This window comes from Polaromonas sp. C04 (assembly GCF_002002705.1).
GTDB lineage: Bacteria > Pseudomonadota > Gammaproteobacteria > Burkholderiales > Burkholderiaceae_C > Rhodoferax_A.
This window is the reverse complement of sequence record NZ_MUNS01000025.1, coordinates 166,078-219,971: the sequence shown is the minus strand read 5'-3', so window position 1 is coordinate 219,971 and position 53,894 is coordinate 166,078. Positions and strand designations below refer to the sequence as shown.

At 65.4% G+C, this 53,894-nt stretch carries 48 protein-coding genes, 1 pseudogene and 1 riboswitch; of the genes and pseudogenes, 25 read left to right on the top strand and 24 right to left on the bottom strand.

Translation table 11 applies throughout. The features are described 5' to 3' along the window. Positions 1–190: pseudogene (locus B0E49_RS07365) on the bottom strand (electron transfer flavoprotein subunit beta/FixA family protein); the annotation flags it as partial. A gap of 301 nt (positions 191–491) precedes the next feature. On the opposite strand from B0E49_RS07365, the gene B0E49_RS07360 reads away from it, so the two are divergent. The 4 genes from B0E49_RS07360 (at position 492) to B0E49_RS07345 (ending at position 5,353) form a co-directional block, all read left to right on the top strand. Further along, a complete protein-coding gene (locus B0E49_RS07360; protein WP_077561529.1) occupies positions 492–1,640 on the top strand; it encodes an ABC transporter substrate-binding protein in 1,149 nt (382 codons plus the stop codon). Positions 1,641–1,710: 70 nt separating this feature from the next. Then, positions 1,711–2,766 (top strand): branched-chain amino acid ABC transporter permease, encoded by a 1,056-nt coding sequence (locus B0E49_RS07355; protein WP_077561528.1) that lies wholly within the window; start codon positions 1,711–1,713, stop codon positions 2,764–2,766. Next, positions 2,766–4,607 (top strand): branched-chain amino acid ABC transporter ATP-binding protein/permease, encoded by a 1,842-nt coding sequence (locus B0E49_RS07350; RefSeq protein WP_077561527.1) that lies wholly within the window; start codon positions 2,766–2,768, stop codon positions 4,605–4,607. Before B0E49_RS07355 ends, B0E49_RS07350 begins: the two co-directional genes overlap by 1 nt. Further along, positions 4,604–5,353, top strand: a complete 750-nt coding sequence (locus B0E49_RS07345) for an ABC transporter ATP-binding protein (protein WP_077561526.1) — start codon at positions 4,604–4,606, stop codon at positions 5,351–5,353. The genes B0E49_RS07350 and B0E49_RS07345 overlap by 4 nt, the downstream gene beginning before the upstream one ends. A gap of 18 nt (positions 5,354–5,371) precedes the next feature. On the opposite strand, the gene B0E49_RS07340 is transcribed toward B0E49_RS07345, so the two are convergent. Together B0E49_RS07340 and B0E49_RS07335 are read right to left on the bottom strand one after the other, a co-directional pair. Next, entirely contained in the window at positions 5,372–6,652 is a 1,281-nt protein-coding gene (locus tag B0E49_RS07340; RefSeq protein ID WP_077561525.1) for a mechanosensitive ion channel family protein, read from the bottom strand. Positions 6,653–6,667: 15 nt separating this feature from the next. Further along, positions 6,668–7,621, bottom strand: coding sequence for a histone deacetylase family protein (locus B0E49_RS07335; RefSeq protein ID WP_077561524.1), 954 nt, complete (start codon positions 7,619–7,621; stop codon positions 6,668–6,670). A gap of 53 nt (positions 7,622–7,674) precedes the next feature. Between B0E49_RS07335 and B0E49_RS07330 the strand changes: the two genes are divergently transcribed. The 7 genes from B0E49_RS07330 to B0E49_RS20085 all read left to right on the top strand — a co-directional run bounded on the left by B0E49_RS07330 (position 7,675) and on the right by B0E49_RS20085 (position 14,624). Continuing rightward, the gene (locus B0E49_RS07330) at positions 7,675–8,595 is read left to right on the top strand and encodes an AAA family ATPase (RefSeq protein ID WP_077561523.1); all 921 of its coding nucleotides are present in this window, start codon (positions 7,675–7,677) and stop codon (positions 8,593–8,595) included. Between the two features lie 95 nt (positions 8,596–8,690). Further along, positions 8,691–9,632 (top strand): DUF58 domain-containing protein, encoded by a 942-nt coding sequence (locus B0E49_RS07325; protein WP_286137865.1) that lies wholly within the window; start codon positions 8,691–8,693, stop codon positions 9,630–9,632. A 682-nt stretch (positions 9,633–10,314) separates the two neighbouring features. Further along, positions 10,315–12,321, top strand: coding sequence for a transglutaminase TgpA family protein (locus B0E49_RS07320; protein WP_077561522.1), 2,007 nt, complete (start codon positions 10,315–10,317; stop codon positions 12,319–12,321). After that, positions 12,321–13,409, top strand: coding sequence for a lytic murein transglycosylase B (gene mltB, locus B0E49_RS07315; RefSeq protein ID WP_077561521.1), 1,089 nt, complete (start codon positions 12,321–12,323; stop codon positions 13,407–13,409). The genes B0E49_RS07320 and mltB overlap by 1 nt, the downstream gene beginning before the upstream one ends. Positions 13,410–13,541: 132 nt before the next feature. Continuing rightward, positions 13,542–14,024: a hypothetical protein gene (locus B0E49_RS07310; protein ID WP_077561520.1), complete on the top strand. Its 483-nt coding sequence runs from the start codon at positions 13,542–13,544 to the stop codon at positions 14,022–14,024. An 85-nt stretch (positions 14,025–14,109) separates the two neighbouring features. Continuing rightward, entirely contained in the window at positions 14,110–14,334 is a 225-nt protein-coding gene (locus tag B0E49_RS07305) for an addiction module protein (protein WP_077561519.1), read from the top strand. Continuing rightward, positions 14,331–14,624 carry a type II toxin-antitoxin system RelE/ParE family toxin gene (locus B0E49_RS20085; protein ID WP_144264476.1) on the top strand — a complete coding sequence of 98 codons (294 nt, stop codon included), beginning with the start codon at positions 14,331–14,333 and terminating at the stop codon, positions 14,622–14,624. The genes B0E49_RS07305 and B0E49_RS20085 overlap by 4 nt, the downstream gene beginning before the upstream one ends. A gap of 4 nt (positions 14,625–14,628) precedes the next feature. Here B0E49_RS20085 and B0E49_RS07300 read toward each other — a convergent pair whose 3' ends face one another. From B0E49_RS07300 to B0E49_RS07290, 3 genes are all read right to left on the bottom strand, one after another. Continuing rightward, entirely contained in the window at positions 14,629–15,588 is a 960-nt protein-coding gene (locus B0E49_RS07300; RefSeq protein WP_077561518.1) for an alpha-E domain-containing protein, read from the bottom strand. A 2-nt stretch (positions 15,589–15,590) separates the two neighbouring features. Then, entirely contained in the window at positions 15,591–17,111 is a 1,521-nt protein-coding gene (locus B0E49_RS07295; protein WP_077561548.1) for a circularly permuted type 2 ATP-grasp protein, read from the bottom strand. Between the two features lie 80 nt (positions 17,112–17,191). After that, a complete protein-coding gene (locus B0E49_RS07290; protein ID WP_077561517.1) occupies positions 17,192–19,660 on the bottom strand; it encodes a DNA internalization-related competence protein ComEC/Rec2 in 2,469 nt (822 codons plus the stop codon). A 139-nt stretch (positions 19,661–19,799) separates the two neighbouring features. Between B0E49_RS07290 and B0E49_RS07285 the strand changes: the two genes are divergently transcribed. Further along, entirely contained in the window at positions 19,800–23,297 is a 3,498-nt protein-coding gene (locus B0E49_RS07285) for a transglutaminase family protein (RefSeq protein ID WP_077561516.1), read from the top strand. A gap of 1 nt (position 23,298) precedes the next feature. Here the strand turns inward: B0E49_RS07285 and B0E49_RS07280 are convergent, their stop codons facing one another. After that, a complete protein-coding gene (locus B0E49_RS07280; RefSeq protein ID WP_077561515.1) occupies positions 23,299–24,279 on the bottom strand; it encodes a potassium channel beta subunit family protein in 981 nt (326 codons plus the stop codon). Between the two features lie 163 nt (positions 24,280–24,442). On the opposite strand from B0E49_RS07280, the gene B0E49_RS07275 reads away from it, so the two are divergent. Both B0E49_RS07275 and mnmC2 read left to right on the top strand, forming a co-directional pair. Further along, positions 24,443–24,598 (top strand): DUF3096 domain-containing protein, encoded by a 156-nt coding sequence (locus tag B0E49_RS07275; protein ID WP_077561514.1) that lies wholly within the window; start codon positions 24,443–24,445, stop codon positions 24,596–24,598. A gap of 31 nt (positions 24,599–24,629) precedes the next feature. Continuing rightward, positions 24,630–25,361 (top strand): tRNA (5-methylaminomethyl-2-thiouridine)(34)-methyltransferase MnmC2, encoded by a 732-nt coding sequence (mnmC2, locus tag B0E49_RS07270; protein ID WP_077561513.1) that lies wholly within the window; start codon positions 24,630–24,632, stop codon positions 25,359–25,361. A 230-nt stretch (positions 25,362–25,591) separates the two neighbouring features. Here mnmC2 and B0E49_RS07265 read toward each other — a convergent pair whose 3' ends face one another. From B0E49_RS07265 to B0E49_RS07230, 8 genes are all read right to left on the bottom strand, one after another. Beyond that, complete coding sequence (locus tag B0E49_RS07265) at positions 25,592–27,013, bottom strand: DHA2 family efflux MFS transporter permease subunit (protein WP_077561512.1); 1,422 nt, start codon at positions 27,011–27,013, stop codon at positions 25,592–25,594. A gap of 34 nt (positions 27,014–27,047) precedes the next feature. Then, positions 27,048–27,752, bottom strand: a complete 705-nt coding sequence (locus B0E49_RS07260) for an SDR family oxidoreductase (protein WP_077561511.1) — start codon at positions 27,750–27,752, stop codon at positions 27,048–27,050. A 98-nt stretch (positions 27,753–27,850) separates the two neighbouring features. Continuing rightward, positions 27,851–28,462, bottom strand: a complete 612-nt coding sequence (locus B0E49_RS07255) for a TetR/AcrR family transcriptional regulator (RefSeq protein WP_353647346.1) — start codon at positions 28,460–28,462, stop codon at positions 27,851–27,853. Between the two features lie 515 nt (positions 28,463–28,977). Beyond that, positions 28,978–29,571: a PEP/pyruvate-binding domain-containing protein gene (locus tag B0E49_RS07250; RefSeq protein ID WP_217349222.1), complete on the bottom strand. Its 594-nt coding sequence runs from the start codon at positions 29,569–29,571 to the stop codon at positions 28,978–28,980. Between the two features lie 132 nt (positions 29,572–29,703). Further along, on the bottom strand, positions 29,704–30,645 hold the full coding sequence (locus B0E49_RS07245) for a 3-hydroxyacyl-CoA dehydrogenase NAD-binding domain-containing protein (protein ID WP_077561508.1): 942 nt from the start codon (positions 30,643–30,645) through the stop codon (positions 29,704–29,706). A gap of 13 nt (positions 30,646–30,658) precedes the next feature. Next, the gene (locus B0E49_RS07240) at positions 30,659–31,549 is read right to left on the bottom strand and encodes a beta-keto acid cleavage family enzyme (RefSeq protein ID WP_077561507.1); all 891 of its coding nucleotides are present in this window, start codon (positions 31,547–31,549) and stop codon (positions 30,659–30,661) included. A 75-nt stretch (positions 31,550–31,624) separates the two neighbouring features. Further along, entirely contained in the window at positions 31,625–32,992 is a 1,368-nt protein-coding gene (locus tag B0E49_RS07235; protein WP_077561506.1) for an MFS transporter, read from the bottom strand. A gap of 129 nt (positions 32,993–33,121) precedes the next feature. Further along, entirely contained in the window at positions 33,122–33,826 is a 705-nt protein-coding gene (locus B0E49_RS07230) for a Crp/Fnr family transcriptional regulator (RefSeq protein WP_077561505.1), read from the bottom strand. A 147-nt stretch (positions 33,827–33,973) separates the two neighbouring features. Between B0E49_RS07230 and B0E49_RS07225 the strand changes: the two genes are divergently transcribed. The 3 genes from B0E49_RS07225 to B0E49_RS07215 all read left to right on the top strand — a co-directional run bounded on the left by B0E49_RS07225 (position 33,974) and on the right by B0E49_RS07215 (position 37,157). Next, positions 33,974–34,387: an acyl-CoA thioesterase gene (locus B0E49_RS07225; RefSeq protein WP_077561504.1), complete on the top strand. Its 414-nt coding sequence runs from the start codon at positions 33,974–33,976 to the stop codon at positions 34,385–34,387. Between the two features lie 38 nt (positions 34,388–34,425). Continuing rightward, entirely contained in the window at positions 34,426–35,199 is a 774-nt protein-coding gene (locus tag B0E49_RS07220) for an SDR family oxidoreductase (RefSeq protein ID WP_077561503.1), read from the top strand. Positions 35,200–35,279: 80 nt separating this feature from the next. Then, complete coding sequence (locus B0E49_RS07215) at positions 35,280–37,157, top strand: FAD-binding monooxygenase (protein ID WP_077561502.1); 1,878 nt, start codon at positions 35,280–35,282, stop codon at positions 37,155–37,157. Positions 37,158–37,248: 91 nt separating this feature from the next. Here the strand turns inward: B0E49_RS07215 and B0E49_RS20870 are convergent, their stop codons facing one another. Then, positions 37,249–37,632 carry a S1C family serine protease gene (locus B0E49_RS20870; RefSeq protein ID WP_077561501.1) on the bottom strand — a complete coding sequence of 128 codons (384 nt, stop codon included), beginning with the start codon at positions 37,630–37,632 and terminating at the stop codon, positions 37,249–37,251. A gap of 19 nt (positions 37,633–37,651) precedes the next feature. On the opposite strand from B0E49_RS20870, the gene B0E49_RS07205 reads away from it, so the two are divergent. From B0E49_RS07205 to B0E49_RS07170, 8 genes are all read left to right on the top strand, one after another. Then, positions 37,652–40,288 carry a circularly permuted type 2 ATP-grasp protein gene (locus B0E49_RS07205; protein WP_077561500.1) on the top strand — a complete coding sequence of 879 codons (2,637 nt, stop codon included), beginning with the start codon at positions 37,652–37,654 and terminating at the stop codon, positions 40,286–40,288. Continuing rightward, entirely contained in the window at positions 40,288–41,226 is a 939-nt protein-coding gene (locus B0E49_RS07200) for a transglutaminase family protein (RefSeq protein ID WP_077561499.1), read from the top strand. The genes B0E49_RS07205 and B0E49_RS07200 overlap by 1 nt, the downstream gene beginning before the upstream one ends. Next, entirely contained in the window at positions 41,223–41,687 is a 465-nt protein-coding gene (locus tag B0E49_RS07195) for a RidA family protein (protein ID WP_077561498.1), read from the top strand. Before B0E49_RS07200 ends, B0E49_RS07195 begins: the two co-directional genes overlap by 4 nt. A 39-nt stretch (positions 41,688–41,726) precedes the next feature. Continuing rightward, positions 41,727–41,884: riboswitch (FMN riboswitch) on the top strand. Positions 41,885–41,974: 90 nt separating this feature from the next. Further along, positions 41,975–42,463, top strand: coding sequence for a 6,7-dimethyl-8-ribityllumazine synthase (locus tag B0E49_RS07190; protein ID WP_077561497.1), 489 nt, complete (start codon positions 41,975–41,977; stop codon positions 42,461–42,463). A gap of 217 nt (positions 42,464–42,680) precedes the next feature. Continuing rightward, positions 42,681–44,240 (top strand): FAD-dependent oxidoreductase, encoded by a 1,560-nt coding sequence (locus B0E49_RS07185; protein ID WP_077561496.1) that lies wholly within the window; start codon positions 42,681–42,683, stop codon positions 44,238–44,240. Beyond that, positions 44,237–44,608, top strand: a complete 372-nt coding sequence (locus B0E49_RS07180; RefSeq protein ID WP_077561495.1) for a DUF488 domain-containing protein — start codon at positions 44,237–44,239, stop codon at positions 44,606–44,608. Before B0E49_RS07185 ends, B0E49_RS07180 begins: the two co-directional genes overlap by 4 nt. Positions 44,609–44,620: 12 nt before the next feature. Further along, entirely contained in the window at positions 44,621–45,085 is a 465-nt protein-coding gene (locus B0E49_RS07175; protein ID WP_077561494.1) for a carboxymuconolactone decarboxylase family protein, read from the top strand. Between the two features lie 43 nt (positions 45,086–45,128). Further along, entirely contained in the window at positions 45,129–45,470 is a 342-nt protein-coding gene (locus B0E49_RS07170; protein WP_077561493.1) for a carboxymuconolactone decarboxylase family protein, read from the top strand. Between the two features lie 75 nt (positions 45,471–45,545). Here B0E49_RS07170 and B0E49_RS07165 read toward each other — a convergent pair whose 3' ends face one another. The 8 genes from B0E49_RS07165 to mhpA are packed head-to-tail and all read right to left on the bottom strand — an operon-like array spanning position 45,546 to position 53,781. After that, on the bottom strand, positions 45,546–46,400 hold the full coding sequence (locus B0E49_RS07165; protein WP_077561492.1) for an intradiol ring-cleavage dioxygenase: 855 nt from the start codon (positions 46,398–46,400) through the stop codon (positions 45,546–45,548). Continuing rightward, positions 46,397–47,455 carry a branched-chain amino acid ABC transporter permease gene (locus tag B0E49_RS07160; RefSeq protein WP_077561491.1) on the bottom strand — a complete coding sequence of 353 codons (1,059 nt, stop codon included), beginning with the start codon at positions 47,453–47,455 and terminating at the stop codon, positions 46,397–46,399. The genes B0E49_RS07165 and B0E49_RS07160 overlap by 4 nt, the downstream gene beginning before the upstream one ends. 7 nt (positions 47,456–47,462) lie before the next feature. Beyond that, positions 47,463–48,326: a branched-chain amino acid ABC transporter permease gene (locus tag B0E49_RS07155; protein ID WP_077561490.1), complete on the bottom strand. Its 864-nt coding sequence runs from the start codon at positions 48,324–48,326 to the stop codon at positions 47,463–47,465. Next, positions 48,323–49,042, bottom strand: coding sequence for an ABC transporter ATP-binding protein (locus B0E49_RS07150; RefSeq protein WP_077561489.1), 720 nt, complete (start codon positions 49,040–49,042; stop codon positions 48,323–48,325). Before B0E49_RS07150 ends, B0E49_RS07155 begins: the two co-directional genes overlap by 4 nt. Next, entirely contained in the window at positions 49,039–49,779 is a 741-nt protein-coding gene (locus B0E49_RS07145; protein WP_174571077.1) for an ABC transporter ATP-binding protein, read from the bottom strand. The genes B0E49_RS07150 and B0E49_RS07145 overlap by 4 nt, the downstream gene beginning before the upstream one ends. 9 nt (positions 49,780–49,788) lie before the next feature. Then, entirely contained in the window at positions 49,789–51,054 is a 1,266-nt protein-coding gene (locus B0E49_RS07140) for an ABC transporter substrate-binding protein (RefSeq protein ID WP_077561488.1), read from the bottom strand. A 33-nt stretch (positions 51,055–51,087) separates the two neighbouring features. Further along, the gene (locus B0E49_RS07135; protein WP_077561487.1) at positions 51,088–52,146 is read right to left on the bottom strand and encodes a maleylacetate reductase; all 1,059 of its coding nucleotides are present in this window, start codon (positions 52,144–52,146) and stop codon (positions 51,088–51,090) included. A gap of 15 nt (positions 52,147–52,161) precedes the next feature. Next, complete coding sequence (mhpA, locus tag B0E49_RS07130) at positions 52,162–53,781, bottom strand: bifunctional 3-(3-hydroxy-phenyl)propionate/3-hydroxycinnamic acid hydroxylase MhpA (RefSeq protein ID WP_077561486.1); 1,620 nt, start codon at positions 53,779–53,781, stop codon at positions 52,162–52,164. Positions 53,782–53,894 lie beyond the last annotated feature (113 nt).

The window sequence follows — 53,894 nt, the reverse complement described above, 5'->3', positions numbered from 1 at the left end:
CGCACGAGACGGCGATGACTTCCGTGGCAATGCCTTTTTCTTTCAAGCGCACGGCCTCTTCGACGGCGATCTCGTCAAAGGGGTTCATGCTCATCTTCACGTTGGCGATGTCCACGCCAGTGCCGTCCGACTTGACGCGCACCTTGACGTTGTAATCGACCACGCGCTTGACTGCTACCAGGACCTTCATGATTGCGGCTCCATTGAGTTATTGAATAGACGTTGGTGTAACCCTGTCGATTCTATGCGGCGAAGCATCAACGCCACGCGACGACGCGAGGCCTGTGCTCGGGGCTACAAACAAAACCGAACGACCGTGCTTTTATTATAAATACTCCACGCCCCTGGATTCGAGCCCGACCCCGAGCCGTGCGCCCGCCTGCCGACAATTGCCCGACCAGTCGGTTGGCTAATTCGGGTAAGTCATGACGTGTGCAAGCCTGCAACGCTCTTATAGTTGGGACCAGCAAATTCAGAGATTGGAAAAACCCATGTTCAAGAAGCTCCTGCTGGCATCTGCCTTCGGCCTGTCGATCCTGCCTCTCGCGGCAAACGCCCAGATCAAGGTCGGCGTCACCATCTCCACCACCGGGCCGGCGGCCTCGCTGGGGATCCCCGAAAAGATGGCTTTTGCCATCATGCCAAAGGAAATCGCCGGCAAAAAGATCGAATACATCGTGCTCGATGACGCCTCCGATCCGGTGGCGGCCGTCAAGAACAGCCGCAAGTTCGTCTCCGAAGACAAGGTCGACATCATCATGGGCTCGTCCACGACGCCCGCCAGCCTGGCAATGATCGACGTGGCTGCCGATTCGCAGACGCCCATGATTTCCATCGCGTCGTCGATCAGCATCGTCGACCCGGTGGATGCCAAGCGCTTCTGGGTGTTCAAGACGCCGCAGACCGACGCCATCATGATGACGGCCATGACCGCCCACATGGCCGACCATGGCATCAAGACGGTGGGGCTCATCGGCTTCAACGATGCCTACGGCGAAGGCGTGATGAGCGTGTTCAACACGCTGGCGGGCCCGCGAAAACTCAACGTGGTGGCGCAGGAGCGCTATTCGCGCACCGACACCAGCGTGATCGGCCAGGTCCTCAAGCTCATGGCGGCCAACCCCGACGCGATCATGATCGCCGCCTCCGGCACGCCCGCCGCATTGCCCGCCAGGACCCTCAAGGAGCGCGGCTACAAGGGCAAGATCTACTTCACGGACGGCGTCATCAATGAAGACTTCCTGCGCGTCGGTGGCAAGGACGTCGAAGGCGCGTACCTGCCGGCGGGCCCGTTTGTGGTGGCCACGCAATTGCCCGACAGCAACCCGATCAAGAAAGTCTCACTCGAGTTCATGAAGCTGTACGACGCCGCCTATCCGCGCGACCCGGCCAACTCGTTCTCGGCCCACGCCTGGAACACTTACCTGATCCTCAAAAACGCCGTCCCCATCGCCCTCAAGACGGCACAGCCGGGCACCAAGGAGTTCCGCCGCGCACTGCGCGATGCGATCGAGAACACCACGAATCTGGTCACGACGCACGGCATCATGAACATGAGCAAGACGGACCACATGGGGTTCGACCAGCGCTCGCGCGTGATGGTACAGATCCAGAACGGAAAGTGGAAACTCGTCAACTAAAGTCCCCTCCCGCCTTGTTCTGTCAGGCGTTGCCCGTAAGCGCAACGCCTTTTTTCTTGTGTAAATCCCGATGGACGCTTCAATTGCCCTGATTCTGGCGCAGGATGGCATCACGACCGGTGCCGTCTATGCGCTGCTGGCCGTGGGCCTGGTGCTGGTATTTGCCGTGACCCGGGTGATCTTCATCCCGCAGGGCGAGATGGTGACCTACGGCGCGCTCACCATGGCCACGCTGCAGGCCGGCAACTTTCCAGCCGTCGTCTGGTTGTTGCTGGTCATGGGCTTGGCCGTATTCATCAAGGACGTGTGGAGCCGGCTGCGCCCCGGCGCACTGCCCGATACCGGCCACATGCTGAGAAACTCCATCCTCATCAACCTGGTGTGGCCAGCCGGCGTCTACCTGCTGACAAAATTCATCACGCCGCAAACGCTGTCGTTGCCCGCACAGGTGGCGCTCACGCTGGCGATCGTCGCACCGCTGGCACCGATGTGGTACCGGCTCGCGTTCGAGCCTCTGGCCCATGCCAGTGTGCTGGTGCTGCTGATCGTCGCGGTGGCGGTGCACTTCGTGATGCTCGGGCTCGGGCTGGTGATGTTCGGCGCCGAAGGCGCGCGCTCCATGTCGTTCTCGGATTTGCGCTTTGACCTGGGCCCACTGAGCCTGACCGGACAAGGACTTTCGGTGATCGTCGCCTCGGTGCTAATCATGGCGGCGCTGTCGCTGTTTTTCAGCGCGACAGTCGCCGGCAAGGCCTTACGCGCCACGGCCGTGAATCGCCTTGGCGCGCGCCTGGTCGGCATCGAAGTGGCGCACTCGGGCCAGTTGGCCTTTCTGCTGGCGGGCTTGATCGGTGCGTTCTCCGGCGTCCTGATCGGCCCGGTCACCACGCTGTATTACGACTCCGGCTTCGTGATCGGCCTGAAGGGCTTTGTCGGCGCCATCATCGGCGGCATGGTCAGTTACCCGATCGCCGCAGGCGGCGCGTTGCTGGTGGGCCTGCTCGAGGCTTACGCCTCATTCTGGGCCAGCGCCTACAAGGAGGTGCTGGTGTTCGCCCTCATCGTGCCGGTGCTGGCCTGGCGCTCCTTCAGCAGCCACACGCTGCTCGACGAGGAGGAAGAATAATGGCCGGGCCGACGCCGTCCCGCCAGCGCCTGGGCCAGGCCGGCATCGTGCTGTGGCTGGCGGTCATGGTCGCGATGGCGATCCTGCCGGTGCCCGAGTACTGGATCACGCTGGCCAACTACATCGGCATGTACAGCTTGGTGGCGCTGGGGCTGGTGTTGCTCACCGGCATTGCGGGCATGACCTCGTTCGGGCAGGCCGCGTTCGTCGGGCTGGGCGCCTATGCCAGCGCCGTGCTGACCACCAGCTATGGCGCATCACCCTGGATCGGGCTGGTTGCGGGCGTGGCCGTCACGGTGCTGGCCGCAGCGGCGCTGGGCGCGATCACCATGCGCCTGTCGGGCCACTACCTGCCGCTGTGCACGCTGGCCTGGGGCCTGAGCATTTACTATCTGTTCGGCAACCTGGATGTGCTGAAAAAGTTCGACGGCATCACCGGCATTCCGCCGATCAGCATCTTCGGCTTCGACCTGCGCAGCGGCCGGCACATTTATCTGCTGATCTGGCTGATCGTCGCGCTGTCCATCATGGCCACGCTGAACCTGCTCGATTCCCGCTCGGGGCGGGCCATTCGTGCGCTCAAAGGAGGCGTCGTGATGGCCGAATCGTGCGGCGTCAACACCACGCGCACCAAGATGCTGGCGTTCGTGCTCGCCGCCGTGCTGGCCGGGCTCTCAGGCTGGCTCTATGCGCATCTGCAGCGCGCCGTGAATCCGACGCCGTTCGGATTGAATGCCGGCATCGGCTACCTGTTCATGGCCGTGGTCGGCGGGGCTGGCTATGTATGGGGCGCACTCGTGGGCGCTGCACTCATGACCTTGCTGAGCGACTGGCTGCAGGGCGTGCTGCCGGGGCTGCTTGGGCAAAGTGGCAATTTCGAAGTGATCGTCACGGGCCTGTTGATGATTCTTTTGTTGCAACGCGCGCCGGCCGGCCTGTGGCCCCTGATGGTGCGCGCGGTATTGTGGCCGCTGGGGCGCCGCACCGGGGGCGCTGCAGCGCCCAGTGAAATGACCCCGGCCGCCGGCCTGCGCGCAATCAGCCACGCGCGCGCCCTGACACAGCGCGAAAAGCCGGCGCACGGCAGCCCCGTGCTCGATGTGCGGCTGGCGCGCAAGACCTTCGGCGGCCTGGTGGCCGTCAACGATGTGAGCTTCACGCTGGCCGCGGGCGAGATTGTCGGGCTGATCGGGCCCAACGGTGCCGGCAAAAGCACCATGTTCAACCTGGTCAGCGGCGTGCTGCCCCTGAGTGCCGGCGAGGTGTACTTCATGGGAGAGCGGGTCGATGGCCGGCCCTCGCGCTGGATGGCCAGGGCCGGCATGGCGCGCACCTTCCAGCATGTACGGTTGATGCCCGCGATGAGCGCCATCGAGAACGTCGCCATCGGCGCGCATCTGCGCGGCGCCAGGGGTGCATTGGCAGGCGCGCTGCGACTGAATCGGGTAGAAGAGGCCAGCCTGTTCGCACAGGCACGCACCGAGCTGGAACGGGTCGGCCTGGGCAGTCACGGCCTGCGCGAGGCCGGCAGCCTGGCGCTGGGCCAGCAGCGCCTGCTGGAGATTGCGCGGGCGCTGGCGTCCGACCCGGTACTGCTGCTGCTGGACGAGCCCGCCGCCGGGCTGCGCCACCAGGAAAAACAGGCGCTGGCCGCGGTGCTGCGCCAGCTGCGCAGCGAAGGTGTCAGCGTGCTGCTGGTCGAACACGACATGGATTTCGTCATGGGACTGGTCGATCGCCTGGTGGTGATGGACTTCGGCAGCCGCATCGCCGAAGGTGCTCCGCAAGACGTGCGGCAGGACCCGGCCGTGATCGAAGCCTATCTGGGAGGGGTCGAATGAACGCGCCCGCGACCCCGCATCCGCCGGCTCCCGTTCTGGCGGTGCGCAATTTCTCGGTCGACTACGGCAAGGTCCGCGCGCTGCACGACGCCTCGCTGCAGGTCGCTGCGGGCAGCATCGTGACCGTGATCGGCCCCAACGGCGCCGGTAAATCCACCCTGCTCAACGCCGTGATGGGCGTGCTGCCCGCCAGCGGCGAGGTGCATTTTCTGGGTCAGCGCGAGCGCGGCTCGATCGAGATGCGCGTGGCGCACGGCCTGAGCCTGGTGCCGGAAAAGCGCGAACTGTTCGCCACCATGACGGTGGAAGACAACCTGCTGCTGGGCGCCAAGGTCCGGCTCGATTGGCGCGGCCGCGGCGCCGAGGCGACCCAGGCCGAGGTGTACCGCCTGTTCCCCCGCCTGGCCGAGCGCCGCAAGCAACTGGCGGGCACGCTGTCGGGCGGTGAACGCCAGATGCTCGCAATCGGCCGCGCGCTCATGGCCAAACCCAAGGTCCTGATGCTCGATGAGCCCAGCCTGGGATTGGCGCCGCTGGTGGTGCGGGAAATTTTCCACATCATCTCGGGACTCAGGCAAAGCGGCGTCGGCATTCTGCTGGTCGAACAGAATGCGCGCGCGGCCCTGCAGGTGGCCGACTACGGCTATGTGCTGGAGACCGGCCGCATCACGCTCGAAGGCCCGGCGGGCGAGCTGATGCACGATGCGCGTGTGGCCGCCACCTACCTGGGCCTCGGCAAGACCTGAAGACCTTGACGCCGCACCTCAGGTTGGCTTGACGTGAACCACCCGCTGCGGGTACGGAATGTCGATGTGGTGCTCGCGCAGCGAGCGCAGGATCGCCAGATTGATCTGCGAGCGCAGGCCGAGCTGGCCGTTCTCGGGGTCTGAAATCCAGAAGCCCACCGTGAACTCCAGGCCGTCGGCGCCGAACGCCGACAGCGCCGCGGCGGGCGCGGGATCGCGCAGCACGCGCGGGCATCGGGCTGCGGCATCGACCAGCAGGCGCATCACCAGATCCACGTCACTCTCGTAGCCGACCGATACCACCGTGGACAGCCACACCCGTGTATCGGCCAGCGAGAGGTTTTCCACCCGCTGGGCCGTCATCATCGCGTTGGGCACGATGGACTCGCGACCGGAAGTCGAGCGGATCAGGGTGTAGCGGGCATTGATGTTGGTGATGCGGCCCTCAAAGGTATCGACGCGCACGTTGTCGCCAATGCGCACGCTGCGCTCGGCCAGGATGACAAAGCCGCTGACATAGTTGGCCGCCAGCTGCTGCAGGCCCAGGCCGATGCCCACGCCGATCGCGCCGCCCAGCACCGAGAGTGTCGTGAGGTCGATGCCGACGGCCGACAAGGCCACCAGCAACCCGACAAACATCAACAGCGCGCGGATCGCATTGCTGATGGCAATGCGCACGGACAGCTCACTGCCCGTCGCCTTGCGCAGCAGACGGCCCTCGATGGCCGCCGAGATCCACAGCGTGACCAGCAGCACCGCTCCCGCGGTCAACGCGCCCGCGATCATCGTCGTGACCGAAATCCGGCTGCCCCCCACTTTCCAGGTGATCTGGTCCAGCTCATCAATCACCAGCGGCAGCAGACCGCTGACCCACAGCACCATGGCGATCCAGGCCAGCCACGAGATGGTCCGCTCCAGCGCACGCACGAGGGGCGCCGCCTTGAAGGCAACCTGCAAGACCTTGACACCGAGCCGGATCGTCGCCAGCGACACCAGAACCGGAAGCGCGATCCGGAACACCGCCATCGGGATCCGGTGTGCCAATGCCTCCCGCGCCACATAGCCGGCACACAACAACAGCAGCGGAAACATCACGCCGTCAATGATCCTGCGACCAAACCAGATGGAGTTGGGGTCCGGCACTCCCGCAGACCGCCGCGCCAGCCAGACCAGTCCCCAGGCCAGCACGACGCAGCCGGCCAGCACCGCCAGCTCGGTCAGCGCCGTCGGTTGCGTCAGCGCGACAAACCAGTCGTGAAGGTCGTCAATCTGCGGCGGTGCAGCCATTACGCCTGCCATGCAAGCTCCTCCCGGTCAAACGTCGGCCAGCACACGCAGGTGCGCTTCCACGCTGCGCGCCAATGCACTCAGGTTATAGCCACCCTCCAGGCAGGAGACGATGCGGCCTTTGGCATGGCGCCGGGCCATCTCCTTGATGCGCCAGGTGATCCAGGCGTAGTCCTGCTCGGTCAGGCCGAGCTGGCCCATGTCGTCCTCGCGGTGCGCATCGAAACCGGCACTCATGAAAATCATCTCGGGCTTGAAGGCGTCCAGGCGCGGCAGCCAGACGATGTCGATCAACTCGCGGATGGCCATGCCGCGCGTGTAGGCCGGCACCGGCACATTCACCATGTTGTCGGCCGGGAATTCGGTGCCGGTATATGGGTAAAACGGGTGTTGAAAGAAACCCACCATCAGCACCCGGTCGTCGCCGCTCAGGATGTCCTCGGTGCCGTTGCCATGGTGCACGTCGAAGTCCACGATCGCGACGCGCTTCAGGCCATGCCGCTCCAGCGCATATTTGGCGCCGATGGCCACGTTGTTGAAAAAGCAGAAGCCCATGGCCTTGTTGCGGCCCGCATGGTGCCCGGGCGGGCGTATCGCGCAAAACGCGTTTTCCAGTTCGCCCGCCACCACCGCGTCGGTCGCCGCCAGTACCGCCCCGACCGCATGCAGCGCCGCATCCCAGGTGTGCTCGTTCATGGCGGTGTCCGGGTCCACCTGGGCATAGGCGGGACCGCCGGCCAGAATTTCTTCCTTGAGCCCGTCGGAGAGGCCGCGCAAGGACGCCACATACATGCGGTCGTGCGCCAGTTCGATGTCGGACAGCGAGGCCTCTGGTGCCTCGCGCAGATCCAGCGCATCACGCACGCCCGTGATCAGCAGCCGGTCCGCAATGGCGTCAAGGCGCTCGGGGCATTCGGGGTGGCCCGGCCCCATTTCATGCTTGCGGCACTCGGGGTGGGTGAAATAGCCTGTCTTGTTCACGGCGTCGGCCTTTGTCTCGAATTTCCCGAAAACTTTTCGGTTATGGTCATGTCATGCAGCACCAGGAAAAACTCAAATCGCTTCTGAATCAGCTTAACATGGTGATTGTCGGCAAACCGGTTCAGGTCCAGGACTGCGTGGCCTGCCTGCTGGCGGGCGGGCACCTGTTGATCGAGGACGTCCCCGGGGTCGGCAAGACCACGCTGGCCCATGCGCTGGCGCGCGCCTTTGGCCTGCATTTTTCGCGCGTGCAATTCACCGCCGACCTGATGCCCAGCGACCTCTCGGGCGTATCGATCTACGAGCGCGGCAAGGAGGCCTTCGTGTTCCACCCCGGCCCGATCTTCGCGCAGGTGCTGCTGGCCGACGAGATCAACCGCGCCAGCCCGAAAACCCAGAGCGCGCTGCTCGAAGCCATGGAGGAAAAGCAGGTCACCGTGGAGGGCGAAACCCGCGCCCTGCCCTCGCCGTTCTTCGTGATCGCCACGCAAAATCCGCACGACCAGCTCGGCACCTACGCGCTGCCCGAGTCGCAGCTCGACCGCTTTTTGATGCGCATCTCGCTGGGTTACCCGGACCGCGCCGCCGAGCGCCAGCTGCTGACCGGCAGCGACCGGCGCGACATGGTGGAGGCGCTGCCCGGCATGCTCACGCTGGATGATCTGCACAGCCTGCAGCAGCAGGTGCTGCAGGTGCATGCGGCCGAGCCGCTGCTCAACTACGTGCAGGATCTGGTGGCCGCCACGCGCTCGGGCCGCTGGTTCGCCATGGGCCTGTCCCCGCGCGCCGGCATTGCCGTGCTGCGCGCCGCCAAGGCGCAGGCGCTCCTGTGCGGGCGCGACTACGCCGCGCCGGACGATGTGCAGGCGATCCTGGCGCAGACCGTGGCACACCGCCTGACCCCGGTGGGCGACGCCGGGCGCGGTTCGGTGGAGCAGGTGCGCGCCATGATCGAGGTCGTGCCGCTGCCGTGAGCGCAACCACCGTTCGTCCTGAGCCCGTCGAAGGGCTGCAAGCACACGGGGCTTCGACAAGCTCAGCCCGAACGGCCTGGTTCAACCCGGTTGGCCTGGTTCGCCAGTGGTGGCAGGCACGGCTGCCGCTGTCGGACAGCATCACCCTGACCCAGCGCAACGTCTACATCCTGCCAACGCGCGCCGGCGCCATGCTGGGCGCGACCCTGGCCGTGCTGCTGGTGGCCTCCATCAATTACCAGCTCAACCTGGGCTATCTGCTGACCTTCCTGCTGGCCGGCAGCGCGGTGGTCGGTATGTACGTGTGCCACGGCACGCTGCGCGGCATCACTATGAACTTGATAGCGCCTGGTGAATGTTTCATGGGGGCTAGCGCCCTGTTTGATATCAATCTTGTGAGCCGGCGCCGGTCCGTGCGGCACGGCATTGGCCTGTCCGTGCTGGGCGCCCATCACTGGGCCTGGACCGACGTGCCGGCGCAGGGCAGCGCCACGGTGCAAGTGGCCTTCCAGCCCGGTCAGCGCGGCCTGCACCGCGCGCCCACGCTGACGGCCGAAACCCGCTTTCCACTGGGCACGTTCCGTGTCTGGACGGTCTGGCGGCCCGCCGCACAGGTGCTGGTCTATCCCAAGCCGGAAGCTTTTGCGCCACCGTTGCCCGCCGGCGAACCGCGCTCGGGCGGCCCGGCTGCAACGCAGGTGCAGGGCGGCACGGAGTTCGATGGTGTGCGGGCCTACCGGCGCGGCGACCCCTTGAAGCGGGTGGTCTGGAAACAGGCCGCCAAAGCCCTGGCCCGCGGCTCTGACGAGCTCGTCAGCCGCGACACCGAGCAGGTCCAGCGCTACGAGCTGTGGCTGGACCTGGCGCAGGCCGGTCCGCGCAGCACCGAGCACCGGCTCTCGCGGCTGTGCGCCTGGGTGCTGGCTGCAGACCGGCTCGGGATCGATTACGGGTTGCGGCTGCCGGGGGTGGAAATCCAGCCGGATAGCGGTCCCGCGCATCGCAAGCGGTGCCTGGAGGCGCTGGCGTTATGTTGAATGCGCGTCGCCTTGGATGCGCCGGTTGGCCGGGTTGCGCCCCGGCGGGCGCCTCACTTTTCTTTGCTTCGCCAAAGCAAAGTAAGCAAAAGAAAGGCGAGCCGGATTCATCGGCCCGCTATACGGGCACGCTGCGTTGCTCGCGCCGGGCGGGGTGCGCAGAAACTCGGCTATCGCCTCAAACATCTGCGCCCCTGATCCGCCCGGCCCTGCGCTACTCGCCTCCTCATGACGGCGTGAGGACAGCCGAAACAGCCAGACACCCAAGTCAACAGGGACGCGCCATGGCGCGTCCTTGTAGGGTCCTGTATCTGGTGTTGAATTTGTCTTGGTCTTGGTCTTCGGTCCCCGCCGTCCTGGCACGGCTGAGCAGCGCAGGGGCAAGCGGATCAAGAAGCGCGCGCTGTCTGAGCCCGCAGGGCGAGTTTGCGCGCTTCCCGCTGGCCCCGAGCAGCGCAAGGCACCCCGCAGGGGCCGTGTCTGCGGCTCGCCTTTTCTTTGGTGACTTTCTTTTGGCGAAGCAAAAGAAAGTTACTGCGCCGTCGGGCGCATATCCCGACTCCCTCCCGCCGCAGCGAGACCCGGCCTGCGCCGATGGCAGCCGCAACGGTCAACCACCGTGGATTCCCGGTCAAGCCGGGAATGACAGGCACAAACCCGCAATGCCAGCAGCGGAACCGGCATGCTGACCCGCCTGGCCACCCTGCCACGCGAGGCCCGCGACACCCTGTTCCTGCTGGTGGTCATCGGCTGGGTCATCCTGCCGCAGGTCAGCCATCTGCCGCTGTGGTGCAGCGTGCTGGCCGCCGGCGTACTGCTGTGGCGCGGCTGGCTGGCCTTCACCTCGCGCCCGCTGCCCGGCAACTGGTGCCTGCTCGGCCTGCTGGTCGTGGCGATCGGCGCCACGCTGGCCACGCACCGCACGCTGCTGGGCCGCGACGCCGGCGTGACGCTGATCGTCGTGCTGCTGGCGCTCAAGACGCTGGAGCTGCGCGCGCGCCGCGATGCGTTCGTGATCTTCTTCCTGGGCTTCTTCACGATGCTCACGAATTTCTTTTTCTCGCAGTCGCTGCTCACCGCCGCGGCCATGCTGGTGGCGCTGCTGGGTTTGCTGACGGCACTGGTCAACGCCCATATGCCGGTGGGCAAGCCGCCGCTGCTGCAGGCCGCCAAAACCGCCAGCTGGATGGCGCTGCTGGGCGCGCCCATCATGGCCGTTCTGTTCGTGCTGTTCCCGCGGCTGGCGCCGCTGTGGGGCATTCCGAGCGACGCCATGGTCGGGCGCAGCGGGCTCTCGGCCAGCATGCAGGTCGGCACCATCGCGAGCCTGGCGCTGGACGACAGCATTGCCATGCGCATCCGTTTTGCAGGACCGGTGCCGCCGCAATCCGACCTGTACTTTCGCGGTCCGGTGCTGGCCGCGTTCGACGGCCGCGAATGGCGGCCTCGGGCGTCACGCCTTGATGCCGGCTTGGCACCGCATGCGCGCGCGCCTGCCGATCTGCAGGTATTTGGCAGCGCGATCAAATATGAAGTTACGCTGGAGCCCACGAATCGGCCATGGCTGTTCGTGCTCGATGTGGCCGATCAAAAGCCCGAGCTGCCCGGCTGCGCGCTGACGATGACGCCCGATCTGCAATGGCGCACCGACCGCCCCCTCACTGACATCGTGCGCTACCAGGCGGAGAGCCATGTCGACTATCAACAGGGGCCACAGCGCGCCACGGCCAGTTTGCGGGACGATGTCGCGCTGCCCGCCGGCTTCAATCCGCGCACGCTGGCGCTGGCGGCCGAAATTCGGCGCGACCCGCGCTATGCAAGCGCCGACGCAGCCACGCTCGTCAATGTGGTGCTGGCGCGACTGCGCAGCGGCGGCTATGTGTACACGCTGGAGCCCGGCGTGTACGGCCCCAACAGCGCCGACGAATTCTGGTTCGACCGCAAGCAGGGGTTTTGCGAACACATCGCGTCGGCCTTTGTGGTGCTGATGCGCGCGCTGGGTGTGCCGGCGCGCGTGGTCACCGGCTACCAGGGCGGCGAGCGCAACAGCGTCGATGGCTTCTGGACCGTGCGCCAGAGCGATGCCCACGCCTGGGCCGAGGTCTGGCAGGCCGGCCGTGGCTGGGTGCGCGTGGACCCGACCGGCGCCGTCGCCCCCGGGCGCATCGGCACGCTGGCGCGGCTGCAGGCGCCGCGCGGATTCATCGCCTCGGCCATCGGCAGCGTCAGCCCCGACCTGGCGCTGGACCTGCGCGCCCTGTGGGACGCCATGAACAACAACTGGAACCAGTGGGTGCTGAATTACACGCAGAGCAAGCAGTTGAACCTGCTCAAGAACCTCGGCTTCGACTCGCCCAGTTGGGAAGACCTGAGCTACGTGTTGATCGGCATCATCGTGGGGGTAAGCCTGTGCATCGCCGCCTGGACACTGTGGGAGCGGCGCCAGCACGACCCCTGGCTGCGCCTGCTCGAGAGAGCGCGCACCAGGCTGCGGGAGGCCGGGCTCGACCTCGCACCAACCACGCCGCCGCGGCAAATGGCCGACGCCGTACAACTGCGCTTTGGCAGTGCCGCCACGGCCCTGGTGCAATGGCTGCTGCAGCTCGAGGCGCAGCGCTATGCCAGAGACCCGCACGGCTCTCTGGCTACACTGCAACGCGCATTCAAACAACTCCACTGGCCCCGCTGATGTCGAGATTCATTCCATTTACTCTTGTTTTTATAGCGGCTTGCGCACTGTCCACGGGGGCTACAGCCCAAAAACCCTTGAGAATCAAGGTACAGGCCGGGGCCGCCAGCGGCCCCACACAAGGCCCCGCCTATGCCACGCGTGACGACGCCATGCGCGCCGCCGACGACATCGCGCAGCGCCGCAACCTCGACCCCGCGTGGGTGCGCCAGGCGATCGGCCAGGCCTGTTATCTGCCGAACGTGGCGCGCCTCATGCTGCCGGCACCCAAGGGCACCGCCAAGAACTGGCAGGTGTACCGCAGCCGCTTTATCGACCCCATCCGGATCCGCGCCGGCGTGCGCTTCTGGCAGGCCAACCGCGATGCATTGGTGCGCGCCGAGCAGGAATATGGCGTGCCACCCGAAATCATCGTCGGCATCATCGGCGTGGAGACCATCTACGGCCAGCAAATGGGCAGCTTTCGCGTGATCGATGCACTGGCCACGCTGGCGTTCGATTTCCCGACCGCACACCCGCGGGCGGCGGCGCGCAGTGAATTCTTCAAGGGCGAGCTCGAACAGTTTTTGACTTTGAGCAGCCGCACTGGCGTGGACCCGTTGGCGCCGCTGGGCAGCTACGCCGGCGCCATGGGCATGCCGCAGTTCATGCCGTCGAGCTGGCGCCGTTTCGCCGTGGACTTCGATGGCGACGGCAGGATCGATCTGTCGGGCAGCGCGGTAGACGCCATCGGTTCGGTGGCCAACTATTTCCGTGCATTCGGCTGGCACCCGGGCATGCCGGCTACCTATCCCGTGAGTTTTGATCCCGCCAGGCTCGACCTGGCCGCCCTGCTGGCGCCCGACATCCTGCCCACCTTCAGCGTCGCCGGCTTCATGGCCAAGGGTGCCGTCCTGCAAGGCGATGCGCTCAAGAACCCCGGCCCTCTGGCATTGATCGAACTGGAAAACGGCGATGACGGGCCCACCTATGTGGCCGGCACCGAGAACTTCTACGTGATCACGCGCTACAACCAGTCGAGCTACTACGCGATGGCGGTGCTGGAGCTGGGGCAGCAGGTGGCGGCGGCGATGAGGGATGGACAGTAAGATTCTGGTTGATATAAGAAGCATGCGCTTGATCTGCTCATCGGCCTGAGCTACGCGGAAAATCGGAAAAGCGATGTTTCAAACCACGATGAGAAATACAACAAACTGTATTTATAGGGAGGGAGAGAATCCATGTGCGAAATATTGGCGACGCTGAAAGACTATCGCCGTCAAAATCTGCGAAACCTCATTTCTGACAGCGGCGGCCCCGCAACGTTGGCTCAACGCCTCGGCTACAGTAATGCATCGTTCCTTGTGCAGATGACTGGACCCAACCCGAACCGCGACGTTAGCGAGGGCAATGCGCGCGAATACGAGGTCAAGTTGGGGTTGCCAAATGGCGAGCTTGACAAGCCCGTTGAAATTCCCGCCGGGAGCATAGCGCCACGCCAACGCCAACGTCGTCGACCTAGTCCGGGAATGCCGCCAGCCTTCTCGGTGGAGGCTGCCACCGACATCGTCCGTATGGTGAGCCAGGAGTGCGATGCCGAAGGCGTGAACCTACCAATGTCAAAGTTTGCAGACCTCGTTGTCATGGTCTTCACGGACTCGGCCGAGCACGACAATATGGCGCGCCTCGATCACGTCAGACAGTTAGTACGCCTCTTAAAGTAGGACTCGCATTATTGTTGCTGAATTGGAACCACCAAACAGGTCACCCGTTCCTAACCACAAGAGCGGAAAGTGCTACCATTTCCGCATGAATATCGAAGTCATCAGCCGTGAAGCCTTGCATCTGTCCGCCAAGGACCGGGCGACTCTTGCCGAGCAGTTGCTGTCCAGCCTCGACACGCTGACGGAGCCGGAAATCGAGCAGCTCTGGTTCGCGCAGGCGGCGCGTAGAGCGCAAGACATAGACGAGGGCCGCGTTCAGCGCATCCCGGCAGAGCAGGTCCGGCAAGAGGGACAAGCACTTCTGCGGTGAGCTATTTCTTTCACCCGAATGCGCGGGTCGAGCATCTTGAGCATGTCGCGTTCTATGAGTCCCGCCAGCGCGGTTTGGGTGGCCGCTACCTGACCGCATTTGAATCGGCCATGGTTCAGGTTTGCGCAACACCACAACGCTTTGCAGTTGAACATCCGCCAGACATCCGTAGACGGCGGATTGCAGGTTTTCCGTACAGCGTTTTGCACCGTGCCGTAGGCGGAGAAATCGAAGTTCTGGCGATTGCGGCCCATAAACGCCGCCCTGATTACTGGGTCAAACGGGTATAGTCAATCAGCCCGCCGCCGGCACCAGAAACTCCCGGCTGATGTGCGCGCCCAGCTCGTTCACACGGTCGAGGAACTGCGTGAGAAACGCATGCAGCCCGGTGGCCAGGATTTCGTCGATGCGGCCGTATTGCACGTCGGCGCGCAAGCGGCCGGCGCGGCGCAGGGTTTCGCTGGCCGCGTCGCTCGCCACGAGGTGCAGGTTGCTGACCACCTCGTTGAGGCTGGCGTGCAGCGAGCGCGGCATGTCGGCACGCAGGATCAACAGCTCGGCCACGCGCTCGGGTTTAATCACGTCGCGGTACACCTTGCGATAGACCTCGAAGCCCGAGACGCTGCGCAAAATCGCACTCCAGTGGTAGAAGTCGTACTCCTGATCCTGCTCGGTGGCGGCGCCGAAGAAGTCGCTCTGCACCGCGTGGAACTTCACATCCACCAGGCGCGCCGTGTTGTCGGCGCGCTCCAGGAAGGTGCCCAGGCGCATGAAGTACAGCGCCTCGTCCATCAGCATGGTGCCCACGGTCACGCCGCGCGAGAGATGCGAGCGGAACTTGACCCATTCAAAGAACTGCCCGGGGTCCTGCTCGAATTCACCCGCGCGCAGCATGCGGTTGACCTCCAGCCAGGTCTGGTTCTGCGTTTCCCAGACTTCGGTGGTCAGCGTGCCGCGCACGGCGCGCGCGTTCTCGCGCGCGGCGCGCAGGCACGACAGGATGCTGGACGGGTTGCTTTCGTCCCTGACCATGAACTCCATCACACCGCGTGACGTGACCTCGCCATGCTTGGCGGTGTACATCGGCAGCAGTTCGCTGATGGACAGCAGCCCCTGCCAGCCCAGTTGCGCCACCACGGCCGACTGCGGCAGCAGCGCGGTCTGGTAGTTGACGTCGATCATGCGCGCGGTGTTCTCCGCCCGCTCGGTGTAGCGGGACATCCAGAACAGGTGGTCGGCGGTACGTGACAACATTTTTAACTCCTTGCAGCCGACGACTGGGATTGAGACTGCGATGGTGCCTGGGCCACGGGCCTGGCCCCCATTTCGAGAACCCAGGTGTCCTTGGTGCCGCCGCCCTGCGACGAGTTCACCACCAGCGAGCCCTCCTTCAGCGCCACGCGCGTGAGGCCGCCCGGCACCATCTGCACCTCCTTGCCCGACAGCACGAACGGGCGCAGGTCGATGTGGCGCGGCGCGATGCCGCTCTCGACAAAGGTCGGGCAGCTCGACAGGCTGAGCGTGGGCTGCGCAATGTAGCCGCCGGGGTTGGCGAGCAGCGCCTGGCGGAATTCTTCAATCTCGGCGGTGGTCGAGGCCGGACCGACCAGCATGCCGTAACCACCCGCGCCATGCACCTCCTTGACCACCAGGTCCTTCAGGTGGGCCAGCACGTAATTCAGGTCGTCCGGGCGGCGGCAGATGTGCGTGGGCACGTTGTTCAGGATCGGCTTCTCGCCCAGGTAGAACTCGATCATCCGGGGCACGTACGGGTAGATCGACTTGTCGTCGGCGATGCCGGTGCCGACCGCGTTGCAGATGCTCACATTGCCCGCGCGGTAGACCTCCAGCAGTCCCGCGCAGCCCAGCGTGGACTGGGGACGAAACACCAGCGGGTCCAGAAAATCGTCATCGACGCGGCGATAGATCACATCCACGCGTTGCGGGCCGCGCGTGGTGCGCATGTACACGAAATTGTCCCGCACGAACAGGTCCTGGCCCTCGACCAGCTCGACCCCCATCTGCTGCGCCAGGAAGGCGTGCTCGAAGTAGGCGCTGTTGTACATGCCGGGGGTCAGCACCACCACGGTCGGGTCGGCCGTGGCTGGCGGGCTGGAGGCGCGCAGGGTCTCCAGCAGCAGATCGGGATAGTGCGCCACGGGCGCCACGTGATGGGCGTTGAACAGGTCGGGAAACAGCCGCATCATCATCTTGCGGTCTTCCAGCATGTAGCTGACGCCGCTGGGCACGCGCAGGTTGTCTTCGAGCACGTAGTACTCGCCGTTGCCCTGGGCATCGGGCGCGCGCACGATGTCCACGCCCGCGATGTGCGAGTAAATCTGGTTCGGCACGTCCACCCCCACCATCTGCGGGCGGAATTGCGCGTTGCGAGCGATCTGGTCGGCCTCGATCAGGCCGGCCTTGATGATTTCCTGGTCGTGGTACACGTCGTGCAGGAAGCGGTTGAGCGCTGTCACCCGCTGCACCAGGCCGCGCTCCAGGGCGGCCCACTCGTGCGCCGGAATGATGCGCGGGATCAGGTCGAACGGAATCAGCCGCTCGGTGCCGGAACCATTTTCGTCCTTCGCACCGTAGACCGCGAAGGTGATGCCGACGCGCCGGAAGATCATCTCGGCCTCTTCGCGCCGCTTGGCCATCATGTCGCCGGGCTGGCGCGCGAGCCATTCGTCGTAGATCTTGTAGTGATCGCGAATCTGCGCGCCGCGAGAGAAGAACTCATACGGCAGCCGGGTGTACATCTCGTCGAATTTGACCATGGCGATCTCCTGCATCTAGCTTAGCAAGTTTTGGGCCATATGCAGCAGTGTTTTGCGCCAGAGACGCCCCCTTGACGCCCTCAAGGCACGCGGTGGTGCCAGTAGCGCAGCCCGGCCTCGCGCTGGCAGCCGACCTGCCCGGGCTGCGCCGACGACCAGGTTGCGGCGCCACAGTGCGCCGAGTCAACCACGCGGATGCCGCGCTCCTGGTAGCGCGCCAGCACCGGCGGCGCCGGGTGGCCGAAGCGGCTGCGGTAGCCGGCCTGCACCAGCGCCCAGTGCGGCTGCACGGCATCGAGAAACAGCGCGCTGCTGGAAGTCTTGCTGCCGTGGTGGGGCACCAGCAGCACATTGGCCTTGATGAGGTCGGCGGCATCGGCCACCAGCCGGGCCTCCTGCGGCTGCTCGATGTCGCCCACCAGCAGCGCCGTCTGCGCCCCGTTCGAGATACGCAGCACGCAGCTCATGGCATTGGGTTTGTTTGCCGCCTCGTAATCCGACGCGTTCGGGCGCAGCACCTCGAAACTGACGCCGTCCCAGCTCCAGCGCTGCCCGCCGTCGCGCGCAGCGATGCAGCGGGTGGCCGGGCGCAGCGCCTGCAGCTCGTGCCCGGCCTCGATCGAGCTGAGCAAACTCGCCTGCGGCTGCATGGCGAGCACGGCCGGTGCGCCGCCGATGTGGTCGCTGTCGCGATGGCTCAGCATCACGGTGTCGACGCGCTCGCCCAGCGCGCGCAGCAGCGGCACCAGCACGCGCTGGCCGGCGTCGCTCTCCTGGCTGAACCGCGGTCCGGTGTCGTACACCAACGTGTGCGCGGCGGTGCGCACGATCACGGCGTTGCCCTGGCCGATGTCGGCCGCCAGCAGCTCGAACTGGCCAGCAGGCGGGCGGTGCGGCTGCCACAGGAGCACCGGCAGCATCAGCGGCAGCCCCAGCACGCGTAGCGACCAGGGCAGCCGCATCGCCAGCAAAAGACCGCCAAAAACGCCTGCAGCCCCTGCCCATACAGCGGGAGAAGCTATCGAAACCGTAGCGAACGGCAGCTGCGCCAGCAGCTTCAAGTACCAGCCCAGCGCCGCGATGGCCCAAGCCGCCGCGTCCCACAGCGGCGCCAGCAGGATGCCCAGCATGGACAGCGGCGTGACCACCAGCGTGATCCAGGGAATCGCCACCGCATTGGCCAGCAGGCCCACCACCGAGACCTGGCCAAACAGCAGCAGCGTGAGCGGCGTGAGCGCCAGCGTGACCACCCACTGCTCGTGCGCCATGGTGAGCAATCGGCCCCTGGCCCCTGCCGGTCGTACGCCGCCAGCTCCTGGATCTGTAGCAAACAGCACACCCACCGCAACAAAGCTGAGCCAGAACCCGGCCTGCATCAAGGCCCAGGGATCGATGGCCAGCACCACCGCGCAGGCCAGCAGCCAGACCTGCGGCCACGGCCAGCGCCGCCCGGACAGGCGCAGCAGGCCCACGGTGGCGAGCATCCAGATGGTGCGCTGCGAGGGCACGCCCCAGCCGCTGAACACCGCGTAGGCCGTGGCCAGCAGCACACCGCCGATCAGCGCCGCGCTGGGCGCCGGATAGAACAGGCACAAGCGGGCCGAGCGCCGCCACAGCCCGCCCACCAGCGCGGCGGCGAGCCAGGCGAACATGGTGATGTGCAAACCAGAAATCGACATGAGGTGCGCCACGCCCGTGGCGCGGAAGACATCCCAGTCGGCGCGCTCGATCGCGTTCTGGTCGCCCACCACCAGCGCCGCGATGACGCCCGCAAGCTGGCGCTCGGCAACGCGCACCTGAATGGCGTCGCGCACCTGCTGGCGCGCGCGCTCCACCGGGTGCTGCCAGGTGTCGCCCAGGCGCTGCGGCACGGCGTCTTTGGGACCGGCGCGCACATAGCCCGTGGCCTGCAGGCCCTGCTCCCACAGCCACAGTTCGTAGTCGAACCCATTGGGGTTGCTGTTGCCGTGCGGCGCCTTCAGGCGCACCGTCATGCGCCAGCGCTCGCCGGCGCGCAGGTCGGCCAGCGGCTGCACCACCGCGGCCGAAGCGTCGCTGGCAGGCGCGCCCATGGCGCCGTAGCCGCTGCTGTACCAGCTCAGGTAGATCTGCGGCGGCAGCGCCACGGCGGCACCGTCCAGCGTCGCCGACTCGACCGAGAAGCGAAAGCGCAGCCCGACCTCGCTGCGCTGCGGCATGGCGGCCACCACGCCCACCACGGCGATGTCGCGGCCCTCCAGCGCAGGCGCCAGCGCGTCGTGCTCGAAGGCTGTGGCGCGCACGCCGCACAGGCCAACTGCCAGCGCTGCCCCCGCCACAAACGCGGCGGCCCGGCGCCAGAGCCAACCCCGATTTACTATCGATTTAGTAGCTACCAGCCAATACAGGACAAGGGCTGCAAGCACAAAACATGCATAAACCGGCCAGAACCAGAGCACCGGCTGCTGCAACTGCAGCGCCGTGCCCGCGATAAAGCCGGGCAACGCCGCGAAGGCCGGCGCGGCCCTGGCTGCGGCCCGGTATCCCCCCTGATGCCAAGTGTTGCGCATGACGCGATGCTAAACGGGCCGCGCGCCGAACGCGGCAACAGGTTTGCGCGGAACAAGTCGTGCTTGTTGGCGCGGGTCTTGCTAGTATGAGTCACCCCGCCCGGCTCCTGTGCGCCAACGAACCACCGAGACACACACCATGTCCATCCATGCCGCCCTGAACCACGTCACGCACTACAAGTACGACCGTCCGGTCAACCTGGGGCCGCAGGTGGTGCGCCTGCGCCCGGCCCCGCATTGCCGCAGCCACGTGATTGCGTATTCGCTCAAGGTCGAGCCGGCCAACCACTTCATCAACTGGCAGCAGGACCCGTTCGCCAATTACCAGGCACGTCTGGTGTTTCCCGAGAAGACGACCGAGTTCAAGGTCACGGTCGATCTGGTGGTGGAAATGGCGGTCTACAGCCCGTTCGACTTCTTCCTGGAGCCGACCGCGGAAAACTTTCCGTTCCAGTACAGCCCCGAATTGACGCTGGAGCTGGCGCCCTACCTCGCCGTCGAGCCGCTAACACCGTTAACGCCGCTGGTCCAGGCCTATCTGGAGCGCATCGACCGCAAAAAGCAGCGCACCATCGACTTCCTGGTGGCGCTGAACCAGCAGGTGCAGCACGACATCAAGTACCTGATCCGCATGGAGCCCGGCGTACAGACGCCCGAGCAAACGCTGGCGCTGGCCGCCGGCTCGTGCCGCGATTCAGGCTGGCTGCTGGTGCAGCTGCTGCGCCATGTGGGGCTGGCGGCGCGCTTTGTCTCAGGCTACCTGATCCAGCTCACGCCCGACGTAAAGGCGCTCGACGGACCGAGCGGCACCACGGTCGACTTCACCGACCTGCACGCCTGGTGCGAGGTGTATCTGCCCGGCGCCGGCTGGATCGGGCTGGACGCCACCTCGGGTCTGCTGGCCGGCGAAGGCCACATTCCGCTGGCCTGCACGCCCCAGCCCTCGAGCGCCGCCCCCATCGAGGGCGGCATGGAAAAAGCCGGGGTCGAGTTCAGCCACCACATGCAGGTCACGCGCATTTTTGAGTCGCCGCGCGTGACCAAGCCCTATACCGAAGACCAATGGGCCGCGGTGATGGCGCTTGGCGCGGCCGTGGACAAGGAACTGGTGGCCGGCGACGTGCGCCTGACCATGGGCGGCGAGCCTACTTTTGTGGCGGCCGTGGATCGCGATGCACCCGAGTGGAACACCGATGCGCTCGGCCCCACCAAGCGCGGCTTCGCCACCGAGCTGGTGCATAAGCTGCGGGCCGAATACGGCCAGGGCGGCTTCCTGCATTTTGGCCAGGGGAAGTGGTATCCCGGCGAGCAGTTGCCACGCTGGGCTCTGAGTATTTACTGGCGCACCGATGGGCAGCCGGTCTGGCGCGATCCGACACTGTTTGTCGACGAGCGCGTGCCCACGCATTACACGGCCGAGGATGCCCAACGCTTCACGCAGCATCTCGCGCGCCGGCTCGGCGTGACCGGCCAGCACATCACGCCCGGCTATGAGGACACCTGGTACTACCTGTGGCGCGAACGCCGCCTGCCGGTGAACGTGGACCCGTTCGACGCCAGACTCGACGACGAGATGGAGCGCGCCCGGCTGCGCCGCGTGTTCGAGCAAAAGCTCGATGCGGTGGTCGGCTATGTGCTGCCCCTGAAGGTCAGCGAGGCGCCGTCACGGGCCGGCCCGGCCTGGGTCACCGGCCCCTGGTTCCTGCGCGACGAGCGCATGTACCTGATGCCCGGCGATTCCCCCATGGGCTACCGCCTGCCGCTGGACTCCCTGCCCTGGGTCAGCAAGGCGGATTTTCCGTACATGGTGGAGCAGGACCCCTCGGCACCGCGCGGCGCCCTGCCGGCCTCCAGCCAGTTGTTCGCGCGCTATGGCCAGGCCGGCGCCGTGCCCTACCTGACCGGCACGGGCCCGCAAGCCGAAGCCGCCCGGCTCTTACAGGGCCGCGCTGGTGGCGCGGGAACCGGCAGCGCCCTCACGGGCCGGCAGACCGAGCCCGGCGACTTCGTGCGCGCGCCCGGTCGTTTCGAGTCGGCCCACTGGATCAGCCGCTCCGCCCTGTGCGTGGAAGTGCGGGATCCGCGCCGCGCCAGCGGCCCGAAGGCCGAGGCGGTGGGGCGCAAGTCGGGCGTGCTCTACGTCTTCATGCCGCCCCTGGAGAAGCTGGAGGACTACCTCGACCTGCTCGCCGCCATCGAAGCCACGGCCACCGAACTGGGCCTGAAGATCGTACTCGAGGGCTACCCGCCGCCGCGCGACCCGCGCCTGAAGCTGCTGCAGGTCACGCCCGATCCCGGCGTGATCGAGGTCAACATTCACCCGGCGCAGAACTGGGGCGAACTGGTCGCGCACACCGAGTTCCTGTACCAGGCGGCGTTCGAATCTCGCCTGTCCGCCGAGAAGTTCATGCTGGATGGACGCCACACCGGCACCGGCGGCGGCAACCACTTCGTGATGGGCGGCGCCACACCCAACGACAGCCCGTTCCTGCGCCGCCCCGAGGTGCTGGCCAGCCTGCTGCTGTACTGGCACAACCACCCTTCCCTGAGCTACCTGTTCAGCGGCATGTTCATCGGCCCGACGAGCCAGGCCCCGCGCGTCGACGAGGCGCGCAACGACCAGCTGTACGAGCTGGAAATCGCCATCGAACAGATCGCGCTTAACCGCGAAAAATACGGCCAGGACATGCCGCCGTGGCTGGTGGACCGTACCCTGCGCAACATCCTGATCGACGCCACCGGCAACACGCACCGCAGCGAGTTCTCGATCGACAAGATGTACTCGCCCGACAGCGCCACCGGGCGGCTCGGCCTGCTCGAATTGCGCGCCTTCGAGATGCCGCCGCACGCGCGCATGAGCATCGCGCAGCAACTGCTGCTGCGCGCCCTGGTGGCGCGCTTCTGGAAGGCGCCGTACCGCGCGAGCGCCACGCGCTGGGGCACGGCGCTGCACGACCGCTTCCTGCTGCCCACCTTCGTGCGCATGGACTTCGACGACGTGATCCAGGAAATGAGGGCGGCGGGCTACGCGTTCGACCCGGCCTGGTTCGCGCCGCATTTCGAGTTCCGCTTCCCGCTGGTGGGCGAGGTGCGCTCGCGCTCCATCGAACTCACGCTGCGCAACGCGCTCGAGCCCTGGCACGTGATGGGCGAGGAAGGCTCGCCCGGCGGTACGGTGCGCTATGTCGATTCGTCGCTGGAGCGCATCGAGGTGCGCGTCACCGGCCTCAACGAGAGCCGCTACGTGGTCACCTGCAACGGCCACGCCCTGCCGCTGCAGAGCACCGGCACCACGGGCGAGTTTGTCGCCGGCGTACGCTACAAGGCCTGGAACCCGCCCTCGGCCCTGCACCCGAGCATCGGCGTGCACGCGCCGCTGGTGTTCGACATCGTGGACACCTGGATGCGCCGCTCGCTCGGCGGCTGCCAGTACCACGTGACGCATCCGGGCGGGCGCAGCTACGACAACTTCCCGGTCAACGCCTACGAGGCCGAGAGCCGGCGCCTGTCGCGCTTTGTGCCGCTGGGCCACACGCCGGGCACACTCGATGTGCCGGCCGCGACCGTCCATGTGGCGGGCAGCCGCGAGTTCCCGTTCACGCTGGATCTGCGCCGGGCGGCGCACACACGCCCTTGAGTCAGCTGGCCAGCGGCGAAGTGATCTGGTCGATGCGCGCCATGACCTCGGGCGTGAGTTTGGGCAGGACGTCCACGGCGCCAAGATTGTCTTGCAACTGCGAGATTTTGGACGCCCCGGTGATGACGGTGCTGACCCTGGGGTTGCGGGCTGCCCATGCAATCGCCATCTGGCCGAGGCTGCAACCCAGCTCGGACGCCACGGCTTCCAGTTTCGTCACCGCCGCGTTTTTGGCGGCGTCCGTGAGTCCCTTGACGAGATACCCCATCCCTTCAATGGCGCCGCGACTGCCTGCGGGAACGCCATTGCGGTATTTGCCGGTGAGCAATCCGCTGGCCAGAGGGCTCCAGGTCGTCAACCCCAGGCCGATGTCCTCATAAAGCCGCGCGTATTCCTGCTCCACCCGCTTGCGGTGAAACAGGTTGTACTGCGGCTGCTCCATCACGGGCTTGTGCAGGTGGTGCCGTTCGGCGATGTCCCAGGCCGTGCGAATCTCGTCGGCCGACCACTCGCTGGTGCCCCAGTACTGCGCCTTGCCGCGGCTGATCATGTCGCTCATGGCCCAGACAGTTTCCTCGATGGGCGTGTGGGGGTCGGGCCGATGGCAGTACACCAGGTCAATGAAATCCAGCCCCATGCGCTGGAGCGAGCCATCGATGGCCTGCATCAGGTACTTGCGATTCAGTGTGTCCTTGTGATTGACCGGCTGAACGTCGCGGTCCAGCCCCCAGAAGAACTTGGTGGAGACGATGTAGCTCAATCGCGGCCATTTCAAGGCCTTGAAGGCTTCGCCCATGACCACCTCGCTCTTGCCGCGCGCATAGGCTTCGGCATTGTCAAAGAAGTTGACGCCCGCATCACGCGCGGCCGCCAGCATCTCGCGGGCCGCGGCCACGTCCACCTGGTTGTGGTAGGTCACCCAGGAGCCCACGGAGAGTTCGCTGACCTGCAGGCCGCTGCGGCCAAGACGTCGGTATTGCATGGAGTTTCCTTGCTGGATGTGAATGAATCCCGAAAGGCTAACAGACCGTGCAAGTTCGTGCCGCCGTCATGGGTGTTCGCGATGCAGCGGGCCACTCGTCGGCGCCATAGAATGAACGCTTCAGGGCCGGCCCTTGTTTTGGCTCAACCGCATTGGAGATCCCATGAACATCCACCTCAGCCTGACGCCCCTGATCTCACTCATTGCCGGCATCCTCATCCTGCTCATGCCCAAGCTGCTGAACTTCATCGTGGCCATCTACCTGATCCTGATCGGGCTGGTGGGCCTGTTCGGCACCAGGATGTTTCACCTGACCTGACGCGGGCCTTCCGCACAAAGCGGGATTTCCGGTGAGTGAACCTGTCGTATGGACCAGCGACGGCAGCCCGCACAGCCCGCGCTTCAACGACCGGTACCGTTCGCGTTCCGGCGGCGTCGCGCAGGCAGCCGGCGTGTTTCTTGCGGGGTGTGGCCTGCCCCGGCGCTGGCGCGGCAAAACCGAGTTCACGGTACTGGAGACCGGCTTCGGACTGGGCCTGAACTTTCTGACCACCTGGGCCGCGTGGGAGGCCGATGCACGGCGCTGCGACGATCTTCATTTTGTGTCGGTGGAAGCCTATCCCGTGGCAGCGGCGGACATCGTGCGCAGCGCGCTGGCGCCGAACATGACGGGCAAGACAGACGCTCCCTTGCTCGCTCGCGTGCAGGCCCTGGCGCAGCAACTCGCCGGGGCCTGGCAGGACCTGTCGCCCGGCATCCATCGCCTGCGCTTTGCCGAGGGACGCGTGCAGTTGACGCTGGCCGTGGGCGAGGTCCAGACCATGCTGGAGCGCCTGGCCTGCGAGGCCGACGCGGTGTACCTGGACGGCTTCAGTCCCGCCGTCAATCCCGAGATGTGGTCCGACACCACGCTGCAGGCAATGGCGCGCCATTGCCGAGCGGGCACGACGCTGGCGAGCTACACCGTGGCCCACAGCGTGCGCGAGGCGCTGAAGCAGCTCGGGTTTCGCGTGGCAAAGTGCCCGGGGCTGCCACCCAAGCGCGATCGGCTTGAGGCGGTGTTTGCGCCAACGGACTACTGAGATGGTAAGTTAGTGAGGTGCCGCTGATGGACGGGCGCAAACGGCTACGGCGGTAGGACGCAAGCCTTGCATCCAAGACCGCTTCAGACTGGGTGCGGCTATACAGGTTTCAAAACTGATGGCTCTAAAGCAGGCCCCTAACTCTGCTGTTGGAGTGTCGACTGCATTTTGATGCTCGCATCAATGGGCCATGCCGCCCCCAGCAGGTGATGCCTGACGTTCAGTGAGCGTCACGCAGGCCGGGGCGCGGGACGTGTGTTCACGAAGACGCACAACACCGCGGTCAGGAGCGCCAGGCCAATGTGCAGACCGTACACTGCATTGAAGTCACTGCGCTGGACCGCGCCGTGACCAAGCAGCAACACCGTGATCGCGACGCCGATCACCGACCCGATCTGACGCGTCGCCTGATTGACGGCGCTGCCCACCGCATAGTGCTGCACCGGCAACTTGCTGACGGCCGCGCCTGAAAGTGATGGCAGCACCAGTCCGACAGCCGCCCCACTGAGAAACAGGCCCGGCAACCACTGCGAGACATACGACGGTTCGGTGCCAGGAACCAGCAAGAACCACAGGCCGGCGGCCGCGTAGAGCAGGGCTCCACCGACCAGGAAGGGCTGGTGTCCGTAGCGCCCCGCCAGGCGTCCGGTGATGATGGCCACCGGGATCACGATCAGCGGGCCGGGCGCGATGGCCAGCCCGGCGCGTGCCTCACTGTAATGCCAGACGTTGCTCATGTAGAAGAAGAAGGCGAAGAACATCATCGCGAACGCGATTCCGAACGAGAGCGTGGCCACATTCACCGCGCTGTACGTGGGGTGGCGGAACAGGCCGAGGTCGATGAGCGGCTCGCGCACGCGCTTGGCCCAGATGATGAAGGCGACGAATGCAATCACCCCGGTGCTGGCAGCGGCTGTCAGGTCCGCCCGCGTCCATGCCGGCGACTGCGACTCGACGATGGCGAGTGCGACCGCACCGACGGCGACGACAAGCAGCGCGATTCCCACGAGATCAACCTTGCGCCGCGTCGCAGAGCGCGCCGATTCGTTCAGCAGATACGCGCCGCGCCACAGCGCGAAGGCGCCGATCGGCAGATTGATGAAGAACGCCCACGGCCAACCGACGCTTTGTATGACGAACGAGCCCAGGCTCGGCCCGAGCGCCGCCGCGAAGCCCCCCACTGCCCCCCACACGCTCACAGTCAGGGCACGCTTGCTCTGCGGAAATGCCGCGAGCACGATGGACAGCGACGCCGGTGTCAGCAAGGCTGCCCCCACCGCCTGCACCATCCGCGCCCCTACGAGCCAACCCACACTGCCGGCCAGCCCGCATGCCGCTGACGCGGTGATGAACACGGTCACACCGAGCAGGAACACGCGCTTGCGGCCATGCGTGTCGGCCAGCCCGCCGGCGGGGATCAACATGGCGGCGTAGACCACCGTGTAGGCATTGAGCACCCACGACAACTCGGCCGCCGACGCCTTGGGAAAGCCTGCGCGCAAGGCGCCGAAGGCCGCATACAGCAGCGTGCCGTCGAGCGAGACCAGGAAGACCGCAATACTGGCAACCCAAAACACCGACCACGAGGACGCGGTTCGTGCAGGCGTGTCGGCGACAGCGGCAGTCGAAAGGAACGACTTGGCAGGAATCATGGGTATTCTCCGGTTGAGCGGCGAGGTGGGCCCTTCAGGCGCGCTGTGGCAAATAGCTAGGCGTCGGCGCCGTCAGTCCCTGCTTGACGAGTCTGGTGCGCTCATCGGCCAGCACTTCGTCCAGGCCAGCCTCGAGCCCATCGAGTGCACGCCGGACAATCTCCTGCGGGCTGCTCTTCGGGCCGTCAATCCCACGCGTAAGGTCGGTATCGACGAAGGCCATATGCAGCGCCAGCACGTGCGTCTTCTGCGCAGCCAGTTCATGGCGCAGCGAGTTGGTCAGCGACCACGCGGCCGACTTGCTGGCCGCGTAGGCGGCGAGTTGCCCGCCATTGATCCAGGAGGCGATCGACAGTACGTTCAGCAGTGCGCCACCGCCGTTGGCCGCCAGCACCGGCGCAAATGCCTGGCTCATGCGCAGCATGCCGAAGAAATTGGTTTCCAACTGGCGGCGCGCGAGCGCTTCGCTGTCGCCCGCGAGAAAGCCGCCCGGATGGGCAACGCCGGCGTTGTTGATGACCAGCGTCACGTCGCCCGCCCGTGCCGCCGCTGCGGCCACTTCGGCGGGATTGGTGACGTCGAGGCGAATCGGCTCCACGCCGGACTGCTTGATACCGGACGGATCACGCGCGCCGGCGTACACCTTGCGGGCGCCGCGGGCAAGCAACTCGCGTGTGAAGGCCAGGCCGATACCGCGGTTGGCACCGGTGACGAGAGCGATGGCGTTGTCGATCTTCATGGGGGGATTCCTTGTGGGTTCGCAAGCAAAATAGAATATGACATTTATCATATTCAAGGGTAAACAAAGTACTGGGGCCAAGCCTTCCATTGAATGTGTCAGTGGACAGCCGTGGCAGGGTGGTCGTATTGCTGCATCAGCGCCCGACGCGCAGCCGCGAGCAGCTCCCGACCTTCGGCGTTATTGCCCAGCGCGCGCGCAAGCTGCAGTGAGCCGACGAGCGTGCTGGCCACGACGCTGGCGGTCGTGGCGGGAGCGTCGGGCAGCGTGGCGCGCACGACGGCAATGAGGCGCCGCACGCGCAGGACCGACGCCTCGCGCACGGGTGGCGACTGGCGCGGCATGTCGCAGCCGAGCGCAGCCACGGGGCAACCGGTGTCCAGGGATGCGAGGTGACGATCCGCGAGATAGGATTCGACGAGCGAAGCAAATGCGCTCAAACCCTTGCCGGCATTGCGCTGGGCTGCACGCGTTAAAGCCTCGAAGCTCTCGCGCCCGGCGCGCTCAAGCGCTTCGACAAGCAGCGCATCGCGCGAATCGAAGTGGGCGTAGAAGCCGCCGTGCGTGAGACCGGCTTCCTTCATCACGTCGGCCACACCGACACCCCCGTAGCCCTGCCTGCAAATCGCACGCGCGGCGGCACCGACGATGCGCTCGTGCGTATCTTCTTTGCGGCTGTTGGCGGTACGGCTCATTGACTCGAGTTTCAACTTATATGACGACCATCATATGGCGTTGATTCGTGCTTGTCAAGTGAGTGTTCATCTTGTTATGAGATACGCGGTTGGACTCCGGCTGCGCTGACCGGTTGACCAATGGCCGGCCGATAACCGGCCATGAGGCCAGCGCGATTGCGTTAGCAGACTTCTCGCACTTACCGGTCGGTAATGTCCGCGATTTCACGTCGAATTTCTGTGCGACAACACGTGACTGCTTCTTTCCGCCAACCTATTGATCCGTGCGCGTTGCGATCCGTCCAGTGGCAGGCATATGAGCTGCGAGCCTGTCAGGCGGAGAGATCGTTAACCAGGAAATCAACTGGGCTGCCGCTAGCCGGACACTGGCGACCAGCAGCAACCGCTGCGATGCAGACGGCAGCAGCATACGGGCCGCCGACATAGGGTTTTCCAAGCTGCTCGCTCCATACCCGACGTTGACATCGGCAGATTGGGAGTCGGCAATGTGGCGCGAATTTCGATGGTTGCTCAATCCGCGCCGCCTGAAATCAAGAGGTCTTCGCCGCCGCAAGCACGCTCGAAGCAAATCGCGACAGCGCCTCATCGGCGGCCGCCGCACGCGGACTCCTGGGTGGCAACACCGTCACCGGCCGACACTGCAGCAGCACGACGTTCTGGCCCGCCGGTAGCTCGCGATCGATGGCAAACTCGATGTCCTGCGGCGCGCGGTGCAGCCGCTCGAGTTGCTTGCCGACTTTCGCCAGCGCCAGCACCTCGGCGTCCGTCAGACACAGCTGGACGCGACGCTCGTGTTCCACCGGAGTTGCTTGCTCCCCGCGGATGTACTCGATGTGCTTGTCGCCGACGACGCGCTCGACAATGTGGCCCTCGATTTTGGCCACCACGTAGCGGTCCGGGCTGACGTCACCCCCCACCACGCCCAAACCCAGTCCGTAACACGCTTCGATCATCATGCGGGAGCGGTCGCCGGTAACCGGGCTGATGGTGAACATCACGCCCGCCGCGCGTGCATCGACCGTTTTTTGTATCACCACCGCCATATCCACCGCCATCGGCGAGATGTCATTCTTCCACGCGTAGCTGAGGGCCAGTGCCGAGAAGGCGCTGGAAGCGATTCGCACCGCTTCGGGTAGCCCTCGCTGACTGTCGATACACCGACAATCGAAGCTAGGGGAAACCACGAGCGCAAAACTCAATGATTTCTTTAACCCTCGCGTGTGTTCCCAGTGATCGGGGTTCTCCGTCCGTGTCAGCTACGGAATCTGTGACTGCGTCGTCTTTGCTGCAATCAACTGAATCAACAATTCATCGCGCTGGCGCAGCATCTTCGGGAAATCGCGACCCTGCAGTTCGGCATCGACGCCTTGTGCAATCTGCTGGATGTAGTCGTCCGTCTCCGGATACTTGCCAAGGTCGCGTGCCCATTCGCGCTGGGAGGGGCCCAGATGCTGCAGCAGGTAGGTGATGCCGCCTGTCCCACCGGAGGCATGCAGATTGATGAACGGGCCGAGCAGCGCCCATCGCAGACCCGGGCCGTACGAGATCGCGATGTCGATATCCTGCACCGAGGCGACGCCTCTCTGCACCAGCGAGATGGCTTCCTGCCAGAGTGCCACCTGCAGACGATTGGCGATATGACCCTTGACCTCCTTGTTGATGCGGATGGCCTTCTTGCCCGTCGATGCATAAAACGCCATCGCCCGGGTCACGTTCTCGTCGGACGTCAGCTTGCCGCCTCCGACCTCTACCAGTGGAATGAGGTGGGGCGGATTGAAGGGGTGGCCGAGCACGATGCGCTCCGGATGTCTGGCACCCGCCTGGATCTCGCTGACCGATAGGCCGGACGAAGACGACGCGATGATGGCGTCGGCGGACGCGGCCGATTCGATGGTCGCAATCAAGGCGTGTTTAACGTCCAGCCTTTCGGGGCCGCTCTCCTGGATGAAGACGGCGTGCCGCACAGCTTGCGCAACGTCCGTCGTGAAAGACAGCTTGTCCCTCGACGCGCCATCGGCCAAGCCGAGCGCCAGGGCGGTTGGCCAGTAGTCGTCCACCCACTCACGCAGGCGCGCCTCGGCACCAGCGGCCGGGTCCGTTGCCGTGACTTCGAAGCCCTGGGCGAGGAAGTGCGTGGCCCAGCCCGCGCCGATGACGCCAGTGCCGACGACTGCAACCTTGATGTTCGTGTTTCCCATGATCTCGAATGGTTCAGCGCAGCGGACGCAGGCCGATGATTTCGCGCGCCTCGGCCGGCGTGGCCGGCTCGTAGCCCATCTCGCGAATCATGCGAACGAGCCGCTCGACGAGTTGCACGTTGGTGGCCAGAACGCCGTGCTCGTAGTACAGGTTGTCTTCAAGCCCGACGCGCACATGGCCGCCCAGCAGCAGCGAATTCATCGCCGCCGGCAACTGCGCGGCACCGATCGCGCTGACGTTGAACACGGTTTTGGCCGGCAAATGGTCCACCATCGTCTGCAGCAGCTTGGGCGTGTAGGGCAAGGCACCCTGGAAGGCGTTGGCGCCGATGACGATGTTGATGAAGTGGGGCGCGTCGTCGAGTCCTTCGTTGATGGAGCGCTGAACGTCCTGCACGATGTCGGCCAGGCCGAAGACTTCCCACTCGGGCTTGATGCCGCGCGCCTTCATCATCTCGGCAATCTGGCGGATCCATTTTGGCGGCGTCGCCACCAGGATTTCCTTGCCGCCGAAGCTCGCAATCACGGTCTGCGCGTCGAGCGTGCACATCTCCACGCCTTCGCCCTGCATGCCCTTCAGGCGCTCTTCCCACTGGATCTCCCACAGGCCGTTGGGCAGCTCGCGCACCATGTCGCCATTGATACCGCCGCCGGTGGAGTTGTTCAGGATGATGTCGCACTTGTCGCGGATCAGCCGGTTGATGCGGGTGTAGATCGAGGGCTCGCAGGTGGCTTCGTCGTCGGGCCGGCGTGCATGCACGGCCACCAGGCTGGCACCGGCGTTGTAGCACCGGTAGGTGTCGTCGGCGATCTCCTGCGGCTGCGTCGGCAGGTTCGGGTTCATTTGCTTGTTGGCCATGCCGCCGGTCGGGGCGATGGTCACGATGACTTTGGGCTTGCTCATGGTTCGGGTCTCCAGTAAAAAGAAGTAAGAAGGTTTGGGTCGCTGCGTTGGGCGAGCGACCCGCCAGAGGTACGGCTAGTGCGAGGCAGTGTTGTCTGCGGTGCCGACGCGCACGGCGCTCTTCGGCAGAGCGATCAGGATCACCAGGCCGCCGACGATGACCAGCGCCGTCAGTGCCCCCAATCCGATCTGGATGCTGCCGGTGGCGCCTTTGATCCAGCCGATCAGCGTCGGGCTGACGAAGCCTCCCAGGATGCCCAGCGAGCTGATCACCGCAATGCCGGCCGCGGCCGCCTCACGGCCCAGGTAGGTGGGCGGGATCGACCAGAACAGCGAGCCGCCGCCGAAGATGAAGAACGCGGCGACGCACAGCAGGACCATCACCGGCGCGAAGGCCGTGCCGAGGAAGGAGGTGGCGAACAGCGCGGCAGCGCCTACCACCAGAGTGCCGCCGACATGCCAGCGGCGCTCCTTGAAACGGTCCGAGCTGCGGCTGATCACCAGCACGCCGATGGCGCCGAAGATGTAGGGCACGGCGGTGATCCAGCCGATCGCCCCGATCGATGCGATACCCAGGCTCTTGATCATCGTCGGCAGCCAGAACGTGACGGTGTAGACCGCACAGGCGCAGCAGAAGTAAACGAAGGCCAACACGTAGGTCTTGGGGTCCGCCAACGCGGCTGCCAGCTTGCCGTGGTGGCCGGGCTTGACGTCGACCTTGTGGTCCGCATCGAGCACGGACTGCACGAGTGCCTTTTCGCTGTCGTTCAGCCAGGGGGCCTGACTCGGCTTGTTCGGCAGCATTCGGTACAGCAGCACACCCAGCAGGACGGTCGGCAGGCCTTCGACGACGAACAGCCATTGCCAGCCATGCCAGCCGCCAAGGCCTTCCATGCCCGCCATGATCATTCCCGCCAGGGGGCCACCGAGTACGCCCGTGATCGGCATGCCGAACAGGAACAGCCCGGTCACGCGGCCGCGACGGTGGCTCGGATACCAGTAGGTCAGGAACAGGATGATGCCGGGGAAGAAGCCGGCTTCGAACATGCCCAGGAGCAATCGGATGCCGTAGAACTGCCAGGGTTCGGTGACAAAGGCAGTGGCCGCCGAGGTCAGCCCCCATAACACCATGATGCGCAGGAAGGTCAGGCGCGCGCCGATCTTTTCGAGCAGCAGGTTGCTCGGCACCTCGAACAGCAGGTAGGTGATGAAGAAGATGCCGGCGCCCAGCCCGTAGATCGCATCCGAGAAGCCCAGATCCTGCTTCATCTGCAGTTGGGCGTAGCCGACGTTGATGCGGTCGAGGAAGGCGAAGATGTACGCGATCAGCACGATTGGCATCACGCGCCAGCTGATCTTGCGATAGACGTTGTCCTCTGCCGATCGGACCGGCCGGTGCTGGATGCCTGCGACCCCTGCGGCCGCCGACGTTGTTTGGTTCATTGCGTGTCTCCTTTTGCTGGCAAGGCGCCAAGACACGCATCATTCCCGGCCGCTCGAATTGCCGCAGTCGGTCGGCCGACAGTTAAAGTCAGGGTAAACCCGAAGCCGCGGCGCGGCTCCGCGAGACGGCTACTGCGCCAGCTGCTGCAGCCCGGGCAGATCGATCACGACGATGCCGCCGTACTCTATTTGCACCAGGCCGGCGTCGCGGAAGCGCGTCAACGCACTGTTGCAGCTCTGGCGGGACACGGCGGCCAGATTGGACAATTCTTCCTGCGACAGCTGCAGATACCGCTCGCCGCGTGGATTCAACAGGGGATGGACCATGCCCACGAGCGCCCGGGCTACCTGGCTCTCGGTATCCAGCAGGCCGTGCGCGGCGAAATTGCCCATGAACCAGTGCAGGCGTTCATTGATCTGGTGCAACAGGAACTCGTTGAAGGACGGTTGATGGTGGCGCAGCCAGTCGAAGGTGTCGAACGGGATCTGGGCGACGCGGCTGTGGCGCAGTGCAATGAGGTCCGACTGACGCGGCGCGTTGCGGATCAGCGTGCCCTCTCCGAACCAGCTGCCCACCGATTGTCCGCCCAGCGTCACGGTGCGTCCGTCGCGCGCGGTGATGGCCCACTTGACCACGCCTTCGAGGACGCCGAACCAGGCGTGCTGCCGCTCGCCGTGGTGGCTGAGTGAAGCGCCCAATGCAATGGCACGCTCCGACGCGTCGGAGCGCACTTGCAGGCGGGCTGGCTCGTCGAGCTGGGTGAACCACGACGACTGGCCCAAAAGCTCATCGAGGGTGAGCGACGTGGTGTGCACCCGTTGTTGTCGAGCCATCTCTGCCTCCTGAAGCGACGTGCTGCGGCCGCTGCGCCGGCGATCGCGAAGTCCGGGAAAACCCTAATCCCGAGTGTCGGCGCATCGACTGTGCCTCTGCGAGCGGACAAGAATAATGATCGCTATCGGAACAGGAGCCTGACCCCCATGAGCAAGACCATCGTCTACGGAATCGACGTCCAGTTCGGTGACTGCGATCCCGCAGGAATTGTATTCTTCCCCAACTACTCGCGATGGATGGATGCCGCCTCGCATCACTATTTCGTGGCATGCGGTCTGCCGCCGTGGCGCGCGATGACCGAGCTGCCGGGATGTATCGGTGCGCCCCTGCTGGAAATACACACCCGCTTCCACACCGCGGTCACTTATGGCGAACGCATCAACTTTCACACCCGCATCGAGGAGTGGCGTGGCAAGGTATTCGTCCAGCATCACCGCGTGACGCGGGGTGACGAACTGATCTGTGAAGGGCGGGAAACGCGGGCACTCTGCGTGCGGGACGACGGCGGCAGACTCAAGGCGATACCGGTGCCCGAATTCATCCGTTCCGCCTGCGCCTGAGCCGCGGTGGCACAACCAGCTTTCAACGAGGGATCCCCATGACGACATACAACAGCCAGCGAGTCCTGGTCACGGCGGGCGCGGGCGGCATCGGTCGCGCCATCGCGATGGCCTTCGCCGCGGCAGGAGCGAGAGTCCACGCCTGCGATATCGATGCAGCCGCGCTGAGCGACCTGCGCGCGCGCACGCCCGGCATCACCACCAGCGTGTGCGATATCGCCGATCGTGGCGCCGTGCAACGCATGGTCAGGGAGGCCACGGATACGCTGGGCGGGCTGGACGTGCTGGTGAACAACGCCGGCATCGCGGGGCCGGCGGCGAGCGTCGAAGACATGGACCCGGGTGCCTGGGATTCCGTTTTGCGCGTCAACCTCACAGGCACCTTCACGGTCACGCAGGCCGCCATTCCCCACCTGAAGCAATCGGCCGCAGGATCAATCGTGGTGATGTCGTCACTTGCCGGACGCTTTGGCTACCCGAATCGCAGCCCGTACTCTACGACGAAGTGGGGGCTCATCGGCTTCACGAAGACCTTGTCACGTGAACTGGGCGAATTCGGCATTCGCGTCAACGCGATCCTGCCGGGCGCCGTGGACGGCCCGCGCCTGCAGCAGGTCTTCGAGGGCCGCGCATCGACCACGGGGCGCAGCGTGGCGCAAGAGGAAGCCGCGGCGCTCGCCAATCAGTCAATCAAGCGTTTCGTTGACCCAGCGGACATTGCCGCACTCGCCGTCTTTCTGGCCTCGGACGCCGCGCGCTCGATTTCGGGGCAAATGATTCCCATCGACGGGGACTCGCAGAGCGCGTCCTGAAACCCGGTGCGCACCTGTCATCCACAACTATTATCACGAAGGCAATCCACCATGAATACTTCAACCACTTTGGAGGCAACATGCAGTTCTATCTGAATGGCTACGCGCCCGGCGACCCCGATATCGTCAAAGAGAAGCTCCCCGACGCCGTTGACGTTCTTGTCATTGGCAGCGGGCCTGCAGGGGCATTGCTGGCCGCACAGCTGTCGAACTTCCCCAGCATCAGCACGCGATTGATCGAGCGCCGCGACGGCCCACTCCAGGTCGGTCAGGCGGACGGCATCGCCTGCCGCACGGTTGAAATGTTCGAGGCTTTCGGTTTGGCGCAGAAGCTCATCCGCGAGGCCTACTGGGTCAACGAGACCGTCTTCTGGCGCCCGTCGAAGCAGGACCGCTCGCGGATCGAGCGCACCGGTCGTGTCCAGGACACCGAGGACGGCTTGTCGGAGTTCCCGCACGTCATTGTCAACCAGGCCCGCCTGCAGCAATACCTGCTCGACTACATGCGCATGTCGCCGACGCGGCTCGAGGCGAATTACGGCCTGGAATTCGTCAATCTGACCATCGAATCCGAAGGTGAGTATCCCGTCGTGGTCACTCTGCGCGATGTGGCAAGGCGCTCGGAATCTGTTGTGCGAGCCAAGTACGTGGTTGGCTGCGACGGCGCGCGCAGCCTGGTGCGTGATTCGATCGGGGCCGTGCCGCGCGGCGACTTCGCCAACCACGCCTGGGGCGTGGTGGACATGCTGGCCGTCACCGACTTCCCGGACATCCGGCTCAAGGCCGCGATTCAGTCTGGCGACGAGGGCAACATCCTGCTCATCCCGCGCGAGGGCGGCTACATGGTGCGGCTCTACGTCGATCTCGGTGACATCGACCCGAACAAACGCGAAGCCTTCCGTGACATCACCCAGGAGCAGGTCATAGCGACCGCCCAGCGTGTGCTGCGCCCGTATACGCTTGATGTGAAGAGCGTGGTGTGGTTCGCGGTGTACCAGGTCGGCCAGCGTGTTACCGACCGGTTCGACGATGTCCCCGCGGATCAGGTCGCATCCCGCCTGCCGCGCGTTTTCATCGCCGGCGACGCCTGCCACACGCACAGCGCGAAGGCCGGCCAGGGCATGAACGTGTCGATGCAGGACGCGTTCAACCTCGGCTGGAAACTCGCCTCCGTTCTCGAGGGACGTGCCGGGCCGGAACTGCTGCGCACCTACTCCGCCGAGCGCCATGCGATTGCCCAGGGGCTCATCGACTTCGACAAGGAGTGGTCGAAGATCATGGCGTCGCAGCCGTTGGATCCGAACCACCCGGAACTCGGCGGCGTCGATCCGCAAGAGTTGCAGGCGTATTTCGTGAAATCGGGTCGCTACACGGCGGGCGTCGCGACCCACTACGCGCCGACCACGGTACTGACAGCCCCGGCCACCCACCAGGACCTCGCCAAGGGATTCACGATCGGCATGCGGTTCCACTCGGCACCGGTGGTGCGCCTGGCCGACGCCAAGCCGGTGCACCTCGGTCATGCGGCCCGTGCCGATGGCGCCTGGCGTCTCTACGCGTTCGCCGACGCAAGCGGCAAGCAGTTGCGGGATCTCGCCGCCTTTCTGGCGGAGTCACCGAAATCGCCGATCCGCCGGTTCACCCCGACGGGGGCGGACATCGACAGCGTCATTGATCTTCGCGCGGTGTTCCAGCAGGGGCATCTCGACCTCAGGGTAGAGGAGCTGCCTTCCATCCTGATGCCGCGCAAGGGGTGCTTCGGTCTCATCGACTACGAAAAGGCCTATTGCCCTGACGTCAAGAACGGCCCTGACATCTTCGATCTGCGTGGCATCGACCGCGAAAAGGGTGCGGTGGTGGTTGTCCGCCCTGACCAGTATGTTTCGCACATACTGCCGCTGGATGCGCATGACGAACTCACCACGTTCTTCGGCCAAATCCTGCTTGATCGTCACTAGGCCCGGCGCGAGCGGGGCAGCCAGGCCAACCACGACTTCGGATTGCCGACACCGCATTTGGGTCGCGATCAGATCCTTTCGCGCCGGGTGATCAGGCCGAGGCCCGCAAGCCGGTTGTGCCGGACTGGCTCGCCACGGCGGACAGATCGGCCAACTGGCAGGTGTTGACGCCAATCGCAGTGCTGCTGGGCATGGCGGCGAAGGCGGAAGCACCAAACAGGAGGCCGGAGGGCAGCAGGTTCGCTTGGGCCGCTGAGGAACCTTCGCCGCCAGTCGCTACCAGTTGCGCAAGCGACTCGGGCAAGCTGGCAATCGGCGCCTGGCAGGGAACAAGTGGAAAATCAATGCTGTTGCAGGGAGCGGTGACGGTGTGCGCAAAACCCGGCGGGTTGCCGATCGCGATGGCCACCTGGCCGACGCGCAGGCGCGACGAATCGCCCAGCTGCGCCTGGGGCAGCGCGCGGTTCGATGCCACGGACCCGCCATTGGCGGGAATGGGACAATGGCGTCACGTGGACCAACCTGACGATTCTGTGGACTCCCTCTTCGACACCGACACCCCACAATCACCTGCCGAGCTGGCAGCGTCGCTGGCGCCGCCGGCGGCGCCTGGACATTTCGATGAGCTGCGCGGCCGCGCATTCACCGTTGCTACTAAATCAGAAGCACAAGGCCAAGACCTGGCACCGGCCTGGGGCCGATTCTTTGAACATCTGGGGCTGGATGGCTTCCCCGACCTGGACCGCCGCACCGCGAGCCTGGAGCGCCAGATCCGCGACAACGACGTCACCTACAACGTCTATGCCGACGCCAGCGGCCCGCAGCGGCCGTGGTCGCTGGACCTGTTCCCGCTGATCATCTCGCCGCAGAGCTGGCAGCAGATCGAGGCCGGCGTGCAGCAGCGCGTGCGCATGCTGGACCGCGTGATGGCCGACGTCTACGGCCCGCAGCAATTGCTGGCCAGCGGCCTGCTGCCGCCCGCGCTGGTGCAGGGCCACCCGGGTTACCTGCGCGCCATGCACGGCGTGCAACCCGTGGGCGGCACGCACCTGCACATTGCCGCCTTCGACCTGGCGCGCGGGCCGGACGGCAACTGGTGGGTGGTGTCGCAGCGCACGCAGGCACCGTCCGGGCTGGGCTATCTGCTGGAAAACCGGCTGTCCATCTCGCGCCTGTTCCCCAAGCCTTTCGAGGCCCTGCACGTGCAGCGGCTGGCCGCCAGCTACCGCGCGCTGGTGGACGGCCTCAAGCGCATGAGCCCGGCCGGGGCCGATTCGCACATCGCGCTGCTGACGCCCGGCCCCTACAACGAGACCTATTTCGAGCACGCCTACCTGGCGCGTTACCTCGGCCTGAGCCTGGTCGAGGGCAGCGACCTGACGGTGCGCGACCAGCGGCTGTACCTGAAGACGCTGCAGGGGCTGGAGCCGGTGCACGGACTGCTGAAACGCCTGGACGACGAGTTTCTGGACCCGCTGGAATTGCGCGCGGACTCAAAGCTGGGCGTGCCGGGCCTGCTGCAGGCGATTCGCGCGGGCCATGTGCTGGTGGCCAACACGCCCGGCTCGGGGTTTCTGGAGTCGCCCGCCCTGCTCGGCTTTTTACCGGCGCTCGCCCGGCACCTGCTGGGCGAAGAACTGCAACTGCCGGCCTTGCCCACCTGGTGGTGCGGCGAGCAGGCGGCGCTGGCGGACGTGCTCCCGCGCCTGGGCGAGCGCGTCATCAAGCCCACGTACCCGGGCCCCGATTCGTTCAATTCGGTGCAGGGGCGGTCGCTGCAGCGCTGCACGCTGGACGAGTGGGCCGGGCGCATCCTGCGGGGCAGCGACGCGCACACCGTGCAGGACTATCTGCCGCTGTCGCAGATGCCGACCTGGAGCCACGAGCCCCAATCGCCACACATCGTGCCGCGCTCGGCCATGCTGCGGGTGTTCGCGGTCTGCGATGGCCCGCAGTCGTGGCGCGTCCTGCCGGGCGGGCTGACGCGTATCGCCACGGCCAACGAAGAGGTGGCAACGATGCAGCGCGGCGGCAGCAGCGCCGACACCTGGGTGCTCACGCAGGGACCGGGCGACGTGGACCACACCACCTTGCTGGCGCAGGCTTCCCGTGCGGGGGCACCGCTCCTGCATCGCAAACCGCTGGTGACCAGCCGCGCGGCGGAAAACCTGTACTGGCTGGGCCGCTACACCGAGCGCTGCGAAAACATGATCCGGCTGGCGCACCTCACGCTGGACTGCCTCAATGGCGAAGACCAGTCATCGCGGCCGCTACTGACCTGGATGGGCGATCTGGCCGTGCGCAACGCGCTGGTGCTGCCCGACGTGCCGGCTGCCAGCCTGGCGCCGCGCGTGTTCGAGCGCTCGCTGATCGCGGGGCTGGGCGGCCACAATGGCATTGCCAGCGTCGGCTTCAACCTGCGCGCCGTCAAGCTCGCGGCCTTCGCGGTGCGCGAGCGCCTGTCGCAGGAACACTGGAACATGATCGTGCGCGCGGAGCAGGAGTTCTCGCGACGCTGCCTGGAGGACATCAAGGACGGCGACTACGCCTCGCTGGACGCCGTGCGCATGCTGGAGGCCGCCAGCGGCCAGCTGGCCGCCATCACCGGCGCGCAGACCGACCGCATGGCACGCGACGACGGCTGGCGCCTGCTCAGCATCGGACGCTACCTCGAGCGCCTGGGTTTTTTGGCGGCGTCCCTGGCGCACGGCTTCGAGACCAGCTCGGTGCACGATGCCGGCGGCTTCGAGGCCTTGACCGCGCTGTTCGACAACACCATCACCTTCCACGCGCGCTACCAGCAAAGCCGCGAGGTGGCGGCGCTGCTGGATTTGCTGGTGCTGGACCGTGACAACCCGCGCTCGCTGGGCTGGGTGGCGCAGGCACTGGTCGGGCGCCTGGCGAAACTGGCCAGCGGCGATTCCGGCAAAGCCGACGAGCTGGCAATGCACGTTCCCGACCCCGGCCACTGGGATCTCGCGCAACTGTGTACGGTGGACGAGACAGGCCAGCACCGCCAGTTGATCGAGCTGCTGCAGCAGTGCACAAGCGCAGCCTTTGCGGTATCGGACGAAATCGGCACGCTGTACTTCACGCATTCATCGGCGCCCGAGCCTGTGGTGGGGGCGTGATGGATCTGCGCGTCATCCACGAAACCCGTTTTGAGTACACGCCGCCGGTCAAGACCGCGCAGCACATGGCGTATCTGAAGCCGCTGGACACGGCGGCCCAAAAGCTCGTCAGCCACAAGCTGGACGTGCATCCCGCACCGGCCGACTTCAGCGAAACGCAGGACGTGTTTGGCAACACGCGATCGTTTTTTTCGCTGCAGGTCGAGCATGACGAGCTCGCCGTGATCGCAACCAGCGCGGTGTCCACCAGCGCAGTCACCGCACCGTGCAGCACGTTGCCCTGGGAGCAGGTGCGCGACCGCTTCCACTACCGCGCCGGGGCTCCGTACGATGCGGCCGCGGGCTTCGTGTTTGCGTCACCCCTGGTCCCGCGCCACGATGATTTCACGGCGTATGCGCGGCCCAGCTTCGGCCCGGGCGTGCCGCTGCTGGCCGCCGCGCGCGACCTGATGGCGCGCATCCACGGCGAGTTCCGCTACGAACCCGAAAGCACCGAAGTCGGCACACCGGTGCTGGAGGCCCTGGCCCAGCGCGCCGGGGTCTGCCAGGACTTTGCGCACATCATGGTGGGCTGCCTGCGCGCGATGGGCCTGCCCGCGCGTTACGTCAGCGGCTACCTGCTGACGCAACCGCCGCCGGGCCAGCCCCGGCTGGTCGGCAGCGACGCCTCGCATGCCTGGGTCTCGCTCTACTTACCCGACCTCCTGCCCGACCTGCCTGAACTGTCGGGTGGCCCGCTCTGGTGCGACTTCGACCCGACGAACGACCGCCTTGGCGCCGGCACGCCGGGCGAAGACTACGTCACGCTGGCGCTCGGGCGCGACTACGGCGACGTCGCGCCCCTGCGCGGCGTGATCCATGGCGGGGCCGACCACACGCTCGAGGTGCGCGTTACAGTGGAGCCCATCGATTTACCATTTCCAGAGGACTCACCATGAGCGTTTACGACAAACTGAAAGAACTCGGCATCACCCTGCCCGCCGTCGCCACACCCGCCGCGGCCTACGTGCCGTTCGTGCAGACCGGCAACCTGGTGTTCCTGAGCGGCCACATTGCGAAAAAGAATGGCACGCCCTGGGTCGGCCAGTTCGGCAAAGACATCAGCACCGAAGAGGGCAAGGCGGCGGCGCGCGCCGTGGCGATCGACCTCATGGGCACGCTGCATGCTGCCGTAGGGGATCTCAACAAAGTCAAACGCATCGTCAAGCTCATGTCGCTCGTCAATTCGACCGGCAGCTTCACCGAGCAGCACCTGGTCACCAACGGCGCCAGCGAGCTGATCGGCCAGGTGTTTGGCGACAAGGGCGCCCATGCGCGCAGTGCCTTCGGCGTGGCGCAAATCCCGATGGGCGCCTGCGTGGAGATCGAGCTGATCGCCGAGATCGCCGAGATCGCCTGAAGATTAAAATATCCCCGTCCCGCGAGCCATCGCGGGCCCAAGCGTTCTCAGGGCGGGGTGAAAGTCCCCACCGGCGGTAATGGCGAGCAATCGCATCAGCCCGCGAGCGCCCGCCCTGGCGTGAAGCCTGGGTGGGGTCAGCAGATTCGGTGCAATTCCGAAGCCGACGGTCAAAGTCCGGATGAAAGAGATCGCGAGGTTGACGACCTTGCGCGCGCGCCTGCGCGAGTGCCGGCCGCTGCTTGCGTTCGCCCTGATTTTTGGTAGCTACCTCAGCGAGGAAATCCATGAGTCAGACCGATCATCACCCCAAGCTCCCAGCCGACGCGCGCTTTGCGTTCATCCAGGCGCACTGGCATCACGACATCGTCAACCAGGGGCGCGACGCGTTTCTCGCGGAGATGGAACGCCACGGCGTGCCACGCCAGGCCATCGATGTGTTCGAGGTGCCCGGCGCCTTCGAGATTCCGCTGCACGCCAAGAAGCTCGCCCAATGCGGCCGCTACGCCGCCATCGTGGCCTGCGGCCTCATAGTGGACGGTGGCATCTACCGTCACGAGTTCGTCGCCGATGCGGTGATCAAGGCGCTGATGTCGGTGCAGCTGGAGACCGGCGTGCCGGTGCTCTCCGCCGTGCTGACGCCGATACGCTTTCACGAGCACGAGGAGCACCGGCGCTTCTTCACCGAGCATTTCGTCGTGAAGGGCACGGAGGCGGCGCAGGCCTGCCTGCAGACCGTGCAGAGCCTGCGGCGGATCGATACCCCTACTGAATGATCGTGCGGCACACCGCGCGTATGCTTTAGCGCACGGTGGTGCGATGCTGCGAGCACCTCATCGCCGGGGTCGTATCGCTGTCATTGCAGGAGGTAGATCATGAAATCGCTGGACGTGATTTTCGCAGCCGCATGCCGGCTCGCGAGCGGCCCTGGTGGAGCGCATGGCGCCCATGCGCGACGGCCGGGCACGGCAACCAGCGTGCGTGGAGGCTGCCATGAGTGACGAGACCCCGGCCCTCGAAGGCGACGACTTCGGAGCCGGCGTTGCGCTGGCGAAAATCCCGGACAACGGCATGCTGCTCGGCCATGCACAGGGCGAGGCGGTGATCCTCGCGCGCCACGGGAACGAGCTTTTTGCCGTGGGCGCGACCTGCACCCACTATGGCGCGCCGCTGGCCGATGGCCTGCTGGTGGGCGACACGCTGCGCTGTCCCTGGCACCACGCCTGCTTTAGCCTGCGCACCGGCGAAGTGCTGCGCGCACCGGCGCTCGGCCCGCTACCCTGCTGGCGCGTCGAGCGGCGTGGCACCACGGTCTATGTCACTGCAAAGCAGGCCGGTGCGCCCGCCCACCCCGCTCCGGCGGCATCCGCCCTGCCCGAATCGATCGTCATCATCGGCGGTGGCGCGGCCGGCGATGCAGCGGCCATCACCCTGCGTCGCGAGGGCTACAGCGGCCCCGTCACAATGCTCAGTGCCGATGCGGCGCCGCCCTGCGACCGGCCCAATCTGTCTAAAAACTTTCTTGCCGGCACGGCGCCCCCCGAGTGGCTGCCGCTGCGCTCGCCCGGGTTTTACCAGGAGCACCAGATCGATCTGCGCCTGAACACGCGGGTCGTGCGCATCGACGTCGCGCAGCGCCGGCTGCAGCTCGCCGATGGCAGCAGCCTGGCCTATGGCGCACTGCTGCTGGCCACGGGGGCCGAGCCGGTCAGGCTGCCCATTGCAGGGGCCGACCTGCCGCACGTGCACTACCTGCGCACGCAGGCCGACGGCGAAGCGCTGGCCGGCAAGACGCAGGCCGCGCGCCGCGCCGTGGTGATCGGCGCGAGCTTCATCGGACTGGAAGTGGCGGCATCGCTGCGGGCGCGCAACATCGAGGTGCATGTGGTGGGACTCGAAACCTGCCCGATGGAGAAAATCCTGGGGCCGCAGGCCGGCAACTTCATCCGCACGCTGCACGAACAACACGGCGTGGTGTTCCACCTGGGCACCAGTGCGACACGCATCGACGCGGATAAAGTCACGCTGCAAAACGGCGAAGAGCTGTCGGCGGATCTGGTCGTTATCGGGGTGGGCGTGCGCCCCGAGACCGCGCTGGCCGAGCAGGCCGGCCTGGCGGTCGAACGCGGTGTGGTGGTGGACGAATACCTGCAGACCAGCGCGCCGGGGATCTTTGCGGCGGGCGACATCGCGAGCTGGCCCGACCGCCTGAGTGGCGAGCGCATCCGCGTCGAACACTGGGTGGTGGCCGGGCGCCAGGGGCAGACCGCCGCGCGCAATCTGCTGGGCCGGCGCGAGCGCTACGACGCCGTTCCCTTTTTCTGGACGGAACAGTACGACTTTGGTCTGGCCTACGTGGGCCACGCCAAAGACTGGGACCATGCCGACATCGACGGGTCCCTGGACGTGCGGGACTGCACCATCACCTACCGGCGCGGCGGCCGCAAGCTGGCGGTCGCCGTGATCCACCGGGACCTGGAGGGGCTGCGCGCCGAAGTCGAATTCGAACGTGCCATGGTCGCCGGCCAAGCCGCGACAAAGGCATTGACATGAGCACGAAAATCCCCGCCAGCCACGTCCAGATCAAGCGCGCCTACGAGCCGCCCGCGCCCGGCGACGGCACGCGCATCCTGATCGACCGCTTGTGGCCGCGCGGCGTCAAGAAAGAAACATTGGCCCTGGACCAATGGACGAAAGACCTCGCGCCGAGCACCGAATTGCGCCAGTGGTTCGGCCACGACCCGGCGCTGTGGCCCGAGTTTCGCCGGCGCTACGCGGCGGAACTGCGCCCGCACGCCGATCTGCTCGAATCCCTGCGCGTGCTGGCGCGCCAGGGCACGATCACGCTCGTGTATGGCGCCCATGACGAGGCGCACAACAACGCGGTCGCCATGCGGGAATTTCTTTTGACAACTCTTTGAAGGAAAACCAACATGACAGAACGAATCGATTACAAGAAGGCTTCGCCCGGCGCCTTTCAGGCGATGCTGGGCTTGGAGAAGTATGTGCGCGGATGCGGGCTGGAGCCGTCGCTGATCGAGCTGGTGAAGATGCGCGTGTCGCAGATCAACGGCTGCGCCTACTGCCTGGACATGCACACCAAGGATGCGCGCGCCGCCGGCGAGACCGAGCAGCGCCTGTACCTGCTGCCGGCGTGGCGCGAGACGACGTTCTACACCGAGCGCGAGCGCGCCGCACTGGCCTGGGCCGAGGCGCTCACGCAACTGGCCGGGCACGAGGTGTCCGACGAACTCTATGAGGAGGTACGGCGCCAGTTTGACGAAAAGGCGATCGTCGACCTGACACTCGCCGTTATCGCCATCAACGGCTGGAACCGCCTGGCGGTGCCGTTCCGCTCCGAAGCGGGCATCTACCAGCCGGCCGCGCGCGCCGGCTGAGCGAGCCCCCCCACACCCTGCAAGCCAATCGACAAGGATCCCCATGGACACATCCCTTTATCCCCCCTCCACGGCAGAGATTGCGCGCAAGCGCCGCGAGCTCGCGCCCAAGCCGCTGGAGGCCTTCAAGGCGTTCAGCGCCAGCGTGTTTGCCGACGGCGCCCTGCCGGGCAAGACCAAGCAGTTGATCGCGGTGGCGGTGGCGCACGTGACCCAGTGCCCGTATTGCATTCGCGGCCACACCCAAGCCGCCCTGAAGGCCGGCGCCACCGAGCAGGAGATCATGGAAGCCATCTGGGTGGCCGCCGAGATGCGCGCGGGCGGGGCCTATGCACACTCGGCGCTGGCCATCGATGTGATGGCGCACGCGCACGACACTGCGTGAAAGGCAGTCACCAGTCTGACAATGCTGGTGTGCTTTGGCGCGGCGGTAAAAGGGAATGGTATGGTGTTTCCACCCTCACCGCGAGACACTCGGCACCGGAGTGAGCACGAAGTCGAAGGGTGAGTGCCAAACGGTCTTGCCGTCGTTGACATGCTCGAACGGAGCCACCAGCGTTTCCTTCACGCCAAACACCGTGTCCGACGTGATGTACGGATCGCCACCGACGAAGGTATGGGTGACCAGCTTCTGGAACCCGGGCGCGGTAACCATGAAGTGCATGTGCGCGGGCCGGTGGGGATGGCGCCCCAGATGAGCGAGCATCTTGCCGACCGGGCCGTCGTCGGGGATGGGATAGGACACGGGCTTTATCCCCACGAAACTGTATTTGCCGTCCGCGCCGGTGGTGAAAATTCCCCGGTTGTTCCATTTCGGCTGGATACCGGGCTGCTGCACGTCGTAGAAACCGTCGGCGTTGTCCGACCACACATCGATGCGCGCGCCCTGGATGGGCTCTCCATGCAGATCGATCACCCGCCCCTCGAAAAGACAGCTCTCCCCCTTGCCGTCGAGCGAGATGTTCTCGCCCATCTGACGCTCGGGCGCGCCAGCGACATGGAACGGGCCGAACACCGTGTTTTCGGTGGCTCCCACCGGGCGGCGGTTATTGATGGTATCCACCAGCATGGAAAAGCCCAGCGTGTCGCTCAGCAGGATGAATTCCTGCCGCTCTTCGCTGCACATCTGGCCGGTCCTGGTCAGGAAGTCAATCGCAATATCCCACTCCTCCTGGGTCAGGTGGATGTCCTTGGCGAAGGCATGAAGATGCTTGATGAGTGATGCCATCACCTCCTTCAGGCGCGGGTTGATGTCCTTGCCCATGCGGGTGTTGACGGCTTCGACAGAGCCTGCTTCAGTGAAAAACTGGGTCATGATCGGGTTCCTTTCTGCATTAACAAATCGTGGGGAGGATGCTGGCGCAACGGCAATAGTTCGATGCCGCTGCGGTCAGTGAATAGGCCCCACAAGCCCCGCCGCGCAAACAGCATGATCACGATGCCGATCAGACCCAGCACGATCAGATAGACCGAGCCGTAGTCCGACAGCACGCGCTGCAAGGCGTAGAAGATCACCACGCCAACGATGGGACCAGGCAGCGTGCCGATGCCGCCAATGACCACCACGAAGATCACGTAGGCGGTCCAGTTGATCACGGAAAATGCGGCATCGGGCGTGACGCGCGTGATCTGGATGAAGAGCAGAGCGCCACACAGGCCGGTCCCGAGGGCGGTCAGTAGAAAAACCAGCGCCTTCAGGCGGGTCGGATCCACACCCACCGAGCGCGCCCCTTCGGTGTTGTCGCGGATGGCTTGCAGACCCAGCCCCATGCGCGAGCGCAGGAAGACGTAGCTGGCACCCAGGGTGACCAGCGCCAGCGCAAGGGCCAGCCAATAGGTGATGGCGTCAGCGGCAGCCGGACTGCTGACATGCAGCAGCTCCTTGACATGCGCCACGCCGAACATCTTGTCCGTCGTGCCTCTGGGCAAAGAGGTGCCGGTACCGCCGCCCAAGGCATGCCATTGCGCCAGCGACAGGCGCGCGATTTCGGCCACGACCCAGGTTCCGATGGCGAAGTAGGCGCCGCTGAGCCGGAACGCGAAGAACGCCATGGGGACGGCAAATAACACGGCCACTACGCCGGCGATGCCGATCCCGACGAGCGGATCCAGACCCCAAAGGATCACGGCCGCGAACATCGCGTAGGCGCCCAGGCCGACGAAGACTTGCTGGCCTACCGAGACCAGACCGGCAAAACCGGCCAGCAAATTCCAGTTCATCGCCAGCACCAGCAGGGTCAGCATCATGAAGACATCCTGGACCATGACGCGCGAACCGACGACGGGGACCGCCGCCAGAGCAGCCGCCAGAACGAGTCCGGTCAGTGCGGCGCGCCAGTCGAACGAACGAGGGGTACTTGTGAGTGACATAACAGGCTCAATCATTGGCGCGGGGAAATAGCCCGCGCGGGCGTACAAGGAGGACCACCACAAAGGCCAGGTGTCCGGCAAGAATCTGCCAATCCGGACTGACCGCGGCACCCAGCGTCTGCGCCACGCCGATGACCATGCCGCCAATCAAGGTTCCCCACAGACTCCCGAGCCCGCCGATGATCACTGCCTCGAAGGCATAGATGAGGCGCGCCGGGCCGATCGAGGGATCGAAATTCGCCCGCGTGCCCAGGTAAAGCGCCGCGATGGTTGCCACGACCATGGCGATCCCGGTGGCCATGGCGAACACCCGCTTCGGGTGGATGCCCATCAGCCCAGCCGTCACAGCATCGTCGGAGGTGGCCCGAAACGCCCGGCCCAAAGCGGTCTTGTAGAAGATCTGGTTGAGCAGGAAGATCACGATCACGGCGGTCGCGAGCGTCATCAGCGGCACGATGCCGACCGCAATCGGTCCAAGTGACAGCGACGCAACCTCGATCGGCCCGGCGGTCAACTTCTGGGTGTCCGCTGAGAAGACTTCCAGCAGCCCATTCTGGATCACGACCGACAGGCCGAAGGTGACGAGCAGCGGCGGCAGGATGTCCTCGCCCAGCACGCGGTTGAGCACGTAAGTCTGAAGCAGCCAGCCGACCGCGAACATGATCGGCGCGGCAATCAGCACGGCCACGAAGGGATGCAGCCCCAGCGCAGTCATGATCACGAGGACCAGATAGGCCGCCAGCACGATAAGGTCGCCATGGGCCAGGTTGACCAGTCGCATGACGCCGAAGACCAGGCTCAAGCCGGCGGCAAACAGGGCGTACAGCCCGCCCAGCAGGATGCCCTGCACGATGGTGTCGAGCCAGATCATGCGCTCACCCCGAAGTACGCGTCGTGGATGGCTTCGCGCGACAGGCTCTCGGGCGTGCCTTCCAGCGTCACCCGTCCTTCCATCATGCAATAGACGCGGTCGGCGACCCGCAGCGCCTGACCGATGTCCTGCTCCACCACGATGATCGACGCGCCAGCCGTCTTGATCTTGGGCACGGCGGCATAAATGTCGCGGATGACCAGCGGCGCCAGCCCCAGGCTGATCTCGTCGCACAGCAGCACCTCGGGATTGGACATGAGCGCCCGACCAATCGCCACCATCTGTTGCTGCCCGCCCGACAGCGCGGTCGCGGAGTTGTACCGGCGCTCCCTCAAGACAGGGAAGAGGTCATAGATGGCACCGAGGGTCCAGTGTTCGTTGCCACGACGGACGTGCGCACCGATCAACAGGTTTTCCTCAACACTGAGCGACGAAAACAACTTGCGACCCTCCGGCACCATCGCCACTCCGCGCGCCAGCACGTCCGGGGCCGACAGCGCGCCGATGGCTTCGCCGTGCAGCGTGATGGCGTCCGGCGGAGTCGGCACGATGCCGGTGATGGCCCGCATGAGTGTCGTCTTGCCTGCACCGTTGGCGCCGATGATGGCCACCGTCTCGCCCTTGTGCAGTGTCAGGTCGACCCCGAACAGTGCCTGGAAGTCGCCGTAGAACGCTGTCAGGTTATGCGTCTGAAGCAGGGCTTTTGTGTTGTTCATACTTCAATCCCCAGATAGATCTCGCGCACCTCGGGCGAGGCCATGACCGCGCCGGGTTCGCCGATCATGAGCACCTTGCCGAAGTTAAGAACCATCAGGCGCTCCACGACCGAGTTCAGCGCGTGCAGAACATGTTCAATCCAGATGATGGCCGTCCCGCTCGCATGGATGGCCTTGATCGTGACGATGAGTTCGCCGCACTCCGCCTCGGTCAACCCGCCTGCAATTTCGTCGAGCAGGATCAGCCGGGGCGAAGTCGCCATGGCGCGGGCCAGTTCCAGCCGTTTGCGCTTGAGCAGCGACAGTCCTCCGGCCGGCTTGTCGGACACATCCTCCAGCCCGGTGCGGCCCAGGATGTCCACGCAGTGCCCTGCGGCTTCCCGTCCGCGCCACCCGCCGCCGAACTGCGCCGCCACCAGCAGGTTTTCATAGACACTCAGGTGCCCGAAGGGCTGCGGGATCTGAAACGACCGCCCGACACCCGAGACACAGCGCTGCATCGTTGACTGGTGCGTGACATCGACGCCCTCGAACAATACCGTTCCCGCATCCGGACGCAGGTTGCCCGCGATCAGGTTGAAGAGCGTGGACTTGCCGGCACCGTTGGGACCGATGATGCCCAGCGCCTCGCCCGGCGCCACGTCGAAGCTCACGTCGTCCGACACCTTGAGCGCGCCAAACGACCTGGACACGGACTTCAGGCTGAGGATAGGCACATCGGCCTCTGACTCGTTCATACGTGCCGGTCAGCGCAGGGTTTCGAGCTTGCCGCCGAGCGGGATGTTCGGGGCATTGCCGTTTTCCACGATGACCAGATCGAAGCTGCCATTGGCCTGGCGCCGCCATTGGCCACCGAGCAGTGGTGTCTTGGCCACGTTCTTGCGCGCATACGCTGGCACGTTGTCCTTGCCCCAGCGGATGTTGCCCACCACCGTATCGAGCGAGGTGCTGGCGATGGCCTTTGCCACGGCGTCACGATTTGTGGGATCGCCAGCGCGCTTGAGCACGTCGGCGGCCAGCTCGAACAGGGCGTGGGTGTATCCCACCGGCTGGGTCCACTGACGGCCAGCTGCCTTGGAGAAGCCCGCGGCCAGGTCGGCACAGCTTTCGCCCGTCAGCGAAGAATGGAACGGAAACGTCGGCGTCCAGTAAACCTCGCAAGTCAGGTTGTGGCCGAGCTTACCCAGCGCAGCCACGCTTTCGGGGAACAGCAGCGCCTTGGCGATGGACACCAGTTTGGGCTTGAAACCCTGCTGGCTGGCCTGGGTCCAGAAGGTCGTGAAGTCCGGCGGAATCGGAATGCCGGTGAATATCTCGACGTCGTTCTTCTTGAAAGCGTTGATCTGGGCCGAGAAGTCGTCGGTCAGGTCCTGGTAACGCCCCGGATCGGTCAGCTTGTAGCCCGCTTTCTTGGCCGCCGGCGGCAAGCCATAGTTGCTGGCCCACGCATTGCCGTCGCCGTCATTGGGCCAGAGCGCACCCAGGCTCTTGTTGGTCTTGACGCTGTTCCACATGTTCAGAAACACCGCCACGTTGTCTTCCAGGCCCCAGAAGAAGTGGTAAACGTAATTGAAACTGGTCCATGACGACGGGTTGTCGGGATTGCCCTGCTGGCCGACGTACCAAGACTGCCATGGCGCCACCGACGAGATGACCGGCACTTGTTCGGCCTCGGCGACGGTGCAGACCGGGTTTGTCGTCTCCGGCGTCGAAGCAACAAGGATCAGGTTCACCTTGTCGCGCAAGATCAGCTCGCGTGCGACGTCGGCGGCCCGGTTGGGGTTCGATTGGCTGTCCTTGACCAGCACCTGGACGTTCAGCCCCTTGGCCAGGGCGGCCTTCTGGAACTGCGCGATCATGTACTTGTCGGCCTGCGAGAAAGCGCTCAGCGGCCCCGATTGCGGGCTGATGTAGCCGATCTTGATCGGGCGCTTTTGTGCAAACGCGGGGATCGCAAGCGAGCTTGTGGCCGCAGCCACACCGGTTTCAAGCAATTGTCTTCTGGTGAACATGGTCTCTTCTCCTGGTTGGTTGGGTGATCTTGGTTACTGCGGCCTTGCGCCTTCCCAGGCGCGCTGCAGCAGAGAGCGCACGGCGTCGCGTTCGACGGGCCGCGGGTTCCAGTAGGGGTTTTTCACGGCCAGGTCGGCGGCGGCATCCAGCTGCGCCTCCTGCAGGCCCAGGTCCTTGAGGGCCAGCGGCGCGCCAAGCGACTTGGCAAAGTCGTAAAGGCCGCTGCCGATGGCGCCGCCAAACAGATCGGCCAAGGGTTGCAACTCGTTGGCTGCAGCTTGCGCGTTGTAGGCCGCCGAATGGGGCAGCAAGATCGCATGGGTCTCTGCGTGCGGCAGGTCGAAGCTCCCGCCGAGCGTGTGGCAGAGCTTGTGATGCAGCGCCATGCCGACCGTGCCGAGCACCGTACCGCAAAGCCACGATCCGTAGAGCGCGTCGCCGCGCGCCGTGACGTCCTTCGGGTTGCCAACGATCATCGGCAGCGCAGCGCGCAGCGCACGCACGCCTTCGACCGCCAGCATGGATGAGATCGGGTTCCGGTCCTGCGCGTAGAGCGCCTCGACCGCATGCGCCATGGCGTTCAGCCCGCTCGTGACGCTCATGGCAACGGGCAGGCCCAGGGTCAGATTGGGATCGTAGATCACCACCTCGGGCAGGATCTTCGGATCGCGCACTGTGGTTTTGATGCCGTCTTCGGTCTGGCCGAGGATAGGCGTGACTTCGGACCCCGCGTAGGTCGTGGCCACCACGATCTGGGGCGTGTCGTTGCGGTACGCAATGGCCTTGCCCAGGCCAATGGTCGATCCACCGCCCAGCGCGACAACACAATCGGCGTCAACGCCCTGGAACGCGAGCATCGCCTCTTTCGTCACCGCGACCGGTGTGTGCATCGCGGCCTTGGCGAATACGCCGGCGGCCAGCGTCCCGAGTTGCCTGGCCAATGCCTCTGCGTCGGCCTGCTGGAACGGCGTGGACAACACGAGCGCCCGGCGGGCGCCCAGCCGCCTGACCTCGTCGGCCACCCGGGCCAGAGTCCCGGGCCCGAACACGATGCGGGCCGGATTAACGTCGTAAGCGAACGGTGCAGTCATGGGGTGTCTCCAGAATCAGGCCACAGCCTCTTCGCGGATTGCGTGAAGATGGAGCTGCGACATGACCGTCCCGAAACGCTGCTGAAGTTTCTCCGGACTGCTCGCCGTGGCCGCCACGTAGAAGTCAGGACGCAACAACACGTATTTCGCGTCGATGGCATCCATCCACTTCGCATAAGTGCCCTCGACGTCAACGGCATCGCACACTGTGCCAGGCGCGCCGATCCTCACCGCCATGCCGTCCAGCAGCGCCAGTTGCTCCCGCTGCGCTGGGGTCAGCGCAGCCGCAGGGTCGGCGTTCAAGCCAATGAGCACCCAGCCACGCCCCACCGCCTGATCGAAACGGTCGCGCTTGCCGCCGGCCTCGACCACCCCTTGCACCGACAGTTCGCCTGCATGGGCGGAGTCAGCACACCAGACCCCATGGCCCAGTTGGCAGACATCGGTCGGCACGGGTTTGTTGTTGCGCGCGGCCAGGTCGGCCTTCATGCGGGCATCGCGTTCGGCCGCTTCCTGCTCGTCCGAGATGCAGATGATCTTGCCCAGCTCCTGGCTAAAGTTGATGTAATGCTTGACGTGCTCCAGCCGCTCGGTGGTGTAGCTGTCGAGCAGTTCGGGGCCACTCTTGCCATCGAGAATCAAGTTGAGGCGCCAGCCCAGTGCCAGCGCGTCGCGCAATCCGGCGCACATGCCTTCGCCGGCAAACGGGGGCATCAGGTGGGCTGCATCGCCCGCAATGGCGCAACGCCCCTTGTTCCAGGTCTTGGCCCAGCGCGCCTGAAATCGGTAAACGGCACTGCGTTCCAGCTCCGCGTTCTCGGGAGTCAGACCCCAGGGCTTGAGCAGTTCCCAGGCTCGCTCGGGTTTTTGAATCTCATCGACCGACTCCCCTGGCAGCACCATGTATTCCCAGCGACGCCGGCCTGGCCCGCCAGGCACGATGGTGGTGGGGCGCTTGTGGTCGCAAAGCTGCCACTGCGCGGGCTTCATTTCATAGTCGCCCTTGGGAATCATGTCGAGAATCAGCCAGTCGAAGAAGTAGCCTTTGTCCTCGTTCTCGATGCCCAGGCTCTCACGCACAAAGCTGTTGGCGCCATCGGCCCCGACCACGAACTTCGCGCGCAGCGTCCGGCGCTCGCTGTTCGGGCCGGCCTCCTCGGGATTGCGCTGGAGCGAGAGCTCCACACCCTCGGCATCGTGCGCCAGCGCGATGCCTTGCCAGCCACGCATCTGCTTGATGTTGGGCAACGTGTCGGCAATGCGTGTGAGGCGGCGTTCCAACTCTGGCTGATTGAACCAGTAACGCACGCGCCAGCCTGAGGCCGAGGTGCTTTGCCAATCGACGATCTGCAGGTTCTCGCCCTGGGCGTCTTTCCAGTAGTACAGCTCGTCGTGGTAGTTGATCGCGGAGTCGTTTTCAGAGTCAATGCCCAGCGTCGCCAGGATGCGCGCGATTTCGTGGTCGTAGGTCACGGCGCGGGGCCGGTCGTAGGCGCCGCTCCAACGCTCGATCAGCGTCACCCGTTTGCCGGACTTGCCGAGCAGGATGGCGAGCAGTGTGCCCACGGGCCCACCGCCGACGATAGCCACGTCAGCATCGAAGCCCTGGGTGGCAGGTGTAGTGAAAACGCTCATTTGGATCTCCTGTATTCAAGGGTCGTGAAAGTCGTCAAGCTTTGGCGCTAGGCGTTTGGGAGAGGAATCAATGCCTCTCTGACACGTTTTTTGAAGTCTAAGTCATAACTGAA

Excerpts from the sequence above, each read along its gene's own strand:
- B0E49_RS07230 (WP_077561505.1), bottom strand. The coding sequence starts at position 33,826 with ATGGCTCGACAACAACGGGTGCACACCACGTCGCTCACCCTCGATGAG.
- B0E49_RS07220 (WP_077561503.1), top strand. The coding sequence starts at position 34,426 with ATGACGACATACAACAGCCAGCGAGTCCTGGTCACGGCGGGCGCGGGC.
- mhpA (WP_077561486.1), bottom strand. The coding sequence starts at position 53,781 with ATGAGCGTTTTCACTACACCTGCCACCCAGGGCTTCGATGCTGACGTG.
- B0E49_RS07350 (WP_077561527.1), top strand. The coding sequence starts at position 2,766 with ATGGCCGGGCCGACGCCGTCCCGCCAGCGCCTGGGCCAGGCCGGCATC.
- B0E49_RS07145 (WP_174571077.1), bottom strand. The coding sequence starts at position 49,779 with ATGAACGAGTCAGAGGCCGATGTGCCTATCCTCAGCCTGAAGTCCGTG.
- B0E49_RS07155 (WP_077561490.1), bottom strand. The coding sequence starts at position 48,326 with ATGATCTGGCTCGACACCATCGTGCAGGGCATCCTGCTGGGCGGGCTG.
- B0E49_RS07235 (WP_077561506.1), bottom strand. The coding sequence starts at position 32,992 with ATGAACCAAACAACGTCGGCGGCCGCAGGGGTCGCAGGCATCCAGCAC.
- B0E49_RS07310 (WP_077561520.1), top strand. The coding sequence starts at position 13,542 with ATGTGCGAAATATTGGCGACGCTGAAAGACTATCGCCGTCAAAATCTG.
- B0E49_RS07185 (WP_077561496.1), top strand. The coding sequence starts at position 42,681 with ATGAGTGACGAGACCCCGGCCCTCGAAGGCGACGACTTCGGAGCCGGC.
- B0E49_RS07150 (WP_077561489.1), bottom strand. The coding sequence starts at position 49,042 with ATGAACAACACAAAAGCCCTGCTTCAGACGCATAACCTGACAGCGTTC.
- B0E49_RS07225 (WP_077561504.1), top strand. The coding sequence starts at position 33,974 with ATGAGCAAGACCATCGTCTACGGAATCGACGTCCAGTTCGGTGACTGC.
- B0E49_RS07355 (WP_077561528.1), top strand. The coding sequence starts at position 1,711 with ATGGACGCTTCAATTGCCCTGATTCTGGCGCAGGATGGCATCACGACC.
- B0E49_RS07275 (WP_077561514.1), top strand. The coding sequence starts at position 24,443 with ATGAACATCCACCTCAGCCTGACGCCCCTGATCTCACTCATTGCCGGC.
- B0E49_RS07300 (WP_077561518.1), bottom strand. The coding sequence starts at position 15,588 with ATGTTGTCACGTACCGCCGACCACCTGTTCTGGATGTCCCGCTACACC.
- B0E49_RS07140 (WP_077561488.1), bottom strand. The coding sequence starts at position 51,054 with ATGTTCACCAGAAGACAATTGCTTGAAACCGGTGTGGCTGCGGCCACA.
- B0E49_RS07285 (WP_077561516.1), top strand. The coding sequence starts at position 19,800 with ATGTCCATCCATGCCGCCCTGAACCACGTCACGCACTACAAGTACGAC.
- B0E49_RS07180 (WP_077561495.1), top strand. The coding sequence starts at position 44,237 with ATGAGCACGAAAATCCCCGCCAGCCACGTCCAGATCAAGCGCGCCTAC.
- B0E49_RS07175 (WP_077561494.1), top strand. The coding sequence starts at position 44,621 with ATGACAGAACGAATCGATTACAAGAAGGCTTCGCCCGGCGCCTTTCAG.
- B0E49_RS07320 (WP_077561522.1), top strand. The coding sequence starts at position 10,315 with ATGCTGACCCGCCTGGCCACCCTGCCACGCGAGGCCCGCGACACCCTG.
- B0E49_RS07340 (WP_077561525.1), bottom strand. The coding sequence starts at position 6,652 with ATGGCAGGCGTAATGGCTGCACCGCCGCAGATTGACGACCTTCACGAC.
- B0E49_RS07135 (WP_077561487.1), bottom strand. The coding sequence starts at position 52,146 with ATGACTGCACCGTTCGCTTACGACGTTAATCCGGCCCGCATCGTGTTC.
- B0E49_RS07295 (WP_077561548.1), bottom strand. The coding sequence starts at position 17,111 with ATGGTCAAATTCGACGAGATGTACACCCGGCTGCCGTATGAGTTCTTC.
- B0E49_RS07170 (WP_077561493.1), top strand. The coding sequence starts at position 45,129 with ATGGACACATCCCTTTATCCCCCCTCCACGGCAGAGATTGCGCGCAAG.
- B0E49_RS07330 (WP_077561523.1), top strand. The coding sequence starts at position 7,675 with ATGCAGCACCAGGAAAAACTCAAATCGCTTCTGAATCAGCTTAACATG.
- B0E49_RS07280 (WP_077561515.1), bottom strand. The coding sequence starts at position 24,279 with ATGCAATACCGACGTCTTGGCCGCAGCGGCCTGCAGGTCAGCGAACTC.
- B0E49_RS07345 (WP_077561526.1), top strand. The coding sequence starts at position 4,604 with ATGAACGCGCCCGCGACCCCGCATCCGCCGGCTCCCGTTCTGGCGGTG.
- B0E49_RS07265 (WP_077561512.1), bottom strand. The coding sequence starts at position 27,013 with ATGATTCCTGCCAAGTCGTTCCTTTCGACTGCCGCTGTCGCCGACACG.
- B0E49_RS07195 (WP_077561498.1), top strand. The coding sequence starts at position 41,223 with ATGAGCGTTTACGACAAACTGAAAGAACTCGGCATCACCCTGCCCGCC.
- B0E49_RS07160 (WP_077561491.1), bottom strand. The coding sequence starts at position 47,455 with ATGTCACTCACAAGTACCCCTCGTTCGTTCGACTGGCGCGCCGCACTG.
- B0E49_RS07240 (WP_077561507.1), bottom strand. The coding sequence starts at position 31,549 with ATGAGCAAGCCCAAAGTCATCGTGACCATCGCCCCGACCGGCGGCATG.
- B0E49_RS07290 (WP_077561517.1), bottom strand. The coding sequence starts at position 19,660 with ATGCGCAACACTTGGCATCAGGGGGGATACCGGGCCGCAGCCAGGGCC.
- mltB (WP_077561521.1), top strand. The coding sequence starts at position 12,321 with ATGTCGAGATTCATTCCATTTACTCTTGTTTTTATAGCGGCTTGCGCA.
- B0E49_RS07205 (WP_077561500.1), top strand. The coding sequence starts at position 37,652 with ATGGGACAATGGCGTCACGTGGACCAACCTGACGATTCTGTGGACTCC.
- B0E49_RS07245 (WP_077561508.1), bottom strand. The coding sequence starts at position 30,645 with ATGGGAAACACGAACATCAAGGTTGCAGTCGTCGGCACTGGCGTCATC.
- B0E49_RS07190 (WP_077561497.1), top strand. The coding sequence starts at position 41,975 with ATGAGTCAGACCGATCATCACCCCAAGCTCCCAGCCGACGCGCGCTTT.
- B0E49_RS07165 (WP_077561492.1), bottom strand. The coding sequence starts at position 46,400 with ATGACCCAGTTTTTCACTGAAGCAGGCTCTGTCGAAGCCGTCAACACC.
- B0E49_RS07215 (WP_077561502.1), top strand. The coding sequence starts at position 35,280 with ATGCAGTTCTATCTGAATGGCTACGCGCCCGGCGACCCCGATATCGTC.
- B0E49_RS07260 (WP_077561511.1), bottom strand. The coding sequence starts at position 27,752 with ATGAAGATCGACAACGCCATCGCTCTCGTCACCGGTGCCAACCGCGGT.
- B0E49_RS07200 (WP_077561499.1), top strand. The coding sequence starts at position 40,288 with ATGGATCTGCGCGTCATCCACGAAACCCGTTTTGAGTACACGCCGCCG.
- B0E49_RS07305 (WP_077561519.1), top strand. The coding sequence starts at position 14,110 with ATGAATATCGAAGTCATCAGCCGTGAAGCCTTGCATCTGTCCGCCAAG.
- B0E49_RS07360 (WP_077561529.1), top strand. The coding sequence starts at position 492 with ATGTTCAAGAAGCTCCTGCTGGCATCTGCCTTCGGCCTGTCGATCCTG.